Source organism: Kocuria atrinae, from assembly GCF_039531425.1.
Classification (GTDB): domain Bacteria; phylum Actinomycetota; class Actinomycetes; order Actinomycetales; family Micrococcaceae; genus Kocuria; species Kocuria atrinae.
On sequence record NZ_BAAAQA010000018.1, the window covers coordinates 95,590 to 153,260 of the forward strand.

Annotated in this window: 48 protein-coding genes, 1 tRNA gene and 1 riboswitch (1 of these 50 running past the window's edge); of the genes, 17 read left to right on the plus strand and 32 right to left on the minus strand. The window is 63.7% G+C overall.

The features are described from left to right. Positions 1 to 137: 137 nt before the first annotated feature. Both ABD283_RS09765 and ABD283_RS09770 read right to left on the minus strand, forming a co-directional pair. Complete coding sequence (locus ABD283_RS09765) at positions 138 to 1,364, minus strand: glycosyltransferase 87 family protein (protein ID WP_344224805.1); 1,227 nt, start codon at positions 1,362 to 1,364, stop codon at positions 138 to 140. Positions 1,365 to 1,425: 61 nt separating this feature from the next. Next, complete coding sequence (locus ABD283_RS09770; RefSeq protein WP_344224806.1) at positions 1,426 to 2,733, minus strand: glycosyltransferase 87 family protein; 1,308 nt, start codon at positions 2,731 to 2,733, stop codon at positions 1,426 to 1,428. A gap of 308 nt (positions 2,734 to 3,041) precedes the next feature. Between ABD283_RS09770 and mptB the strand changes: the two genes are divergently transcribed. Further along, a complete protein-coding gene (gene mptB / locus ABD283_RS09775) occupies positions 3,042 to 4,655 on the plus strand; it encodes a polyprenol phosphomannose-dependent alpha 1,6 mannosyltransferase MptB (protein WP_344224807.1) in 1,614 nt (537 codons plus the stop codon). 629 nt (positions 4,656 to 5,284) lie between these two features. Here the strand turns inward: mptB and ABD283_RS09780 are convergent. From ABD283_RS09780 to dusB, 5 genes are all read right to left on the minus strand, one after another. Beyond that, positions 5,285 to 5,357 (minus strand) — tRNA-Asn (locus ABD283_RS09780). 80 nt (positions 5,358 to 5,437) lie between these two features. After that, the gene (dnaG, locus tag ABD283_RS09785) at positions 5,438 to 7,411 is read right to left on the minus strand and encodes a DNA primase (RefSeq protein ID WP_344224808.1); all 1,974 of its coding nucleotides are present in this window, start codon (positions 7,409 to 7,411) and stop codon (positions 5,438 to 5,440) included. A 127-nt stretch (positions 7,412 to 7,538) separates the two neighbouring features. After that, complete coding sequence (locus tag ABD283_RS09790; RefSeq protein ID WP_344224809.1) at positions 7,539 to 8,945, minus strand: MFS transporter; 1,407 nt, start codon at positions 8,943 to 8,945, stop codon at positions 7,539 to 7,541. Between the two features lie 92 nt (positions 8,946 to 9,037). After that, positions 9,038 to 10,378, minus strand: a complete 1,341-nt coding sequence (locus ABD283_RS09795) for a deoxyguanosinetriphosphate triphosphohydrolase (RefSeq protein WP_425552827.1) — start codon at positions 10,376 to 10,378, stop codon at positions 9,038 to 9,040. Continuing rightward, positions 10,362 to 11,552, minus strand: a complete 1,191-nt coding sequence (gene dusB, locus ABD283_RS09800; protein WP_344224811.1) for a tRNA dihydrouridine synthase DusB — start codon at positions 11,550 to 11,552, stop codon at positions 10,362 to 10,364. Before dusB ends, ABD283_RS09795 begins: the two co-directional genes overlap by 17 nt. Before the next feature lie 113 nt (positions 11,553 to 11,665). Here dusB and ABD283_RS09805 point away from each other — a divergent pair, with 113 nt between their 5' ends. Together ABD283_RS09805 and ABD283_RS09810 are read left to right on the plus strand one after the other, a co-directional pair. Beyond that, positions 11,666 to 11,914 (plus strand): type II toxin-antitoxin system Phd/YefM family antitoxin, encoded by a 249-nt coding sequence (locus ABD283_RS09805; RefSeq protein WP_344224812.1) that lies wholly within the window; start codon positions 11,666 to 11,668, stop codon positions 11,912 to 11,914. After that, positions 11,911 to 12,171: a Txe/YoeB family addiction module toxin gene (locus tag ABD283_RS09810; RefSeq protein WP_344224813.1), complete on the plus strand. Its 261-nt coding sequence runs from the start codon at positions 11,911 to 11,913 to the stop codon at positions 12,169 to 12,171. The genes ABD283_RS09805 and ABD283_RS09810 overlap by 4 nt, the downstream gene beginning before the upstream one ends. Here ABD283_RS09810 and ABD283_RS09815 read toward each other — a convergent pair. From ABD283_RS09815 to ABD283_RS09840, 6 genes are all read right to left on the minus strand, one after another. Further along, positions 12,137 to 12,970 carry a tetratricopeptide repeat protein gene (locus tag ABD283_RS09815; RefSeq protein ID WP_344224814.1) on the minus strand — a complete coding sequence of 278 codons (834 nt, stop codon included), beginning with the start codon at positions 12,968 to 12,970 and terminating at the stop codon, positions 12,137 to 12,139. The genes ABD283_RS09810 and ABD283_RS09815 overlap by 35 nt on opposite strands. Positions 12,971 to 13,088: 118 nt before the next feature. Continuing rightward, positions 13,089 to 14,453, minus strand: a complete 1,365-nt coding sequence (locus ABD283_RS09820; protein ID WP_344224815.1) for a galactokinase — start codon at positions 14,451 to 14,453, stop codon at positions 13,089 to 13,091. A gap of 65 nt (positions 14,454 to 14,518) precedes the next feature. Further along, complete coding sequence (locus tag ABD283_RS09825; protein ID WP_344224816.1) at positions 14,519 to 15,916, minus strand: sugar porter family MFS transporter; 1,398 nt, start codon at positions 15,914 to 15,916, stop codon at positions 14,519 to 14,521. A 96-nt stretch (positions 15,917 to 16,012) separates the two neighbouring features. Beyond that, positions 16,013 to 16,972: a GNAT family N-acetyltransferase gene (locus ABD283_RS09830; protein WP_344224817.1), complete on the minus strand. Its 960-nt coding sequence runs from the start codon at positions 16,970 to 16,972 to the stop codon at positions 16,013 to 16,015. 7 nt (positions 16,973 to 16,979) lie between these two features. Next, positions 16,980 to 18,362 carry a glycine--tRNA ligase gene (locus tag ABD283_RS09835; RefSeq protein WP_344224818.1) on the minus strand — a complete coding sequence of 461 codons (1,383 nt, stop codon included), beginning with the start codon at positions 18,360 to 18,362 and terminating at the stop codon, positions 16,980 to 16,982. A 243-nt stretch (positions 18,363 to 18,605) separates the two neighbouring features. Next, positions 18,606 to 19,805, minus strand: a complete 1,200-nt coding sequence (locus tag ABD283_RS09840; RefSeq protein ID WP_344224819.1) for an acyl-CoA dehydrogenase family protein — start codon at positions 19,803 to 19,805, stop codon at positions 18,606 to 18,608. A 183-nt stretch (positions 19,806 to 19,988) separates the two neighbouring features. Between ABD283_RS09840 and ABD283_RS09845 the strand changes: the two genes are divergently transcribed. Beyond that, on the plus strand, positions 19,989 to 21,737 hold the full coding sequence (locus ABD283_RS09845; RefSeq protein WP_344224820.1) for an AMP-binding protein: 1,749 nt from the start codon (positions 19,989 to 19,991) through the stop codon (positions 21,735 to 21,737). Between the two features lie 90 nt (positions 21,738 to 21,827). Then, complete coding sequence (locus ABD283_RS09850; protein ID WP_344224821.1) at positions 21,828 to 22,352, plus strand: MarR family winged helix-turn-helix transcriptional regulator; 525 nt, start codon at positions 21,828 to 21,830, stop codon at positions 22,350 to 22,352. A 105-nt stretch (positions 22,353 to 22,457) separates the two neighbouring features. Here ABD283_RS09850 and mmsB read toward each other — a convergent pair whose 3' ends face one another. From mmsB to ABD283_RS09865, 3 genes are all read right to left on the minus strand, one after another. Next, complete coding sequence (gene mmsB, locus ABD283_RS09855; RefSeq protein ID WP_344224822.1) at positions 22,458 to 23,393, minus strand: 3-hydroxyisobutyrate dehydrogenase; 936 nt, start codon at positions 23,391 to 23,393, stop codon at positions 22,458 to 22,460. A 39-nt stretch (positions 23,394 to 23,432) separates the two neighbouring features. Beyond that, positions 23,433 to 24,929, minus strand: coding sequence for a CoA-acylating methylmalonate-semialdehyde dehydrogenase (locus ABD283_RS09860; RefSeq protein WP_344224823.1), 1,497 nt, complete (start codon positions 24,927 to 24,929; stop codon positions 23,433 to 23,435). Positions 24,930 to 25,144: 215 nt separating this feature from the next. Beyond that, positions 25,145 to 25,765, minus strand: a complete 621-nt coding sequence (locus tag ABD283_RS09865) for a cation efflux transmembrane domain-containing protein (protein WP_344224824.1) — start codon at positions 25,763 to 25,765, stop codon at positions 25,145 to 25,147. Between ABD283_RS09865 and ABD283_RS09870 the strand changes: the two genes are divergently transcribed. After that, positions 25,764 to 26,024, plus strand: coding sequence for an RNA-binding S4 domain-containing protein (locus tag ABD283_RS09870; protein ID WP_344224825.1), 261 nt, complete (start codon positions 25,764 to 25,766; stop codon positions 26,022 to 26,024). The two genes, ABD283_RS09865 and ABD283_RS09870, sit on opposite strands and share 2 nt — an antisense overlap. Here the strand turns inward: ABD283_RS09870 and ABD283_RS09875 are convergent. Then, positions 25,990 to 27,030, minus strand: a complete 1,041-nt coding sequence (locus ABD283_RS09875) for a DMT family transporter (protein ID WP_344224826.1) — start codon at positions 27,028 to 27,030, stop codon at positions 25,990 to 25,992. The two genes, ABD283_RS09870 and ABD283_RS09875, sit on opposite strands and share 35 nt — an antisense overlap. A gap of 88 nt (positions 27,031 to 27,118) precedes the next feature. Beyond that, positions 27,119 to 27,763, minus strand: a complete 645-nt coding sequence (locus ABD283_RS09880) for an alpha/beta hydrolase (protein WP_344224828.1) — start codon at positions 27,761 to 27,763, stop codon at positions 27,119 to 27,121. Positions 27,764 to 27,938: 175 nt separating this feature from the next. On the opposite strand from ABD283_RS09880, the gene ABD283_RS09885 reads away from it, so the two are divergent. Then, entirely contained in the window at positions 27,939 to 28,742 is an 804-nt protein-coding gene (locus ABD283_RS09885) for an SGNH/GDSL hydrolase family protein (protein WP_344224868.1), read from the plus strand. Positions 28,743 to 28,777: 35 nt separating this feature from the next. Here ABD283_RS09885 and metX read toward each other — a convergent pair whose 3' ends face one another. Both metX and ABD283_RS09895 read right to left on the minus strand, forming a co-directional pair. Then, positions 28,778 to 29,953, minus strand: coding sequence for a homoserine O-acetyltransferase MetX (gene metX, locus ABD283_RS09890; RefSeq protein WP_344224829.1), 1,176 nt, complete (start codon positions 29,951 to 29,953; stop codon positions 28,778 to 28,780). Then, on the minus strand, positions 29,950 to 31,332 hold the full coding sequence (locus tag ABD283_RS09895) for a bifunctional o-acetylhomoserine/o-acetylserine sulfhydrylase (protein WP_344224830.1): 1,383 nt from the start codon (positions 31,330 to 31,332) through the stop codon (positions 29,950 to 29,952). The genes metX and ABD283_RS09895 overlap by 4 nt, the downstream gene beginning before the upstream one ends. A gap of 76 nt (positions 31,333 to 31,408) precedes the next feature. Continuing rightward, positions 31,409 to 31,527: riboswitch (SAM riboswitch) on the minus strand. A 115-nt stretch (positions 31,528 to 31,642) separates the two neighbouring features. On the opposite strand from ABD283_RS09895, the gene ABD283_RS09900 reads away from it, so the two are divergent. Beyond that, positions 31,643 to 32,281, plus strand: a complete 639-nt coding sequence (locus ABD283_RS09900; protein ID WP_344224831.1) for a VOC family protein — start codon at positions 31,643 to 31,645, stop codon at positions 32,279 to 32,281. A 63-nt stretch (positions 32,282 to 32,344) separates the two neighbouring features. On the opposite strand, the gene ABD283_RS09905 is transcribed toward ABD283_RS09900, so the two are convergent. Then, complete coding sequence (locus ABD283_RS09905) at positions 32,345 to 33,130, minus strand: CPBP family intramembrane glutamic endopeptidase (protein WP_344224832.1); 786 nt, start codon at positions 33,128 to 33,130, stop codon at positions 32,345 to 32,347. A gap of 27 nt (positions 33,131 to 33,157) precedes the next feature. On the opposite strand from ABD283_RS09905, the gene ABD283_RS09910 reads away from it, so the two are divergent. Beyond that, a complete protein-coding gene (locus ABD283_RS09910) occupies positions 33,158 to 35,362 on the plus strand; it encodes a S9 family peptidase (RefSeq protein WP_344224833.1) in 2,205 nt (734 codons plus the stop codon). A gap of 12 nt (positions 35,363 to 35,374) precedes the next feature. Here the strand turns inward: ABD283_RS09910 and ABD283_RS09915 are convergent, their stop codons facing one another. The 7 genes from ABD283_RS09915 to ABD283_RS09945 all read right to left on the minus strand — a co-directional run bounded on the left by ABD283_RS09915 (position 35,375) and on the right by ABD283_RS09945 (position 44,955). Next, positions 35,375 to 36,481, minus strand: coding sequence for an NAD(P)/FAD-dependent oxidoreductase (locus tag ABD283_RS09915; protein ID WP_344224834.1), 1,107 nt, complete (start codon positions 36,479 to 36,481; stop codon positions 35,375 to 35,377). Positions 36,482 to 36,618: 137 nt separating this feature from the next. Further along, positions 36,619 to 37,356 carry a transglycosylase family protein gene (locus ABD283_RS09920; RefSeq protein ID WP_344224869.1) on the minus strand — a complete coding sequence of 246 codons (738 nt, stop codon included), beginning with the start codon at positions 37,354 to 37,356 and terminating at the stop codon, positions 36,619 to 36,621. A gap of 419 nt (positions 37,357 to 37,775) precedes the next feature. Beyond that, positions 37,776 to 38,633, minus strand: coding sequence for an inositol monophosphatase family protein (locus ABD283_RS09925; RefSeq protein WP_344224835.1), 858 nt, complete (start codon positions 38,631 to 38,633; stop codon positions 37,776 to 37,778). Between the two features lie 4 nt (positions 38,634 to 38,637). Continuing rightward, complete coding sequence (gene ligA, locus ABD283_RS09930) at positions 38,638 to 40,968, minus strand: NAD-dependent DNA ligase LigA (protein ID WP_344224870.1); 2,331 nt, start codon at positions 40,966 to 40,968, stop codon at positions 38,638 to 38,640. A gap of 161 nt (positions 40,969 to 41,129) precedes the next feature. After that, on the minus strand, positions 41,130 to 41,804 hold the full coding sequence (locus ABD283_RS14370) for a MaoC family dehydratase (RefSeq protein WP_425552828.1): 675 nt from the start codon (positions 41,802 to 41,804) through the stop codon (positions 41,130 to 41,132). 403 nt (positions 41,805 to 42,207) lie between these two features. Then, the gene (locus ABD283_RS09940; RefSeq protein ID WP_344224838.1) at positions 42,208 to 43,590 is read right to left on the minus strand and encodes a 3-oxoacyl-ACP reductase; all 1,383 of its coding nucleotides are present in this window, start codon (positions 43,588 to 43,590) and stop codon (positions 42,208 to 42,210) included. Between the two features lie 39 nt (positions 43,591 to 43,629). Further along, positions 43,630 to 44,955 carry an acetyl-CoA C-acetyltransferase gene (locus ABD283_RS09945; RefSeq protein WP_344224839.1) on the minus strand — a complete coding sequence of 442 codons (1,326 nt, stop codon included), beginning with the start codon at positions 44,953 to 44,955 and terminating at the stop codon, positions 43,630 to 43,632. Positions 44,956 to 45,028: 73 nt separating this feature from the next. Between ABD283_RS09945 and ABD283_RS09950 the strand changes: the two genes are divergently transcribed. Together ABD283_RS09950 and ABD283_RS09955 are read left to right on the plus strand one after the other, a co-directional pair. Further along, the gene (locus tag ABD283_RS09950; RefSeq protein WP_344224840.1) at positions 45,029 to 45,706 is read left to right on the plus strand and encodes a TetR/AcrR family transcriptional regulator; all 678 of its coding nucleotides are present in this window, start codon (positions 45,029 to 45,031) and stop codon (positions 45,704 to 45,706) included. Then, entirely contained in the window at positions 45,706 to 47,817 is a 2,112-nt protein-coding gene (locus tag ABD283_RS09955; RefSeq protein ID WP_344224841.1) for an acyl-CoA dehydrogenase family protein, read from the plus strand. Before ABD283_RS09950 ends, ABD283_RS09955 begins: the two co-directional genes overlap by 1 nt. A gap of 67 nt (positions 47,818 to 47,884) precedes the next feature. On the opposite strand, the gene ABD283_RS09960 is transcribed toward ABD283_RS09955, so the two are convergent. The 4 genes from ABD283_RS09960 to ABD283_RS09975 are packed head-to-tail and all read right to left on the minus strand — an operon-like array spanning position 47,885 to position 51,477. Continuing rightward, positions 47,885 to 48,802 (minus strand): PP2C family protein-serine/threonine phosphatase, encoded by a 918-nt coding sequence (locus ABD283_RS09960; RefSeq protein ID WP_344224842.1) that lies wholly within the window; start codon positions 48,800 to 48,802, stop codon positions 47,885 to 47,887. Continuing rightward, a complete protein-coding gene (locus ABD283_RS09965; protein ID WP_344224843.1) occupies positions 48,799 to 49,959 on the minus strand; it encodes an adenylate/guanylate cyclase domain-containing protein in 1,161 nt (386 codons plus the stop codon). Before ABD283_RS09965 ends, ABD283_RS09960 begins: the two co-directional genes overlap by 4 nt. Further along, positions 49,952 to 50,545 (minus strand): hypothetical protein, encoded by a 594-nt coding sequence (locus ABD283_RS09970; protein ID WP_344224844.1) that lies wholly within the window; start codon positions 50,543 to 50,545, stop codon positions 49,952 to 49,954. The genes ABD283_RS09965 and ABD283_RS09970 overlap by 8 nt, the downstream gene beginning before the upstream one ends. Then, complete coding sequence (locus ABD283_RS09975; protein WP_344224845.1) at positions 50,542 to 51,477, minus strand: biotin--[acetyl-CoA-carboxylase] ligase; 936 nt, start codon at positions 51,475 to 51,477, stop codon at positions 50,542 to 50,544. Before ABD283_RS09975 ends, ABD283_RS09970 begins: the two co-directional genes overlap by 4 nt. 119 nt (positions 51,478 to 51,596) lie before the next feature. Between ABD283_RS09975 and ABD283_RS09980 the strand changes: the two genes are divergently transcribed. From ABD283_RS09980 to ABD283_RS10005, 6 genes are all read left to right on the plus strand, one after another. Then, complete coding sequence (locus tag ABD283_RS09980; RefSeq protein ID WP_344224846.1) at positions 51,597 to 51,881, plus strand: YciI family protein; 285 nt, start codon at positions 51,597 to 51,599, stop codon at positions 51,879 to 51,881. Positions 51,882 to 52,033: 152 nt separating this feature from the next. Next, entirely contained in the window at positions 52,034 to 53,617 is a 1,584-nt protein-coding gene (locus tag ABD283_RS09985; RefSeq protein WP_344224847.1) for an acyl-CoA carboxylase subunit beta, read from the plus strand. After that, positions 53,614 to 53,889 carry an acyl-CoA carboxylase subunit epsilon gene (locus tag ABD283_RS09990; RefSeq protein ID WP_344224848.1) on the plus strand — a complete coding sequence of 92 codons (276 nt, stop codon included), beginning with the start codon at positions 53,614 to 53,616 and terminating at the stop codon, positions 53,887 to 53,889. The genes ABD283_RS09985 and ABD283_RS09990 overlap by 4 nt, the downstream gene beginning before the upstream one ends. 37 nt (positions 53,890 to 53,926) lie before the next feature. Further along, positions 53,927 to 55,018: a MauE/DoxX family redox-associated membrane protein gene (locus ABD283_RS09995; RefSeq protein ID WP_344224849.1), complete on the plus strand. Its 1,092-nt coding sequence runs from the start codon at positions 53,927 to 53,929 to the stop codon at positions 55,016 to 55,018. Between the two features lie 14 nt (positions 55,019 to 55,032). Next, on the plus strand, positions 55,033 to 56,337 hold the full coding sequence (locus tag ABD283_RS10000) for an MFS transporter (protein WP_344224850.1): 1,305 nt from the start codon (positions 55,033 to 55,035) through the stop codon (positions 56,335 to 56,337). 129 nt (positions 56,338 to 56,466) lie between these two features. Then, positions 56,467 to 57,671 carry the 5' portion of a DUF885 domain-containing protein gene (locus ABD283_RS10005; RefSeq protein WP_344224851.1) on the plus strand. It continues 418 nt past the right edge of the window, so the window shows 1,205 of its 1,623 coding nt (coding positions 1–1,205); the start codon lies at positions 56,467 to 56,469; the stop codon falls past the right edge of the window.

The following is a 57,671-nucleotide window of genomic DNA, read 5'->3' on the forward strand; positions in this document are numbered from 1 at the left end:
CTGTCCGGGGCGCCGTTGGTTGTTCGGGGAGTTCGTCTCGCCCGTCTCGCGGCTGGGAGGCTCGTGACGGGCCACGTCTTGGTACGACGTCGTTCTGGCCCCCCACGCACGCGAGGTTGCCTAGCGAACGCGGGTCCTCAGCTCTGAGCCGCCTCGCGTACAGGCCGGGGCGTGGTCCCGAGATCCCACGTGCGCTTGACAGACCACGCGAGCAGAAGCACCAGGAGAATGTTCCTGATGGTCAGAACGCCCGCCATGATCGGATTGGCGTGAATGAGCGGGGTGTAGAAGAGCGGGTAGATAAAGAACGTCACCACCGCAATTCCCATGAGCAGAGCGGCCGGGGTGCGCCAGCGCTTCCAGTCGTAGACCAGGCCGGCCACGATCACGGGGGCGAGCCAGATCATGAACTGGGGCGATCCCACCTTGTTGAACACGATGAGCACGGTGGTCATCATGAGCGCGCCTTCGTAGAAGAGTTCGCCGCGGTCTGCTCCCCTACGCAGCGAACGAATCAGCAGAGCCGTGCCCAGGACGACGGCCACGATGAGCAGCGGCTGCATGAGGTACGCGGCGACCTCGGCCCCGGGGCCGTAAACCTCGGAGGAGTTGATCGCCGTGTTGTCCGCGATCTTGGAATCCGCGATGTTCAGCACGCTCAACCACACCCACGGGGTGGAGAACGTCGCCTCGAGCTGCATGCCGCGCGAGCCCTGGTTGACCATGAAGTCCGCGATGCGAACCAGCCCGCCGGACAGCCAGGTTCCGAGGACGACCACCGCGGTGACCACCACTCCCGCCAAGAACACCTGAGCGCGCTTCTTGGCCGCGATGAGCAGCGACAGGATGACCGCGGCGGGCCAGACCTTGATCCAGGTGGCGATACTCAGCAGCACGGAGGCCACCACGGGCTGGCGAGCGGCGTAGAGCATGCCGATCAGCACGATGGGCGCCGCGATCCCCTCCACCCGGGCAAAGCTCAGGTACCCCATGAACACCAGGAAAATCAGTAACCACCATGCGGGTGCCACGCCCCGCCCCTGCATGGAACGGCGAGTCAGGAACCAGACGGCAACCGCATTGAGAGCAGTGATGATGAGGGTCCACGCGAGCAGGTAGAGATCGTGACCCGCGATTCCCGCGAGGTGAATGGGGATCTGCGCGAGGACCGGGTAGACCCACGGGCTGATCGACTGATCACTCACCTCGGGGGTGAAACCAGCCATGGCCCACTCGCGGTACTGCTCGGTATCGCTGAAGGCCCACCCGTTGAGGAAGAAGGACGCCATCCAGCCCAGGTAGTACAGGTGGACCACTGCGAACCCCCACCACACGCTGGAGGGGCGGGAGAACCAGGCGATCACCCGGGACGGAAGCAGGGCGTCACGGGCACCGCTCAGACGTTCGAAAAATGCGGCGGAAATGTCAGGACTCCTTGGTCACGAGCTCGTCGGTGGGACGCTTGGACCCCAACCAGTACAGACGGCGGGCCGACCACAACATCAGCACCACGAGCAGCGCGTTGCGCGCGGTCAGGACGAGGGCCATGGCCGGGTTGTCGTGGCTCAGGGCGTCGTAGAACAGCGGGTAAATGAAGAACGTCAGTACGGCTATCGCGATCAGCATGATGGCCGGGGTGCGCCACGAACGCCAATGGTGCACCAGTCCCAGGGCCACGGCCGGGCCGAGCCACACCATGAACTGGGGCGAGCCCACCTTGTTGAACACGATGAACACGGACACCAGTGTGAGAGTTCCGGCGAGCAGCAGTTCGGTGCGGTCCGCCCCGCCAGTGCGTATTCCGTGGCGCAAGGCCCGGACGAGCAACGCCGTGGCCGCCAACGCGGCCAGGATCAACAGTGGTTGCATGACCGAGGACATGACCTCGGTGCCCGGCCCGTCCACCTGCATCGAGTTGATGTCGGTGTTCATGTACATCTGCGATCCCCCCACGCCCAGCACGGAGGACCACAGCCACGGGGTCGTGAACGTAGCTTCCAGCTGCATGCCCCGGTCACCCTGCTGCGTGAGGAAGTTGAACAACAGGGGCAATGCACCCATAGCCGCGGCAATGCCTGCGGCTACGGCGCTGACAATCAGGCCCGCCACAACCACCTGCACGCGCTGGCGCACCACGGTGAACAGTGCGAGCACGATGGCCGCGGGCCACACCTTCATCCACGTGGCGATGCTCAGCAGCGTGGACGCAATGAACGGGTGGGCGACACCGTAGGCCAGGGCCACGAGCACAATGGGGGCCGTCACGCCGTCGACACGGGCGAAGCCCAACCAGCCCATGAGGAATGTGAATCCCAGCCACCACCAAGCTGCGGGGATGGCCTGCTTATTGCGGCCGCGGTCGGTGAGTTTGAGCACCGCCCAACCGTTGAGGAGCGTAGTGATCAGAACCCACAGGAAGAAGAAGGGCGCCGGGCCTGCGATACCCGCGGCCGCCATGGGCAACAGTGCCAATACGGGGTAGACCCATGGGCTGGGTCCACCGTCCAAAGCATCCTGATCGAAGCCAATGCGTGTCCAGTCCCGATAGATATTGGTGTCGCTGAACGCATTGCCGTTGAGGGATACGACCAGCGCAAAAATCAGGAAGACGAGGTGCAGGACCACGAAGCCCGCCAGAAGGGCACGCGGTGAGCTCAGCCATCCCGGTAGATTCCGGGGACGATCCAGAACATTCAGTCGGTCCTGTTGGGTCAACGGCTTGTGCGTGGACATGATCAATCCTCGTCGGGTGCGCAGCGGTACGAGACCGCGGGCGGCCTCAGGAAATCAGTAGCGTGCCCAGTGGAAGCGGGCACGGGTGTTTACTCATGCTACGTGCCGCGAGCGCCTCCCCACGGACTCGTGGCCCATGGGGTCAGGCACACTGGGCTTCACTCCCCGGTAATCCCCGGCTGGAACCGGCCCCGATACCGGCGGTTGAAGCGGCCCTGACTGCTAGGATCAGCCTCCTGAGAAATGTCCCGCGGGCCTTGGACCCTGGGCACCCGAACACGGTCACATATAGGGGAACGACACAGGTCATGGCTGAAAGTGGTTCGCGTCCGGAGGTCACTGCCAATGGCAGCACGCCGGTACGACCCCGAGCCACCGATGAGCTCTCCCTCGCCGAAGCACGTTCTGCTCCCGGCACTCCGCTGATTCCCCGTCCTCAGATTGCGATCATCCAGGGTCTGATCGGTTCGCTCATGATGTTCGTGGGCTCTATCGGTATCGGCTGGATGGCATTGGGCTCGCCCATGGTCCGCAACCCCTTGGTCATCGCCATGCGCACCGAAGGCTGGGGCATCTACACCTCAACGTTCCTCTTGACGTTCGGTGCCATGTTGCTCATGCGATCTTGGATCAGGCTCGGACAGCGGCTGGCCGGCTGGCCGGAAGGGTCGCTGCGCGCCGTGGTTGCCGCAGTGATCGCTTGGTCGTCACCGTTGTTTATTGCGGTGCCAATTTTCTCCCGCGATGTCTACGCCTACATCGGCCAGGGGCGCCTCATGGAAGCTGGGGAGAATCCGTACACGACCGGTATCTCCACACTCGACAACTGGTTCATGTTGGGTGCGGATCCCGCTTGGGCCGAATCCCGCACGCCCTACGGGCCGTACTTCCTGTGGTTGGCGCACCTGGTCGTCAAGATCACCGACGCTCAACCGGATCTTGCCGGGCTCCTGTTCCGTCTTCTCGCGTGTGTCGGTGTGGCGTTGTGCGTGATCTACGTGCCCAAGCTCGCTGAAATGCACGGGTTCAACGGCGCTCGTGCCCTGTGGCTTTCGGTCGCCAATCCGCTGTTCCTGATCAGCTTTGTGGCCAGTGCGCACAACGACGGCCTCATGGTCGGCTTGGCTGTGGCCGGCACGTATTTCGCCGCGACCGGCAGGCCCATCCGAGGCATCCTGTTGGTTACGGCTTCTATCGGTATCAAGCCAATCACCATTCTTTTACTGCCGTTCATCGGGCTCTTGTGGGCGGGCCGAAATGCTTCCTGGCCGCGCAAGTTCGCTACCTGGGCAGGCACCGCGATATTGAGCTTCGGTGTGCTCTACTTGAGCGGCATTCCCTACAACTTGGGCAACGGTTGGATCTTGGCAATCCTGGACCCGACACCGGGCTTCACCGGTTATTCGCCGTCCGGATTCCTGGGGATGCAGGTCAACCGCGCCGGGGACGCCCTGGGTCTGCCCGGAGGAGATATCGCCAAGGCACTGCGCCAGTCCCTGAAGTACCTGGGAATCGGCATCGTGGTGTTGCTGATGTTCTGGGGCGAAGGTCAGCGCAGCCACCGTGTAGTGCGCCGCATGGGTCTCGCGTTCGCCGCGGTCGTGATGCTCTCCCCCATCATTCAGCCGTGGTACATCCTGTGGTTCCTGCCGTTCCTGGCCGTCACGGGTATCAAGAACAACTGGCAAGTGCGCGTGCTGTACGTGGTCACCGGGTTCTTCGTGATCTTCGGTGCGCAGGATCAGCTCTCCGTGTGGCCGTTCATCGAGGTCGAGCTGGACGTCTCCACGATCGCCTACGTCATTGCCCTGGCATTCACCGCGTACCTCATGCTGCTTGACCCCCACACCAAGCACGTTCTCATCGAGGGCGGGCCTCGCGGTTGGTTCGAAAGGCGCCGACGACGCCGCTCCGGCCAGTAATCGCCTTGGGCGCCGTCGTCTGCGCTGATTCAGGCCTCGAACCCCTGGTCGGCACTGAGTCTCTGGCGTCCTGGCCTTGCTCCGTTAATTCAGGAAACCGACCAGACCTCGGCATCCGGTTCGGTGCTTGGTATTCGGCTTCCAGCCACTCTCCAATTGACATGGGTCGGTACTAGGTCACGGAATTCGTCCGGGCCCATGCAACGCCCTTCCAAGCTCACACGATCGGTACGTACGTTCCTCACCGTTGATGGGCCGCACGAGGTCTACTGAACGGCCTTACGTGTCTACGGCTCGCCAACACCATGGCATGCAGGATGGTCTCGGATTCGGTTGGGTGGGTCAGCGGGCACGGGGCAATCACTGCGCAGCCGGCACGCCTTTATGCGGGAGTGATCCACGAAACGTACGGGGGTACTTCAATCCGGCCAGGGTCCAGCCGAGCCATCGAATCCACATGGTGGCCCGTTAGAACCCTTTGACTAGCCGGAGAGGGCTCTAACAACCCGTGAGGTGGCAGACAGGCTTCTAATGACACCTGAAACGTCAGGCGCTCCCAACCAGCCCGAGCAAGAATGAATCTCGATACGACAAAAGCCCCGGCGAACCGGGGCTTCTCTCGTTTGCAGCTCCCCCGACTGGACTCGAACCAGTAACCCTTCGATTAACAGTCGAATGCTCTGCCAATTGAGCTACGGGGGACCGTGCACATCTGTGCAACGAGAAGATACTTTACAGACCCTTGGCCGGTTCCTCAAATCCGGCTCGCCACAACGTGAACGTCAGTTACCGAGGAGGCTCCGCCGCTGCATCTCCAGGTCCAGAAGCTCCCGCTGTAGCGACTGGTACAGGGCCGATTCTTTCTGCGGGTCCGTGCGGTTCAGGTGTGCCAGCTTGTCCGACTTGGCGCGGTTGATGTGCATCTCCACCAGGCTCGTCAGCACACCCACCGCGTAGTTGCGGACCTGCTGCTCGGAAGAAGCGGGCAGTGGGGTCACCGACAACTGGGCAAGGTATCCGTGCAACGGTTCGGGCAGTTGCCCCCGCACGTGCTCGAGCCAACCCCGCCCTCCGCGAGGATCGTTCACGTCGTACTCGGGCCGCGCGGCCACGATCGCATCGTGCAGAGCCTGGTGCACCGGGTAACGCATTTCGGCGGACTCAAAATGACCCCAGTACGCGTCGGGCACCAAGTCAGGAACCTGCAAAACAACCTCCAGCGCCTCGCGTTCCATGCGCGCCACCGGCTCGCGTGGGTTGGGTAGCTGCACCTCGGTAGGGCGTTCCTGCTCCTGAGAGTCACCGGGCCGGTCCCCCGGGCGACCTGGAGTGCCAGAGCCGCGTCCGGACCCAACACGTCCCGACGAGAACTGCTGCGACTCATGATGCTGCGGCGCCCGCTGTTGCTGCCCACGCTGCTGCGAGGACGATCCTCGCTTGGGCACCGCTGCCACCGCACGCATGACCTCATCGGTTTCAATGCCGAGCCACCCGGACAATTCCCGCGCATACGCCGGCCGCAGGGACGAGTCACGGATCTGCGCCACGATGGGCGCGCACGCACGCATAGCCCGCAGTCGCCCCTCCAGACTGTTCACGTCGTAGTCGCGAATGGTCGCCTTCAAGGCGAATTCGAACAACGGGGTCCGGGTACTGACCAGGTCCCGCACGGCGGCGTCGCCCCGCGTCAGGCGAAGGTCGCACGGGTCCATGCCGTCCGGGCCCACGGCCACGTAGGTCTGCGCCACGAACCGCTGGTCCTCCTGGAAAGCGCGCAGCGCGGCCTTCTGTCCGGCGGCGTCACCGTCGAAGGTGAAAATGACCTCTCCCCCGGCGGAATCGTCGGAGAGGAAACGGCGCACGATTTTGATGTGATCCGCCCCGAAAGCGGTACCGCACGTGGCCACCGCGGTCTCGACACCGGCCAAATGGCAGGCCATGACGTCCGTGTAGCCCTCGACCACCACCACCTGCTTGCCCTTGGCGATCGCCCGCTTGGCCAGATTGATGCCGTACAGCACCTGGGACTTCTTGTAGAGCTGTGTCTCGGGGGTGTTGAGGTACTTGGGCCCCTGGTCGTCCTCGTAGAGCCTGCGCGCGCCGAAGCCGATGACCTCACCGGCCACCGCGTGAATGGGCCAGATCAACCGGCCACGGAACCGGTCGTAGAGACCTCGATTGCCCTCCGAGAACATGCCCGTGAGCTTGAGTTCCTGGTCCGTGAAACCCCGGTCCCGCAGGTGTTTGAGCAGGTTGGACCAGCCCTTGGGTGCGTAACCAATGCCATAGGTGCGCGCGGCGTCGTCGTCGAAACCGCGTTCGCCCAAGAACTGTTGGGCGGCCGTGGCCTGCCGGGTGTAGAGGTGGCGCTGGAAGAATTCCGCGGCGATCTTATGGGCGTCCAGCAGTCGCTGCCGGCGCCCCACTTCTTCGCGCTTGGGCCCCGAGCCCTGCTCGTAACGCAGCTCGTAGCCGATGCGCGCGGCCAGCCGTTCCACCGTTTCGGTGAACGGCGTGTGATCCATTTCCATGAGGAACGCGATCACGTCACCGGATTCATCGCAGCCGAAGCAGTGGTAAGTACCCATTTGCGGGCGCACGTGGAAGGACGGCGTGCGCTCGTCGTGGAACGGGCACAGGCCCTTGTAGGAACCAATGCCGGCGGGCTTGAGGGTCACGTACTGGTCGACGATTTCCTTGAGGTCGGTGCGTGAGCGCACCTCGTCTATGTCTTCTCGTCTGATCAGTCCCGCCACGCCTCTCATCCTAGGCAACGCGTCAAACTCGCCAGACCGCGGCGCGGGCCTGTGCAGCCCGGACGCGAAAGAGCGGCGTCGCCCGTCGGGACGACGCCGCTCTGATCAGTCGCGGAGCACGCGGAACCTAGCGCGCGGGAGACTCCTCGGGATCGATCACGACCCGCTTGTCGACCGGATCCACGGTCTTGGTCCCCAGCATGGAGGCGCCACCGAGCGCTCCCACCAGGGCAAAGGCAAAGAAGCCCCATGGGTAGGCCAGGCCGGCGGTCAGCAGCGTGCCGCCCACGATGGGTCCGCTGATCGCACCCAGGCGGCCAACACCCGCGGACATTCCCAATGCGGTCGCGCGCACCTGCGGCGGGTGGTTGGCGGCGGTGAATGCGTACACGAGCACCTGCGACGAGAACACGAAACAACCGGTCAGGAACACCATGATGTAGATGCCGAACACGGGCAGCTTGATGGCCAGCGCGGCCAGCAGCACGGCGGAGCCCGAGAACCACAAGATGCCCGCAATGCGCGGCGTGATGCGGTCGGCCACCCGACCACCGATCCACAGACCCACCACGGCACCCACGTTGAGGATCAGCAGGAAGCCCAGCGCGTTACCCAGGTCGTAATCGGCGGCGCGCATGATCTGCGGCAACCACGTGTTCAAGCCGTACACCAGCAGCAGCCCCATGAAGGACGCGGTCCAAATGAACAGCGAGTTGCGTGCGTACGTTCCGCTCAGCAGCAGGGCCGCACCTTGTTTGGCGGGCTTGGCCTTCTCGCCGTTCGGGGTCGACGACGCCGCACGGCCGGCACCAGAGGTACCCGCAGCGCCTGCCGCGTCCGGAAGTTCGAGCTCAACGTTGTAATGTGCGGCCACGGCGCGAGCGGCGTCGTAATCGCCCTTGGCCGCCAAATAGGACGGCGACTCGGGAAGGAAGACAAACATGAGCGGCACCAGGATCAGCGCGGGCAGTGCCCCGGCAATGAACATGGTGTGCCACGAGAACTGAGCCAGGACCCAGATCGCAAGTGCTGCGGTCAGCACGGCACCCACGTGGTAACCCGTCATCATGACGGTCGTCGCGTTGGAGCCGCGGCCCTTACGCGCGAACTCGGTAACCATGGAGATGCCGGTGGGCAGGCAACCACCCAGACCCAAACCGGCCAGGAAGCGCAGCACACCGAACCACAACACGCTGGGCGCGAAAGCTGCGGCGAAAGTCAGGACAGAGAAGACGATTACGGCGCCGATCAGCATCTTGCGGCGGCCCAGGCGGTCGGTAAGCCAACCCATGCCGAGCGCGCCGATCATCATGCCGAACAGTCCGGCAGTTGCAACTGCCGTGCCTTCGCCGGTGGTCATGTCGAAGCCCTTGTCCTCCAACAGAGCGGGCATCACGGCGCCGAGGACCACGGCGTCGAACCCGTCCAGCAGAACGGCGATCCAGCACAGCGGAGCGACCCAAAGGGGGGATTTGAGAATGAGGCCCTTAGCGGGCGTGGTGCCCGCGGTGGGCGAGGAAGCGGTGGAACTCACGGGGAAACTCTTCCGATAGGGCAACAGATCACAGTGATCCTAGTCGCACACCCGTGTTAGCCCGGCCACAGTCCCGTTGAATGAGAGCAAGCTCACCAGAGCGGTTTATCGCCCGTGCGCCAATTGGTCCCACGGATTCTGTCGTGCAAGGCCACCGCGGAAATATCGGTGAGGCACGCAACCTGATCCACGACCAGTCGCAGGCGAGCCGCCTCTGCTCCGGGACCGTCACCGATCTCGCGCCAGTCCCCCGCGAACTCGTGTGACAGGAAGCGGCCGTCGGTTTCCATGAGCGCATTGACCAGGATGGTGAGGATCTCGTTCTGGTTCTCGTACAGCGGTTGGGCGTCGCGCACGGTCATCACAAAAGCAGTGGCAATGCCCTTAAGCACCGCGATTTCTAGCTCAGTTTCATGCGGTACGACAAGCTGCGCGGAGTAACGAGTAAGCTGACCGTCACCGGCCACGTCACGCGTGGCTTCTACCGCAGACATCGCGAACCGCCCGATCAGCTGACTGGTCATGTTCTTGAGCCTCGCCAGGTCCTTGCGCGAGCCGTCCATGAGTGGGATCCACACCGGCGAGGATTCCAGCCGCCTCAGGGCAACATCCAGTTCCTCCGCAGTAGCCCGTGGAAGATACCAGCGCTGGGTCCACTCGATGACACGGGCTCGAGCCATGGGATCGGCGAGCTGCCCCAACTGCAGGGTGTTGGAGGCGATCGCGTCCTCCACGTCGTGCACGCTGTAGGAAATGTCATCGGCGAGGTCCATGACCTGGGCTTCCAGGCATTTGCGGCCTTCGACGGCGCCTTCGCGCATCCACCGAAAGACGGGCAGGTCGTCCTGGTACACGCCGAATTTGAGGTTGGGTTTACCGTCAGGGCGCGGAGGGGCATCCTCCGCACTCCACGGGTACTTGCACGTCGCATCCAGTGCCGCGCGCGTGAGATTGAGACCGGCTGGGTGGCCATCCTCGGTGATGACCTTGGGTTCCAAACGCACCAGCAGCCGCAACGTCTGGGCGTTACCCTCGAAACCGCCGATGTCCCGGGTCATGGTTGCGAGCGCGGTTTCACCGTTGTGACCGAAGGGCGGATGCCCCAGATCGTGGGACAAGCACGCGGCATCCACGACATCCGGATCACACCCGAGAGCCTTGCCCAGTTCGCGGCCGATCTGAGCTACTTCCAGGGAGTGGGTCAGGCGGTTACGGACAAAGTCATCGGTGCTCGGCGCGACCACCTGGGTCTTGGCGGCCAACCGACGTAGTGCGGAACTGTGCAGCACGCGCGCACGGTCGCGCTCGAAGTGGGAGCGGTGGCGGTTGTGGTGGTTTTCGGCCACGTACCGCTCGGCGTCCTCGTAGGCGTATCCGGTGGGCAGGATTCCTAGGCGGTCAGGGGTGTGCAATCGGTTAGCCTCCGGAGACATCGAGTTCGGCGTGCACCAGGCCCAGGCGTTCGGCGTCACCCAGGATGCGGGAGTTCAGCCAGCCGTCCGGGAGGTGAGGTTTGCGGGGGTTGCCTGCGCGACCGCGGGGGCCCTCCACGTCCTTGCCGGGGTACGGCAGATCCAGGTCGAGCTGGTCGAGCAGGTCACGCAGTCTGGCCAGGCTAGGCACCTGTGCCATTTGGGCGCGCAGTTCACCGCCCACCGGGTAGCCCTTGAAGTACCAGGGAACGTGCTTACGGATTTCGCGGCAGCCCTTGGCCTCATCCCCGAATTCCTCCGCAAGCAGCTCGGCGTGCCGGTAAATGGTTTCCGCGACCTTGCGGACCCCGGGCTTGTAGCGCTTGGGACTACCCTCGAAAGCCGCCTGCAAATCACCGAACAGCCACGGGCGACCCTGGCAACCACGGCCCACCACCACGCCGTCCACGCCGGTCTGCTCAACCATGTGCACGGCGTCCTCTGCCGAGAAAATATCGCCGTTACCGAGTAAGGGGATGTCCGGCAGTGCTTCGCGGAGCCGCGCGATCGATTCCCAATCGGCTTTGCCCGAGTAGTGCTGCTGCAGAGTGCGCCCATGGAGAGCCACCGCGGCAACGCCTTCATCACGCGCCATGCGGCCGGCGTCCAAGTAGGTCTGGTGCTCGTCATCGATGCCGATCCGCATCTTGATCGTCACCGGGATATTCGCCTCGGAGGCCTCCTGCACCGCTGTGCGGATGATCGCCCGGAACAAGTCGGTCTTCCACGGCAGCGCGGAACCGCCGCCGCGCTTGGTGACCTTGGGGACCGGGCAACCGAAGTTCAGGTCGATGTGGTCCGCACGGTCCTCCTGCGCGACCATGCGCACGGCCTTGCCCACGTTGACCGCATCCACACCGTAGATCTGGATCGAGCGCGGAGTCTCATCCGGATCGTGATGAATGATCCGCAGCGACTCCGGGCGGCGTTCCACCAAGGCCCGCGCGGTGACCATTTCGGTGACGTAGAGTCCCCCGCCGTACTCGCGGCACAGCTTGCGGAAAGACTTGTTGGTCACCCCCGCCATGGGTGCCAGAACCACGGGCACGTCGATAGTCAACGGTCCCAACTGCAATGGTTTCAGGTTCAACACGGCCGGCTCCCGGTCCGTGGTCTCAAGATTCGTGGTGCTCATCGTGCGCCATTGTCTCACTATCTGGGCACGCCTGCGCGCTGGTCGGGGTAGTGCTACGGGACCATTCCTTAGGTGGTACAATATTTTGTACCACCTTTATGAAAGGACCTGCCATGAGCATCACCGCCAGCGAAGCTCGTCGCCTTTTGTTTCCCCTGATCTCACAGGTTCATGATGACCGCGCACCGGTGGAAATCACGTCAAAGAACGGGAACGCCGTTCTGATGGCGGCTGAAGATTACGCCGCCTGGCAGGAAACCGCGTACCTCTTCCGGTCCCCCGAGAACGCCCGACGGTTACTGGACTCGTATGAGGAAGTGCTTCGCGGGGCTACCACTGAGCATGATCTTGATCGCTCATGAGATTGGTTTTCTCGTCGAACGGGTGGGAGGACTACAAGGTCTGGCAGCGCCTCGATCGGGCTGTTCTCAAACGTCTCAACCGTGTGATCGATGACTGTCTCCGCGATCCGTTTGAGGGCATAGGAAAACCAGAGCGTCTCAAGTACGGCATCCCGGATGCGTATTCTCGACGAATCACTGATGAGCACCGACTGGTTTACCTAATCGTTGATGAAGACCTTGTCATCTTGCAGTGTCGGTACCACTATCAGAAGTAGCCGCACTCCGTGCTGAGCTGTCCACCTGCTCAAGACGCACAGCGAGCTTGAACGCCCGCACCTGTTCGTCACGGCGACCCAGGGTTTTGTACACGGTCCCCAGATCCCGCAAACATTGCACCCACTCCCGCGTGTGTGCCTCCGGATCCGGCAGCGCGGGATAAAGGTTACTGGCGTTGTAGAGGGCGTGAGCGGCGTCGTTCCAGGCCATCATGTCCTCGGCGAGCGCCGCGAGACCCTTCCAACACATGATCTGCCCGGCGATGTCCCCGCGCAGTTCGCAGCCCGCGAGAACCCTTTCGTAGTGGTCGTTCGCCAGTTTGCGGCGACCTGCTGCCTGGGCGGCAGTGGCTAGGTGTGAGGTCCAGCGCAGGTCCTCGCGCGAGACGAACTCCACACCGTCCGTCGTACCCGTGGGCCGTGATGGATCCACCCCGGCTGCCTTGGCCCCATCCTGGAATTCGCGATACGCATCCCACGGGCGCCCCTCGAGCAGCAGGACGTCCCCCAGATTCTCCAGACACCGTACCCGTCCGCCCACAGAACGCGCGGACCGCGGGGCACGCCTGTACTGGGTCGCAGCCAGCCGATAGTTGTGTTCCGCGCCTGGCAAGTCATCTGCATCCCGCGCCAGATCCCCCAACGACGACGCCGCATCACCAGCTACCAGCCACACCTCACCCAGGCGTGCGGTACGCAATGACGCGTCGAAGGACTCTCGGGCCGCTGCGCTATCCCCGGTTTTGAGGGCTGCAAGCCCACGCTTGAGTCGTCGTTTGGCACTGGCCGCTGCGAACACGGGTGGCTCCTAGGGGTGAGTGACATTTGTGGCAGAAGATCGCACGATTCCTAGCCTCATTCTGACGAACCTCTGCCCAGAATGTTCAACACGGGTTTGAGACCGAGCCGGGCGAACGTCAGAGGATCCTGCGCCCCGCTTCGGACGGTTGCAGGGTCAGGAACAGCGGTTCCCGGAACCCATTCTGGGCGAAGCACAATTGCACGGAGGCTGCCAGCCGGTCCACGGTGTCCAACGGCACCAAAGCGATCACGGATCCGCCAAAGCCGCCCCCGACCACCTTGGCGCCCAGCGCACCCGCGTTCAGGCACCCGTCCACCGCGGCATCAAGTTCCGGGACGGTGACCTGGCAGTCGTCGCGCATGGATTCGTGGCCCTCCACCAGCAACTGGCCCACTAAAGACCAGTCCGGAGCATCCGTGTGCAATTCATCCGCGATCTGCACGGAGCGAACCATCTCGGTCATCGAGTGCCGCAGCCTCAATCGGGTGTTCTCACGGTCCTCGGTAAGCTCCGCCCCCGCCTCAAGAAGGTGCTCGAAGCGGGCGAGGACGGCAGCGGCGTCGTCGGGGGTGGGGTGTTCGGGCAACGCATCACGGAGGGTAGCTACGCCCAGGACCGCCGCCGCGGCCTCACACTCGGCTCGTCGGGAACTGTACTGACCGTCCGCGAGTTTGTGCGGTGCGCGTGTATCTACTGCCAGCCACGTGAGACCGGCGAGCGCGGGATCGGCGGGCAAGCGGGCGACGTCGAAATCGCGGCAGTCCAGCGCCAGAATCTCGCCGGCATGCGAGCGCAGAGATGCCGTTTGGTCCAGACCGCCCGTGTTGGCGCCCACGATGTAGTTCTCTGCATCCATGCAGGCACGAGCGAGGGCGCGGCGCAGCGCGTCGTCCGGGTGATCGTTGCCCGTGTTCAGCGAGAACAAAGCGAGCGCCGTGGAGCATTCGAGGGCGGCAGAGGAAGCCAGCCCGGCACCGATGGGTACCGTGGAATCAACCATCAGGTCCGCCCCGAAATCGGTGGGGAGCCCGATCTCGGGCACCGCAACCGGGTGAGTGGTTTCACCGCGCGCTACCCGGTTCATGCCCCAGGCCACGCCAGCCACGTAGCCGAACCAACCTGAGATGGCCCCGGGTCCGATGTCGCTGATGCGGGTCGAGCGGGGGCGATCATCGGCCACGGACTCGTCCGCGTCCTGCATGGACTGGGCGTTAAGCACACCGTCCTCGCGAGGAGCCGCGGCCGTCAAGGTCACGTATTGGTGGGCGAACGGGAGGCACATGCCACCAGAGAAATCCACGTACTCGCCCATGAGGTTGGCGCGTCCGGGCGCGGCCCACACGCCCACCGGGGCGCGGCCGTAGGCCTCTTCGAACTTCTGGCTCAAGCGCTGCGCTCGCTCGCGGACGTCCGGCTGGCCGACCCAGCGCGGGCGCGCGAAGTCTTCCGGCGTGGCGGTTTCGCTGAGCTCACAGGACACGGGCGGTTTCCTCACATGGCGTTGACACCGGGGTGCGGCGGACGGGGCTGACAAACCATTGTCCACTACCCGGCGCGGAAGTAGTGCTCCAGCTCCTCCAACGATTTGTCCTTGGTCTCCGGAGCCACCCGGTACACCCACACCAGCGCGATGACCTGCAGCACCACGAAAATGAGGATCGTGTAGCCAACGCCCAGCGAATCCGTAAGGATCGGGAAGGTCAGGCCCACCACGAACGTCATCATCCACAGGATCCAGGCGCACACTCCCATGCCCACGCCGCGCACGTTCAGGGGGAAAATTTCGGACATGTACAACCACGTCACAGTGCCGATGCAGCACTGCATGAACCCCACGAATACCACAATGCACGCCAGGATCACCCAGGCACGCGCCTCATTGGCCTCGGGTATGAGCAGATAGGACAGCGCAAAAGCGGTCAACGACGTCGCCGTGCCCACCAGGCCGGTCAACAACAGTTTGCGCCGGCCCACGTACTTGAGCAGGTACATGGCCAGGCCTACGGCCAGGACACCCACCACGCCGGGGATGATGTTGGCGTAAAACGCCCCATTGCCGCCGAAGCCCACGTCCTGGAGCACGGTCACGCCGTAGTACTGGATAGCGTTGATGCCGGAGATCTGGTTGATGACGGCCATGGATGCGCCCAGGATGAAAATCCTACGGATCCATGGAACCCGCACCAGGTCCATGATTCCTGCGGTGGGGCGGTTCTTGTCCTCTTCAGCCAGTTGAAGGACGGTCTCGCCCTCCCCCGGGTCGTACGCCTCTTCTCGAATGCGGCGGAGCACCTCGAACATGCGGTCCACGGATCCGTTACGAGCCAACCAACGCGGGGATTCAGGCACGATGATCATGCCCACCCACAAGACCAACGCTGGGATGGTGGCGAGCACCAGCATGTAACGCCACACGTGGGGGATGTGACCGAACGCGGTAGCCAGACCGGCATTGAACACGAACGCTAGCGCCTGCCCGCCCACGATCATGAGCTCGTTCTGGGCCACCACTCGACCCCGCAGGTGCGCAGGGGCCAGCTCCGCCAGGAACACGGGGACGATCACGGAGGCCGCACCCACCGCGAGTCCCAGGAGGCAGCGGAATGCCACCAAGACCGTGACGGTGGGAGCCGTCCCACAACCGATGGTCGCGATGACGAAAATGACGGCCAGGATCAGCAGGACCCGGCGACGCCCGAAATGGTCCGCCAGCTTGCCACCGAAGGCCGCACCCCACGCCGCACCGAACGGCAGGATGGAAGCAACCAATCCCTCAAGGAACGGCGTGAGCTGAAGGTCGTCCACCATGGACGGCAGCGCACCGTTAATCACTCCGGTGTCGTAACCGAACAGTAATCCGCCGAATGTGGCTACCGTGGCAATCAGCTTGAGCCGCCTGTTCATGGGCGGTTTGCTCTCCGAGTGCACCGTTTGTAATGACATGGCCGTCCTTTCTCCATAGAACGTCATACCACTGACGGTCACCGGCTGGCGAAACTTCGCTACATCGGTTTCAGGATGCCCGACCCCGACATACGATCAATCGACCAACGTCACCGTCTCCGTGACCACGTGCGCCACGCCGGCCTCGAGCAGGTTGTCCACCACCGCGACCAGCGGCGTCATGGAGTCGTCCACTTCAAGTTCCACCGGGTAGTCGTTGACCAGCAGGGCCAGCAGTTTCTCCACTGCCTCGCCCGTCTCGGCCTCACTGCCCTCTGCCCCGGGCACGTAACCCAGCAGCACGTCAGCGGCCTCGAACTCGGCAGGCTCCTGATCCGGGTTGTGCGGATCGAAGGGCCGGTAGCTCACGGCGAAAGCCGAGATCGGGGCCTGGCCATTGGAAGCGGCAGCGCCGTCGCGCAGCACCACGGCACCGAAAGCTCCGGCCTTGTCCGACAGCAACTGCTGATTCACCGCGCCAATGCCGATCTCGCCCACGGGGTCCCACGCGTGCACCGAACGGTAGAACTCCGACACGGCGCGCGTGAGTTCCACGGAGCCGGTGGCGAGATCCTCGATCGCCTGAGCGGGAGTACCGTCCGCGTTCTCTCCCAGGGTCGGCATCGGCAGCGCGCCGGCGTTCACACGGATCACGCGCGAGCGCATGGCGGGCTTCAATCCTTCGGCCTGGGCGAACTGATCCCCCGTGGATCCGGGGGTCACTCGTGTGCGCAGGGCACCGACGCCGGACGGCGCCCGCTCAGCTTCCCCGCGCAACCGCGCCACGAGCTCGTGGCCGATCCCATCGCGCTGACGGTCCGGTGCAACCTCCACGTAAGCCCACAGCCGTTGCGGGTGCCACGACGTTTCGTAGACCACTCCCGCCGCCACGGGCACACCGGAATCGGTGGCCACGAGCGTGCGGGAGAAAGCGGCGTCGTCGTCGGCACCCAAACGGGCACGGAAGGCTTGGGCAGGGGCCGACGGCGCGTCCGGCCAGACCTCCAGCAAACGGAGGTCGTCATCTTCGCGCCACGGACGGTACTCGATGCTCATGCGGTCCTTACTTCTCGAGTCGCTCGGCGAGGTACTGACTCACGCGGTCCAGGCCAACGCGCTCCTGCGTCATTTCATCGCGCGAACGGATGGTCACGGCCTGGTCCTCGAGGGTGTCGAAGTCCACGGTCACGCAGAAGGGCGTGCCGATCTCGTCCTGGCGACGGTAACGACGGCCGATGGCGCCGGCGTCGTCGTAGTCGATGTTCCAGCGGCGGCGCAGCTCGGCGTCGAGATTCTGAGCGACCGGCTTGAGGTCATCCTTCTTGGACAACGGCAGCACGGCGGCCTTGACCGGTGCCAGGCGCGGATCGAGCTTGAGCACGGTGCGCTTGTCCACCCCGCCCTTGGTGTTGGGGGCCTCGTCCTCGACGTAGGCGTCCACCAGGAAGGCCATCATGGAGCGGGTCAGACCGAAGGACGGCTCGATCACGTACGGGGTGTAACGCTCTCCCGAGGCCTGATCGAAGTACTGCATCTTGTCGCCGGAGTGCTCGGTGTGGTTGGACAGGTCGAAGTCCGTGCGGTTGGCCACACCCATGAGCTCGCCCCATTCGGATCCTTGGAAGCCGAAGCGGTACTCGATATCAATGGTGCCGTCCGAATAGTGCGCACGCTCATCGGCGGGCACGTCGAAGCGGCGCATGTTGTCCGGGTTCACTCCCAGATCCACGAACCAGTCCCAGCACGCTTCGACCCACTCGTCGAAATACTTGGAAGCCTCGTCCGGGTGGATGAAGTACTCGATCTCCATCTGCTCGAACTCGCGCGTGCGGAAAATGAAGTTGCCCGGGGTGATCTCGTTGCGGAACGCCTTACCGATCTGGCCGATACCGAACGGCGGCTTCTTGCGCGATGCATTGAGCACATTGAGGAAGTTCACGAAGATGCCTTGCGCGGTTTCGGGGCGCAGGTAGTGCTTGCCCTCTTCGTTGTCCACGGGGCCCAGGAAGGTCTTCATCAGACCGGAGAACTGCTGCGGCTCGGTCCATTTGCCGTCCTGACCGGTCTCCGGATCCTTGACGTCCGCCAGACCGTTGACGGGCGGGTGACCGTGCTTGGCCTCGTAGGCTTCGAGCAGGTGATCGGCGCGGTAACGCTTATGGGTGTGCAGCGATTCGACCAGCGGGTCGGTGAAGGTTTCCACGTGGCCGGAGGCTTCCCACACGGCCGAGGGCAGGATGATGGACGAGTCCAGGCCCACCATGTCAGCGCGGCCTCGCACGAAGGTCTGCCACCACTCGCGCTTGATGTTTTCCTTCAGCTCCGCGCCCAAGGGTCCGTAGTCCCACGCGGAGCGCGAACCGCCGTAAATTTCACCCGCCTGAAAGACAAAGCCTCGGCGCTTGGCCAGGGAAATGACATTGTCCAGGGTGGATTTAGCAGCCATGCGTTCTCACATCCGTTTCTCGCCCGACCGCTGGCTGCGGCCGCGCGCGTGGAATCTGTTGGGTGGTTCTTAAGGGCGCTGCTGACGACGACGCCGCGCGGCGGCTTTCGTGCGCTAGGCACCACAAACGAGACGTCCGAAATGACGTCTCGTTTCCAGGGTAGCCATTACGCGGAAAACTCGCCTAACTCGCGGGTTCGGAGCGAGTCGGACGAGTCTTCGGTGCGGTTGGCTTCGTGTCGATTAGACGAAGGCCGAGACGCCGGTCAACGCGCGGGACACGATGAGCGCGTTGATGTGGTAGCTGCCCTCGTAGGTGTAAATGGCCTCGAGGTCGCCCAGCACCTTGGAGATCTCGTAGTCGCTGAGTAGGCCGTTGCCGCCCAGCGCGTCACGAGCCAGCGACGCCGATTGGCGGCCCAGGCGCGTGGCCGTGGACTTGGCGATAGCTGCGTGCATCATCTCCAGCTCGCCGGTGTCCTGCAACCGCGCCATCTGGACCATCATGGCGGAACTTGCGGCCAGGTTACCGGCGATCTCGGCCATGGTCTGTTGGATCACTTGGAAGCTTGCGAGTGGCTTGCCGAACTGGATGCGTTCCAGTGAATAGTCCCGCAGGATGTCGAGAATGGCCTGCTGTGCGCCCACGGCCTGCCAACCGACCCATGCGCGGGAGTCCTTCAACAGTTCGTTGGCGGCGTCAAAGCTCATGGCGCCGGGTAGGAGAGCGGTGTGGGGCACACGGATCTCGTTGAGAACAATGTCCGCGTTCTGCATGATGCGCAGGCCCATTTTGTTGGCGATCTTCGTGGCTGTGTAACCGGGGTGGGAGGTGTCCACGGCGAAGCACTTGATCAGGCCGTCAGCGGTGTCACGGGCCCACACCAGGGCCACCGCTGCCACGGTACCGGCGCCGATCCAGCGCTTCTCACCCTGGATGACCCATTCGTCACCGTCCAACGTGGCGGTGGTGGCCAAACCGCCGGCGATGTCCGAACCGTGGGTGGGTTCGGTCAGGCAGAAAGCGCCCAACTGCGTGAGTTCGGACAAACCGGGCAACCACTGGGCTTTCTGTTCCTCAGAACCCAGTTCAGCGATGGTGCCGACGATCAGCTCGTTATGAATGCCGATCAACGCGGACAGTGAAACATCCGCGCGAGCGATCTGCGAGTGCACGAGGCCCTGGAACAGACGCGACGAACCGTCCAGGAACAACTTGCCCAATCCGAGTTCGGCGAGCGCGGGCAGCAGCTCGGTGGGGAGGTGCTCACGGTTCCACGGGTCGATGGACTGCTTACGCACGTGGGTCTGCAAGTGTTCCTTGAACATGCCGAGGCGCTCGTGTTCGGCGGGATCGAGCAGGGACTCTACGTGCAGGAGGTCGACATCCGGCAGAAGGCCTTGGGGTCCATCACCGGGGTTGGAGAGGGTCGCGCTGGTCATGATCGTGGTCCTCAAATTTCTCGGTATTCCGATTGTGGTCTTTCCAACTATAGGCCTTCCAAGTATATTTGTGGTGTCGTGAGTCACACTTTTTGCCAACGGACATCTCAGAGCCCTTGCTGCCACCCGGTGAGCACGGCACGTCAGGATCACGACCGAATTATCTAGGAGGCCCCGAAAGCCATGACCGTGACGAACGAATTCCGCACTGCCCGTGACCACCTGGTGTCGCTCCAACAGGACTGGGAGCGTGCCCGCGAGGAATTTGTATGGCCTCGCTTCGAGCACTTCAATTTCGGTTTCGACTGGTTTGACCAGGTCGCTACTTCCCCCGAGCGCAAGGACCAGGATGCGCTGATCGTTCTCGAGGAGGACGGCTCAGAGTTGCGCCGGACCTTCGGCGAACTCAGCCGTGATTCCAACAAGGTGGCCAACTGGCTGCGAGAACAGGGTGTGCAGCGCGGTGACCGCGTCATTCTCATGCTCAACAATCAGGTTGAGCTGTGGGAGTCGATGCTGGCGTGCATCAAGCTCGAGGCCGTCATGGTTCCCACCACTACGCAAATGGGACCGGCGGATCTCGAGGACCGCGTGACCCGGGCCGAAGCCAAGTGGGCAATCGTCGGCATGCAGGACGCGCCTAAGTTCGCGCCGGTGGACGGCGATTACACCGTGATCTATGTGCCCGGCGTCTACACCCCGGCGGAGCAGATCAATAACCCGGATGCCGGTGGCCGCAAAGTCATCAACTACAACGATGCCTACGATGCCTCGCCCGAATTGAGCCAGGACTCCCCCACCGGCGCGGACGAGACCCTACTGCTCTACTTCACCTCCGGCACCACGTCCAAGCCCAAGCTTGTGGAGCACACCCACACCTCGTACCCCGTGGGACACCTCTCCACCATGTACTGGATCGGGCTGGAACCGGGCGACATCCACTTGAATGTGGCCTCCCCGGGGTGGGCCAAGCACGCGTGGTCCAATTTCTTCGCACCCTGGATCGCGGAGGCCACGATCTTCGTGTACAACTTCCGCAAGTTTGACGCCGCCGCGCTCATGGACGTCATGGACAAGATCGGTGTGACCAGTCTGTGTGCCCCGCCCACGGTGTGGCGCATGTTGATCAAGGCAGATCTGAGCCTGCTGCAGACCGCACCCCAGAAGACCGTATCTGCTGGTGAGCCCCTCAACGCCGAGGTCATCGAGCAGGTCAACCGCGCCTGGGGATGCACGATCCGCGATGGATTCGGCCAGACCGAGTCTTCCCTGCAGGTAGCCAACACCCCGGGTCGTCGAATCGTGATCGGCTCCATGGGTGTACCCCTTCCCGGCTTCGACGTGGTGCTGATCGACCCGATGACCGACGAGGAAGCGGACGAGGGCGAATTGTGCCTGCGCCTGGATCCCCGCCCGGTGGGGCTGATGCGCGGTTACTACGGTGACAAGGCCAAGACGGACGACGTGTTCCGTAACGGCCTCTACCACACCGGTGATGTGGTCTCCCGAGACGAGAACGGCATCTTCACCTACGTGGGCCGCGCGGACGACGTTTTCAAGTCCAGCGACTACAAGGTCTCACCGTTTGAGCTGGAGTCGGTGCTGGTCGAGCACCCGGCGGTCATGGAAGCCGCCATCGTTCCCACTCCGGACGAGCTACGTTTGGCCATCCCCAAGGCCTTCGTGACGCTGAGCTCCGGGTACGAGCCCACTTCTGAGACGGCCACGGAGATCCTGCAGTTCTGCCTGAGCAAGTTGCCGCCGTACAAGCGGATCCGCCGCATCGAATTCCTGGAACTGCCCAAGACCATTTCGGGCAAGATTCGTCGCGTGGAACTACGCAAGGCGGAGGAGCAGCGCTCCGAATCGGGTGAGGCACCCGAGGGTTACGGCACGGAATTCCACGAAGAAGACCTCTCGCTCAAGCGATAGGACATATTGAACGGCCGGTGGTGCACATGCATCACCGGCCGTTGTTACTCCCCAGTCGCAGTCCCCCACCCTCCGGAATAGAATGGTCCAATGTCCAATAGTCGTACGCTCACGAAAGACCCGATTACCGAGGCCCAGCGCAACTGGGTTCGCAATGGCTGGGAAGAGGCCTCGGGTCCCATGGCCGCTGTCACGGCGATCATGCGTGTCCAGCAGATCCTGCTGGCCGAGGCAGAGCAGGTGCTCAAACCATTCAAATTGACCTTTGCTCGTTATGAGCTGATTGCACTGCTCAGCTTCACCCGCGAGCAGCAAATGCTCATGAAGCGGGCCAGCGCTCTGCTCCAGGTTCACCCCACCTCGGTGACCAACGCCGTGGACCGGCTGGAGGATGCCGGGCTGGTCAAGCGCGAACCCCTCAAGACGGACCGCCGTGCCATGACCATAGTCCTGACCGCGAAGGGAAAGAAGATCGCGGCAGAGGCCACCGAGGCTCTAAACGAGGAGCTGTTCCTGCAGACTGGATTCGAGCCTGACGAGGTGGACTCGTTGATCCGCATCCTCAGCCGGTTCCGCGCTCGTGCCGGCGACTTCGAGGAGGCCTCCGGCACCTGAGTCATCCGACCTGGAGAGCATTCAAAAAGCCGGATAAAAGTGTGATCAAAAGCTCGGGCCCCGTCTCCACAACTGTGGAGGCGGGGCCCGAGCTTTGTGCGGACACTACTTCTTGTCGCCGCTGTCCTCACGGATGGTGTTGATGATGCCGGAGAAGTCCTGACGGGCTCCCTCACCCTCGGAGAACTTCTGGTAGATCTCCGCGGCCAACTGACCCATCTGGGCGGACACACCGTTCTCCTCAATCGCGGTCACCGCCAGGTTGAGGTCCTTGGACATCAGCGCACCACCGAAACCAGGCTGGTAGTCGTTGTTCGCCGGGCTCGTAGGCACGGGTCCGGGCACCGGGCAGTTGGTGGTCAAAGCCCAGCACTGACCGGAAGCTTTGGAGACCACGTCGTACATGGCCTGGTGTTCAAGTCCAAGCTTTTCGGCCAGCACAAAGGCCTCGCTGACTGCCACCATGGAGATCCCCAGGATCATGTTGTTGCAGATCTTGGCGGCCTGCCCCATACCGTTCTCGCCGCAGTGCACGATCCGTGCGCCCATGATGTCCAGAAGGGGATAAATCTCCTGGTAGACATCGTCCGGTGCGCCCACCATGAACGCGAGGGTTCCGGCTTGGGCACCGACCACTCCGCCGGAGACCGGGGCCTCGGCCGCTTTGAAACCGGCTTCTTTGGCCAGGTTGGCCACCTCTTGAGCTTCGGAGATGTTGATAGTCGAGCAATCCAGGAAGGTGGCACCCGCCGGTGCCGCCGCGAGAAGGCCCTCGGCGCCGTCGGCCCCGGTATAGGCATCCTTGACGTGCTGGCCTGACGGGAACATGGTGATGATCACCTGTGCATCCCGCACGGCCTCCTGAGGGCTCTCCGCCACGGTGATGCCGTTCTCACGAGCGACGTCGAGCGCGGCCGGAACCACGTCGAATCCCGTGACGGGGACACCCGCTTGCACCAAATTCACGGCCATGGGTCCACCCATGTGACCGAGCCCCAGGAAGGCAACGCGCGGCTGGGTGTCTGTCGGTGAAGTGTTCATGACTCTCCTTCGAGTTCAGAAATCGGGGATCCGCGCGGGTCAGCTGCCCTCGGGCATCACAAAGCTGGCGCCCTCTTTGGCCCCCGAGGGCCAGCGCGTGGTAACCGTCTTGGTCTTGGTGTAGAACTTCAACCCGTCCGTACCGTGCTGGTTGAGGTCGCCGAAACCGGAGGCCTTCCAACCGCCGAAGGTGTAGTACGCGATCGGCACCGGAATCGGCACGTTGACGCCCACCATGCCGACTTCCACCCGGGTGGTGAAGTCACGGGCGGTGTCACCGTCGCGGGTGAAGATGGCCACGCCATTGCCGTACTCGTGCTCGCTGGGCAGGCGAAGGGCTTCCTCGTAGTCAGCGGCGCGGGCGATGCAGAGCACCGGGCCGAAGATCTCTTCCTTGTAGATGCGCATGTCCGGGGTGACGCGATCGAACAGCGTGGCACCGACCCAGAAGCCGTTGGGGTGACCTTCGACAGTCGCGCCACGACCGTCGACCAGCAGCTCAGCCCCTTCGTCCACGCCGATACCGATGTAGTTCTCGATGCGCTCCTGAGCATCCTTACCAACCACGGGACCGAAGTCGGAGGACTCCTCCAGCGAGGGACCCAAGGTGAGCTTGTCGATGCGTTCGCGCAGCAGCTCCACCAGCTTGTCCGCAGTCGCTTCACCCACGGGGACGGCCACGGAAATGGCCATGCAGCGTTCGCCGGCGGAGCCGTAGGCGGCACCCATGAGGGCATCCGCGGCCTGCTCCAGATCCGCATCCGGCATGATCACCATGTGGTTCTTGGCGCCACCGAAGCACTGCGCCCGCTTGTTGTGCTTGGCCGCGTCCAGGTAAATGGACTGCGCGATCGGGGTCGAGCCCACGAAGCCCACGGCCTTCACGCGGGGATCCTGAATCAGGGTGTCCACGGCGGTCTTGTCGCCGTGGATCACGTTCAGGGTGCCCTCGGGCATGCCGGCCTCGAGAGCCAGTTCAGCCAGGCGAACGGGCACGGATGGGTCACGCTCGGAGGGCTTGAGGACAAAGGTGTTACCGGCGGCCAGGGCAATGCCCGCCTTCCACAGCGGGATCATGGCCGGGAAGTTGAACGGAGTGATTCCCGCGACCACACCGAGCGGCTGACGCAACGAGTGCACGTCGATGCCGGTACCGGCGGCGGTCGAATACTCACCCTTGAGCAGGTGGGGCGCTCCAGCGGCGAACTCGACTACCTCGATACCTCGCTGGATGTCTCCCTTGGCATCCGGGAAAGTCTTGCCGTGCTCGTTGGAGAGCAGTGTTGCGAGCTCGTCCATGTTCTCGTTGATGAGATCCACCCACTTGAGCAACACGCGACCGCGGCGCTGTGCGTTAGTGGTGGACCACTTGGCGAAGGCCTGCTGCGATGAGTCAATCGCGCCTTCCACCTCTTCGACCGAGGCCAGGGGCACCTGAGCGGCGACCTCACCCTTGACCGGGTTGTAAACGTCTTGGAATCGACCGGAGGTACCTTCTACGCGGCGGCCGGAAATGAAGTGCGGAACCTGAGTCATTGGTGCTCTCCTGAATGATGGGTGCATCGCGCTGTGACGTGTGTCTCACAGATAATCTAACGACAAACCATTGGACATGCAACTAATTTTCCAGGGCGATTCTCCCGCCGACGCCGTTCGGTCCGGTCTCACTCTTCGGTCGGGTTGGTTCTTGGGCAAGAGCTTCTCCGGGGTGGCCCGCAAGGTATCAGCGGTCGTGTGGTCGACGACAGAACTCAGTCGATGTCCTCGCCCGCGAGCGCCTTGGCCCCCAGGCTTTCCTCCTCAGCGGCTTCCCACACTTCTCGAGCCGCAGTGAAGGTCAGGATCACAATGAACAATCCCAGGATGATGTCCGGCCAACCGGACATGGTCAGCGCCGTGATCCCGCCCATGAGGATGATGGCGATATTGATGAGCACGTCATTACGAGCAGCTAGAAATGCGGCCGTTCCCATGGACCCGGCATGGTTGCGATGACGCGCCAACAGCAGAGCGCAGACCAGATTGACCACGGCCGCTCCCCCGGCCGTAATGGCGAGCAAGAACGGGTCCGGGGCTTGCGGGTCAAAGGCCTTACGGACCAGTTGCACCGCGGCGGCGAGCGCGGGAATCAGAATGATGATCGCCATGATCCGGCCCGCGACGGCCTGTGCGCGCACGGTCCACCCGAGAGCAATGAAAATGAGCAGGTTGATGGCAACGTCTTCCAGGAAGTCCACGCCGTCTGCGAACAAAGCCACTGAGCCAATGCTCAGCGCGACTCCCATTTCCACGAAGAAATATGCGAGGTTGAGAAGTGCCACCACCAATACCGTGATGCGGAGCGAACGGACAAGCTGAGATGATGGGCCCATGAGCGAAGAGACTACCGAAGAACTGCCCATCCGCGACGACATGATCCGCTTGGGTCAGGCGCTCAAGCTCGCCAACCTCGCGGAGGACGGTAACCACGCCAAGGAGCTCATAGCCGGCGGTGTTGTGATCGTGAACGGCAAAGAAGAACAACGCCGCGGTGCACAGTTGCACCACGGCGATGTCATTGAAGTTCTGGATTCCGGCCTGAGCCCGGTGAAGATTGTCAGTTCAGCCGACGAGACTTCCACGGAAGCGTAACGACCACCAGTCCCACCAGGGTCACCAGGGTGCCAACGATGGTTACCGGCGTGACGATGGTGTTCGGCGTTGGCATAACAAGGTCCAGCACCAGCGCGGAAATCAGCATGCCCGCCACCATGCCCAGGCTCGTTTCCAGCACGCCGAAGTGCTTGGGCGACACACTGGACGCAGCCACGTGGATGATGCCCAGGATGCCACCGGCGTAGAGCCACCACTGGCCGGGCCAGACCCACGGGCCGGGATCCGAGATACTGCGAGCCACCAGCACAGTCACGATCAACGCGAGCGTACCCGCCGCGAAATTGGTGAGCGTCGGGGTGATGGGCGTTCCGGCCCTCGCTCCGATCCCGGCGTTCCAGGCCGTCATGATCGCGTTGCCCAGCCCTGCCAGCACGGACAGCGTGGCGAAAAGGAACAGTAGCGGCAGCGACGCCGCAAGGTCCGTTGCCGCGAAACGCGGGGTCATAGCCACCAGTGCCGCCACAATGATGATGGCGGTTCCGACCACGCGGTAGCCGGTCAGGTACTTCACGCCTCCCGGTCCCACCCCGAAACGGTCGACGATCAACGACCCGACCGACTTACCGAACACGAGCCCCAAGATGTAGACGGACAGCCCCAGGACCACCGTGGTCATGGCCTGGGTGACGATCATGAAACCGCCCAGTACACCGGCGGTCAGGTACCACCACGGAACCTCGCCGTTCTTCACTGCGGCCGGAATGCGCGACGCACCTCGACGACCGGCAGGTGTCACCACGGTGACAATCAGAATGATCACGAAGGCAGAGGAGAAGCTGACCAGTGCGGCACCGTAGGGATCACTCACGGCATGCCCCAGCTCACCGTTGACCCTGGATTGCAAGGCCTGAGCCGTGCCCGCGAGCAAACTCACCATGAACCCCACGGTCAGTGCCACGGCACCGCGTGCGGAGGCCACCGGGGGCTTCTTACTTCTGGGCGCGGGAGAACTCTTGGGTTCCAGCGTGGTCTGAACACTCATGGCGCCCAATGTAGGCGCGCCACACCCATGAGGGCACTTGGCCTGTCACGCTTCGTAGCATTCCAGGGTCGGCAGCAATCTAGTGGAGTCAGCGCACCACGTGCTGCAAGTACTCCTTGACATGGCCCAGCTCCTGTGGCGAGACACCGTGACCGATCCCCCGGTACTGCACCTTGGTGACCTCGGCATGATCAACGCACCAGTCCGCCGTGACATCCACCATGGCCTGCGGAATCACCGGGTCTTCGGGATCACGGCCCCAGAACATCTGCAGCGGGTGCTCCCCCAGGTGAGCGTCCTTGAAGAACTCGGCGTGAGCGTCGTCGTCGGCGATCGGCACCACAAAACCGGACAGGCCCACGACCGCGTCCACGGTTTCAGGAATGTGCCGGGCCACACTCGTGGCCACAGCCATGCCCTGGGAGAAGCCCAGCAGGAACACCTTCGAGTGGTGCTCGGCCTGTTCCTGGACCCAGGCTGACACCGGGCGAACTGCCTCGACCACAGCCTCCGTCGAGAAGCTTGCATCCGCCGACAACGGGAACCATTGAAACCCCATTTGTGCTCGCTGCGGGGCCCGGACGGAAGCGTAGGTGGCGCCCGGCAGGAGAGCAGGGATCAACGCCATCAGATCCTCTTCGTGGGATCCGTAACCGTGGAACAGCACCACGAGCGGGGTGTCGGCACGTTCAGTGGGCTCATTGTTCCAAATCACAAACGGGGTATCACTCATGTGACCATCCTGACATGACTCGCTGGTGCCTCATACTCGGCCCGTGCATTGAACGGGGCCGAGTGGTAGAAAAGCGCATATGGCTTCACCTGACACTCCCCCCGAGTTCGACGAACACCCCGAATACGACGGGCAACTAAAAGACAGCACTCCCCGGGCACACCCTTGGCACCGCATGGTGGCCATCGGCGATTCCTTCACGGAGGGCGTGGGCGACCCCGATGAGCACGTCCCCGGCGGACACCGCGGCTGGGCGGACCGTGTAGCCGAAGAATTGGACCGACTCACCAATGACTTCGCGTACGCCAATCTTGCGATCCGTGGCCGCCTGTATCAGCCCATCATCGACGAACAGCTCGAACCGGCCCTCGCGCTGCAACCCGATCTGGTCACCATCAGCGCCGGCGGCAACGACATGCTGCGCCCCGGGGCCGACCCGGATGCCATTGCGCAGAAGTTGGATGGCGTGATTGCCCGGATCGCGGAAACGGGCGCCACTGTGATCATGTTCGACGGACCAGATGTGGGTAACACTCCCGTGCTGCGCAGCATCCGCGGCCGAGTGGCCATCTGGAACGAGAACGTCCGTGTCATCGCGGCCCGGCACGGTGCGGTAATGACCGATCTGTGGGGTCTGCACGAACTGGCTGATCCACTCATGTGGGCGCCTGATCGACTGCATTTCTCACCGTTGGGTCATCAACGGATAGCCGTGGAAGTACTCGACTCCCTGGGCATCGAGCACGGACTGGTCCCCGATGTCCTGGAACCCCGGCCCACCAAGACCAAGCGGGAGGCCCGCCGGGAGGACCTCGTGTGGGCCCGCAAGCACTTTGCTCCGTGGGTTGCCCGCCGGATCACCAAGCGCAGCTCGGGAGACTCGATTACGGCCAAGCGACCGCAATTCGGGCGAGCGGTCATTCCTGGCGCGGGTGAAACACCGGAGGTACAGAGCTCCGGCGACCAGGAACCCGTCTGACGGGCACACGCCGGAAACCGGCGTACCGCTCGGGTTTAGTCCTTCAACACCGTCTTTTTGAGGAGCATGCCCAACTGAGGTGCTTCGATCAGGAATCCGTCGTGGCCGCTGGGTGAGCTGATCATGTGCAGGGTCTGCTCACCCGGCAGTGCCTGCACCAGTTCGGCAGATTCTGCCGGAAAGAACAGCCGGTCCGAGTCGACCCCGGCCACGAGCCACTCGCACGTCGTACCGGCAAGCACCTCTTCCAAAGCTCCTCGGCCTCGCGTGACGTCGTGGGACATGAGCGTCTCGTTCACGCTGAGGTACGAGTTCGCGTCAAAGCGCCCGGCCAGCTTGGAGGCCTGGTGATCCAGGTAGCTCTCCACGCGGTAACGGCCGCGCTGGGATGTGTGGGTCGCGTCCACGTCCTCATTCGTTTGGGCTTCGCGGCCGAATCGGTAGTGCAACTCCGCTGCCGAGCGGTAGGTGATGTGCGCGATCCGCCGTGCGAGCCCGAGACCCGCTTCCGGGAACTCACCGTCGTAGTAGTCACCGCCGCGGAAGTTCGGGTCTTGACGGATGGCAAGTGCTTGTGCCTGACCCCACGCGAGCAGTTCCGCGCTGGCGGAGGCGCAGGCAGCGATCACACCGCATGCCGCCACCCGATCCGGGTACATCACGGCCCATTCCAGGGCCCGCGCGCCACCCATGGACCCGCCGATCACCAAACGCCAGCGGTCGATGCCCAGGGCGTCGGAGAGGACCGCCTCGGCGCTCACGGTGTCCCGCACGGTGATGCGCGGGAAGCGCGAACCCCAGGCTCTCTGTTCCGGATCCACCTCGGGCGGGGCCTGGGTAGCCGGCCCGGTACTGCCGTAACAGCCACCCAAGATGTTTGCGCAGACGACAAAGTATTTGTCGGTGTCGATGGCCGCGCCCGGACCTACCAGGCCGTCCCACCAGCCACCGGCCTCCGCAGCGAGACGCTCCACCTCGGGAGCGTGATCGCGTGACTGGCCTCGCGCCACGTGCGAGTCGCCGGTCAGGGCGTGTTCGATCAGCACGGCGTTGGAGCCGTCAGCATTGAGACGGCCCCACGTTTCGTAGGCCAGCCGCGCACGAGGGAGACGGTACCCGGACTCCAAGGTCAGGGGCCCGACGTCGATGTAGCCCACCACGCCGTCCTCACGCACGAGCGAGTCAGCGGTCCCGCCTCCCACGATGGTCACGCCTGCGGTCCTCCCTCACCCGACGACGCCGCTGCGCCACCCAGCGCGGCCACGGCCTCGAAACCGGATTCCAGATCGGCCAGGATGTCGTCAATATTCTCCAAACCCACGGACAGCCGCACGAAGCCGGGCTCGATACCGGTTGCCCGCTGTTCCTGGTCGGTCAACTGCGAGTGAGTGGTCGAGGCCGGGTGGATCACCAGGGAGCGCGCATCGCCGATGTTGGCCACGTTGGAGTGCAAGGTCAGGGCATCCACGAATGCGGTGCCCGCCTCGCGTCCACCGTCAAGTACGAAACCGAGCACGGAACCCGCACCCTTGGGAGCGTATTTCTTGCCGCGTTCGTGCCACGGCGAGGAGGCGAGGCCCGCATAGGAGACCGCACGAACGTCGTCGCGCGCCTCGAGCCACTCCGCGACCTTCTGGGCGTTGGCCACGTGGCGATCCATGCGCAGGGAGAGTGTCTCGATGCCCTGCTCGATGAGGAACGCGTTGAACGGGGAAATCGACGACCCCAGGTCGCGCAGCAACTGCACGCGAGCCTTGAGAATGTAGGACAGATTCACTCCGAAGATGCCGTCCTGACCGAGGGCCTGAGCATAGACCAGACCGTTGTAGGACGCGTCCGGCTCATTGAAGGCCGGGAAGCGCTGCGGATCCTGACCGAAGTCGAAGTTGCCCGCATCCACGATCATGCCACCGATGGCCGTTCCGTGACCGCCCATGAATTTGGTGGCCGAGTGCACCACGATGTCAGCGCCCCACTCGATCGGTCGGATCAGGTACGGCGTGGCAATCGTGTTGTCCACGATCAACGGCACACCGGATTCGTGGGCGACTGCGGAAATGGCTTCGATGTCCAGCACGTCATTGCGCGGATTGGGGATGGTCTCCCCGAAGAACGCCACCGTGTTGGGCCGAACTGCAGCGCGCCAGGCCTCGGGATCGTCCGGATCAGAAACGAAGGTGGTCTCCACACCCATCTTGGGCAGCGTGTGATGCAACAGGTTGTACGTGCCGCCGTACATTGACGGGCTGGCCACCACGTGGGTTCCGGCGCCGCCCAGGTTCAGGATCGCAAAGGTAGAGGCGGCTTGGCCCGAGCTGAGCATCAGTGCGCCCACGCCGCCCTCGAGAGAAGCGACTCGATTTTCGACCACTTCCGTAGTCGGGTTAGTCAGACGCGTGTAAATGGGGCCGAGTTCCGCCAGGGCAAAACGGTTGGCCGCTGTCTCCGCATCCGGGAACACGTAGGAGGTGGTCTGGTGGATCGGCAGTGCCCGTGAACCGGTGGTGGGGTCAGGCTCCTGGCCCGCGTGGATCTGACGGGTTTCGAATGCCCAACCCTGCGGGCTGGACGGGGTGGCTGCGGGGCTCATACCGCACTCCCTTTCAACATCAGGGGCCCGGTGAACGATCCGCAGCACGATGCCCGTGCAGCGATCGGGCACCTGTGACCCGCGCTTGCCAACACCGAAGAATTGCGGTGCGGCCCGGTCCTCACCCAGGGCACCCCACCGCGGAGGGAGGGTTGCCGGTCAGCTAGCTGGGGCTTCTCGCTGACTCTCGTGACCTGCACTTCATTGTCCGGAGCCGGTGCCTAGAACGTCAAGCTGAGTTACCCGCGTCACACGGTCATGTTTCAGCTCTCGATTTGGAGACCACTGTGCGCGGTGTCACGATGTGACCATGAAACTGGATCATGTCTCATTCGCAGCACAATCCGATGGTCTTGAAGCCACCACGGAACGGATTGCCGATCAGCTAGGGATCGAACCGGTCAAGGGCGGAATCCACCCGCGCTTCGGAACGCGAAACATGATCCTGCCCCTCACGGGTCACCAGTACGTGGAAGTGGTCGAGGTTCTCGAGCACCCCGCCGCGGACAAGGCGCCGTTCGGTCAGGCCGTCCGCGCCCGCTCCGAGGCCGGTGGAGGTTGGCTCGGCTGGGTGGTCGAGGTTCAGGATCTTACCCCCTACGAGGACAAGTTGGGCCGCCCCTCCGTACCGGGTTTCCGGTTGTTCCCGGACGGCCGCCAGCTGGAGTGGCGCCAGATCGGCGTGAAGGGTTTGATCGCGGACCCCCAGTTGCCGTTCATGGTTCGTTTTGAATCCGAGCCCGAGATGCACCCGTCCCAGGCGCGCATCACTGACGTTCAGCTGGCGGGTATGGAGATCGCAGGTTCCTCGGAGCGCGTGACCGAGTGGTTGGGCGGTCCGGTTGAAGACGTCCTGGCCTCCCTGGACGTCACCTGGTCATCCCCCAACGGGACCCCCGGCGTCATGGCAGTTTCTTTCACCACGCCGGACGGCTTGGCCACGATTTAGGTTTTCGCTGACGACGCCGCTGCCTTTGGCTCGAAAAGGTTGCGGCAGGGGCGTCGTCGCCCTTTAACCCGCCAAAAGCTGCGGTAGCAGGAAACCGGTGATGTCCAACAGCGCATGGGCGATGAGCAACGGGGCGAGGCGCCCGTAGCGGCGGTAAACCCACACGAACACCAGGCCCATGACCACGTTGCCCAGCGCGGGGCCAAAGCCTTGATACAGGTGGTAACTGGCGCGGAAGACCGAGGTGACCAGGGCAATGGTGACCCAGGACCACCCGATACGGCGCAGCCGATCACAGAGGAACGCCACCACGATGATTTCCTCGACCAGGCTGTGGCGTATGGCAGACAAAATCAGGACGGGCACCGTCCACCAGTGCTCGTTGAGGGCCGAGGTATTGATCGCCGCGGTGAGGCCCAGCGCGCGTCCCACCTGGTAGAGCCCCAGCGTTCCCAGCCCCATAACCAGGAACAAGCACATCCCCCAGACCGCATCACGTAGTGGGTGGCGACCGTCCACCCCGACGCTGCGGAGAACGTTTTTGATCCGTGGCAGGGACCCCGCCATCAGGTAAAGCGCGAGCGCCACCGGGACCAGGGCGAAACCGATACTCGCAAGCTGCCTGAGGAGATCAATGGCGGGCACTGGGCTCAGCACCCGGTTCAACGTGGCCTCGGCGTCCGAGAGCGATCCCCTGGACATTGTCTCGGCCAGGTTGAGCACGGCGTACACCGCTGAAGAGCCCAGTGACACACCCAGGACCAGCGCAATGTGGAACCACAGCTCCGACCGTGCCGGGGGCTGTTCGAGGGGTTGGGGGTGGAAGGGGTCCGTCAACACGGACACCATTGTGCCGTGCTCCTTAGACTGGGGTTCATGAGTTCCGAGAAGCCCGCATATCCCGTAGCCGTTCGACGCACCGTTCAGCGCAGTTTTCACGACCACACGTTCGACGATCATTTCGAGTGGCTGCGAGATAAGGACTCGGATGAGGTCCGCACGCATCTGGACCGCGAGAACGAGTATGCGGAAGCGGTCACGGCCCATTTGAAGCCTCTGCGCGAGAGCATCTACCAGGAAATCAAGGGGCGCACCCAAGAGACCGACATGTCCGTGCCGGCCCGCAACGGTGCGTGGTGGTACTTCGCCCGCACCGTGGAGGGCGGCGCGCACCAGGTCTTCTGCCGGATTCCCGCCTCCGACATCGGGGACCCCGCTCTGGCGTGGACACCTCCCACGGTGGAACCCGGGGTCAAACTGCCCGGCGAGGAAATCCTGTTGGACGCCAACGCGGCCGCGGAGAAGCACGATTTCTACGCCCTGGGCGCCTTCAGCGTGTCCGAGGACGGCACCCATCTGGCATGGTCAGAGGACACCGCCGGTGATGAACGTTTCACCGTGTACATCAAAGACCTGGTCACCGGGGAGCTCCTGTCCGACCGCGTGGAACAGACTTCCTACGGTGCCTTCCTCACCCCCGATGCATCCCAGCTCATTTACACGGTGGTGGATGATTCCTGGCGCCCCTGGCGCGTGTACCGTCACCTGATCGGCACGCCCTCCGAACAAGATGAACTCTTGTACCAGGAGGACAACCCCGGACTGTGGCTGGGCGTGGAACTCTCCGCAGACAAGAAATGGCTCATGGTGGCCTCCGCGTGCTCCGAATACGGCGAATACCGCATCCGCCGTCTGGACACTCCCCAGGACGAGTGGCTCACTCTGATTCCCGAGAGTGACCGCGTGCTGTATTCGGCAGAACCATTGGACGTGGCGGGCACCGATTACGTCCTGTTGACGCATGATTACCAGGCACCCAATTCGCGCGTGAGTTTGATGCCCCTGTCCCAGGCCGGTTCGAGCATTGTGGATCTCGACCTCACGGATGTGATTCCCGCCAGTGAGCACACTCGCATTGAGTACTGCGAACCCACGGAAACCCACCTGGTGGTGTCCCTACGGTCCGAGACAACCCCGCGAGTGCGGCTCATCCCGCGTACCGCTCTGGAATCCCTGGTTGCAGGCACTGCCGATGCGACGTCAATGGCCGGTACCGAACCCGCCTTCGACGAGGAACTTTTCACCGCAACCGTGGTGTCCGCCCGTTACGACAACCCGGTGGTGCGGGTGTCCTACACATCATTCGTCACTCCCCCGCGCGTCTACGACATTCCCACCGGTGCGGAGAGCGCTGGAGGCCTGAACCAGTTCGGCGTGGGCATTCCGATCATGCGTCGAGAAACCACCGTGTTGGGCGGCTACAACCGTGAGGATTACACGGTCGAACGAGACTGGGCAGCGGCCGAGGATGGCACGCGGATTCCCATCTCATTGGTGCGCCGCGCGGACCTCGACTCCTCGGTACAGGCCCCCGTGGTGCAGTACGCCTACGGCTCCTACGAGGTCAGCACCGACCCCGGGTTCTCCATCTCCCGTTTGTCCTTGCTGGACCGTGGCGTGGTGTGGGCCGTGGCCCACGTACGCGGCGGCGGTGAGCTGGGACGCTCCTGGTATGACGACGGAAAGAAGTTCACCAAGAAGAACACCTTCACGGATTACGTGGCGGTCACCCGCCACCTCGCCGAGCGTCCCGATGTCGACGCCGCTCGCATCGCCGTTCTCGGCGGTTCCGCGGGCGGCCTACTCGTGGGCTCTGTTCTCAACTTGGCCCCCGAGCTGTATTGCGGTGCGCTGGCCGCAGTCCCCTTCGTTGACCCCTTGACCTCCATGTTGATGCCCGAGCTTCCACTCACCGCACTCGAGTGGGAAGAGTGGGGCAACCCCCTGGAGGACCAGAAGGTCTACGAGTACATGCGCTCCTACTCCCCCTACGAGAACCTGCGGGATACCGATTACCCGCCGGTCCTCGCGGTCACGAGCCTTAACGACACCCGCGTCCTCTACGTGGAGCCCGCCAAATGGGTTGCTGCGCTGCGCGAACATGCCGAGCACCCGGAGACAGTGCTCCTGCGCTGTGAAATGGCCGGCGGACACGGCGGCGCCTCCGGTCGCTACTCCCAGTGGAAGGACACGGCATGGGAATACGCCTGGCTCGCTGAGCAGTTGGGGGTTGCGAGCTAGCCGAACACAGCGTCACTCAGTGGCTGGCTGAGGTTGAAGAGCAGTCACGGTCTCAGCGCTCAGCCAGCCCCCGATCTGGCCGCCCACCAGCACATCCGTGGCGGCACGGGCCAGGGCGCTACTCGTCTGGAAGCCGTAGCCTCCCTGGCCCGCGAGCCACAGGAAATTACTCGCCTGGGGATCCCAGCCACACACTGGAATACCGGAGGGTGCCTCGGTACGCAGGCCGGTCCAGGCCTTGCGGACCCCCGTGACTCGCATGGACGTTTCTCGTTCCACGGTCTCGATCAGTTCTTCAATGGAGCCCGGATGCGGTTGAGCATCGCAAGCCGGGCTCGGTTCGGCCTCGCCCCAGGAAATCATGGCGCCGTCCTCGTCGGGACGGTAATACCAACCCGAGGCCGCGTCATCCACCATGGGATGGGTTGGCCCCAGCGGCTCATTCAGCGAAACCAGGGCCGCGGTCCTCCGCAACGGCTGCAACTGCTGGGGCGCCGCACCGAAGAATTCCGCCACGTGATCGGCCCAGGCTCCGGCGGCGTTGACCACCGTACGGGCTGTCAGTTGTTCTTCGCCCGCGGTCACTACCCACGCATCGCCGCTCGCCCGCTGTGCGGCAGTAACCCTGGCGCCCGTCCTGATCTGCACGCCCGCATGCTCCGCTCGCCGTCGGTGCCATTCCACTAGCGCTGTGGCATCCGTGCGCACAGCGGACTCGTCGATGATCGCACTCTGATAGCGCTCTGCGTTGTCTGACAGTTCCGGGCAGTACTCGAAAAGTGCATCGCTCGACAAGGTGCGGAGACCCGGAACGGTCATTGCGGCGACGTCGGCGGGTGAACCCGCCACCACGAACGGGCTGGGCCAGGCCAGTGGTACCGGAGCTGCGTATGTGGGCGTCACGAGATCGGGAATCGTCAACCTGGTCAGCTCGAGAACCGGTTCCGGGCCATAACTGGGGATGAGCTGCTGGGCCGAACGCGACGACGTGTGATGAGCCAGTGCGTTCTCCGCCTCAACAAGGATGATTCCGTCACCCGAGCCGCGGCGAACCGCCAGCTCGGAAGCCAGCGACAAGCCGGCTATGCCACCACCGATAATTACCGTCTCCGCCATCATGTGACCATTCTTTCATTTTCACTTTTCATGTGCGGATATGCGAAATCCCCGTCCGCGTAATGCGGGCGGGGCTTTCGACGATCCCGTAGCGGCGAGCCGCTAGCGAAGATCAAACATCGTCAAGATGTTCAGATCACTCAGGCAGGAATGTTCAGGACCTGGCCCGGGAAGATCAGGTGGGCGTTGGCCACCGAATCAGCGTTAGCAGCGTGGAGAGCTTCCCAGCCGCCGTTCACACCGAGCTTGGCAGCGATGGTGCCCAGGGTGTCGCCAGCCTCAACGGTGTAGGAAGCGCTGGTGGAAGCAGCCGGTGCCACGGGAGCAGCCGGAGCGGAGTACTCCACAGCGGCGGGGGCAGCAGCCGGAGCGGCCGGTGCCTCAAGCGGGGCGGCGGGAGCAGCCGGCGCGGCCGGAGCAGCAGCGGGAGCCTCAGCAGCGGGGGCCGGTGCCGGAGCAGCCTGCCCCTGCTTGACCTCGTTAGCCTGGGGAGCCACAGCAGCGGCAGCAGCCACGGGCTGCTCGGGGGTGTAGCCCCCGCCGCCGCCGGAAAGACCCAGCTTGGCGGAGCAAGCGGGCCATGCGCCCCAGCCCTGACCGGCCTGGACGTTCTCTGCAACGCGGATCTGCTCAGCCTTGGAAGCGTTGTGAGCGGAACCGGAGCCACCGAAAGCGGCCCAAGTGGACGGGGTGAACTGCAGGCCGCCACCGAAACCGTTACCGGTGTTGATGCCCCAGTTACCGCCGGACTCGCACTGTGCGAGGGCGTCCCAGGTCGAAACGGGAGCTGCGTTGGCCGGCATGGCCATTGCACCAACAGCTGCACCGCCGATCACGAAAGCAGCGGCACCACGGCGAATAACGTTCGAAGTCTTCATCATGCTCCGTAAGGCCACCTACGCTCGTTCCCATCCCTGGGTGTCTTCGCGCCGTCGTCTACCCATGAAAAGTTGAGTTCAGGGGTAGTAACTACGGAATGCTGCCCTGTAGACGACGTACGGTGTTGCGGCAGCATCCAGCATGGCTTGGGGCGCAGATCATGTCCGCCTCAAGCGTTTAGGACTCCCGCGTAGGAGAATCCTTTGGGGAAGTCGTTGATAACGATAGCGTAACAATTCTTATTACGCCAAATCCATTCCCAAGGTTCTGGCGCATCCCTTTGGGGGACACGGGCCGTGCACCGTGCAGGCGCACAACGTGTGCCACGCTATGGCATTCGCAAGCGGAGGGTCAACCTCCTGTGGGGTTAAGCACATATAACGGGATGATAGAGAATTGATAACGGTGCTGCAGAACGCTATGACGCGCGCGCGGACGCTCCGATGATGGTCGTGCTCCGCACCAGCTCATAGTTCTCCGCATATTCCTGTTCGTCCTGGTCAGGTCCACGAAGTGCGGTGGGTGCGGGGAGGTCGGGGCGTTGCACCTGCGCCCCGGCTTCCTCAGCAATCAGTGCGCCGGCGGCCCAGTCGTGTTCGTGCAGTCCCCGTTCCGAGTAACCATCCAGGGTTCCATCAGCCACCATGCAAAGATCCAACGACGCTGCACCGAGCCTGCGCATGTCCGTGTAGTGATCCATGGTGTCCAGGAAATTTCCGAACTGTTCCCGGCGGATCACTGGGTCGTAAGCGAAACCCGTTCCGTAGAGGGCACCCTTACGGCCCGGTTCCGGACCCGTGAGCCGCTTGTCTTTGCCGTCCCTGCGCACCCACGAACCCATGCCGCGCACCCCGTAGTAAATGCGCCCCAGAGCAGGTGCGTGCACCACGCCCACGAGCCAGTTACCGTTCTCGTCGCAAGCAGCTACGGAGGTGGCGTAGTACACGATGTCTCTAATGAAGTTCGTGGTGCCGTCCAAGGGATCTACGGACCAACGCACCGGTGACCGGTTCTCCGGGACGTGCGTACCCGACTCCTCACCCGTGATGGCGTCCCATGGGCGTTCCGCCCGCAGCACGTCTACCACGGCGTTCTCCGCGGCCACATCAAAGGCAGTGACCCAATCCCCCGGTGAAGTTTTGTTGACGGCATCGAACTCGGACTCATCCCGCTTCTCCAGGACCGCTGCACCAGCGGCAGCCGCGTGGAAGGCCGTCTCAAGAAGCTCTTCGAGTTCGGCGGTGTCCGGGCCCAGGCCCTCGAGTACGCGATCCATACGTTCAGTTCTCCTGCGTTTCGGTCATTGCTTCTGTCACTGAGTCAGTGGTATCGGGTGCTTCCTCCATGGAATCCCCGGAGTCCTGGTCGCCCAAGGCAGCTGGCCCTTCCGCGAGCAACCGGTCGAACCCGGCTTCATCCAAGACGGGAACACCCAATGATTCAGCCTTGTCCAATTTGGACCCGGCGTTCTCCCCGGCCACCAGGAAGTCAGTCTTCTTCGAGACGGATCCCGAAGCCTTACCGCCTCGTACCAAGATGGCTTCCTTGGCGGAGTCGCGACTGTAGTTCTCCAGGGATCCTGTGACCACCACGGTCACACCTTCGAGGGTGCGAGGCGTGGATTCGTCAATCTCTTCCTCCATGCGCACACCGGCCGCAGCCCATGTATCAACCACTTTGCGCCGCCACTCCTCGCTGAGGAACTCCTTGACCGCCTGAGCGATAACCGGCCCCACGCCGTCGGTACCCGCCAGGGTTTCTTCATCCGCGTCACGAATGGCCTGCATCGACCCGAAAGCAGTCGCCAGCGAGCGCGCGGCGGTCGGCCCCACGTGGCGAATCGACAGGGCCACGAGAACTCGCCAAAGCTCCTTGGACTTAGCTTTTTCGAGCTCCGTGAACATTTGCTCGGTGGTCTTGGACGGCACGCTGGGTTTGGCCTTGGTGGCCTTCGTCCAGAAGTAAGGGACCAGCTGAAGCGTGACCTTCTGGGCCTTCTCCCCCGTCTCCTTGTCTGTCACCGTTCGCTTGATCTCGCGCCAGATCTGGACGTGCTCGAGATCCGCGGCGGTGAGATCAAACAACCGCGCTTCGTTACGCAGCGGCGGTTCGGAGAACTCGGAGCCGTCGGGGGCGTCCAGCGGGACGGGCTGAGTGAGGGCCTTGGCCGCCTCGTCACCGAGCGCTTCAATGTCGAAAGCACCACGGCTCGCGGCGTGCGAAACGCGTTCCATCAGCTGTGCGGGGCAGCTCTCAGCGTTGGGACAGCGGATATCCACGTCACCTTCCTTGGCGGGGCGCAGTTCCGTGCCGCAGTTGGGGCAGTGGGTGGGCATGACGAATTCCCGCTCGGTTCCGTCCCGCAGTGCGGCTACCGGACCCACGATTTCCGGGATCACGTCTCCCGCTTTGCGGAGCACCACCGTGTCCCCGATCAGCACGCCCTTGGCCTTGACCACGTCCTGGTTGTGCAGGGTGGCCATTTCCACTGTTGAACCGGCAACTTTGACGGGTTCCATCACGCCGTAGGGCGTGACGCGCCCGGTTCGCCCCACGTTCACGCGAATGTCCAGAAGCTTGGTGTTGACCTCTTCCGGCGGATACTTGTAAGCCACCGCCCACCGGGGCACACGGGACGTGTACCCCAACCGGAATTGGGTGCGGCGGTCATTCACCTTGATGACAATGCCGTCAATCTCGTGCAGCAGGTCGTGGCGTTTGTTGCCGAACTCCTCGATGAAATCCAGCACCTGCTCGATGCTGCCCAGAACCTTGGAGTATGGACTCACCGGTAGACCCCAGGATTTGAGGACATCGTAGGCCTCGGACTGGCTGTCCAAATCGAAACCCTTTGCGGCGCCAATGCCGTGCACGAACATGGACAGGGGCCGACGCGCGGTGACCTGCGGATCCTTTTGCCTCAATGACCCTGCTGCGGCGTTACGCGGGTTCGCGAAAGGTGCTCGCCCCTCTTCAACGATCTGCTCGTTGAGCCGGCGGAAGTCCTTGGACGAAATGAAAACTTCGCCGCGGATCTCTACCTCTTCCGGCAAGTTCTCACCGGAAAGCTTTTGCGGGATGTCCTTGATGGTCGCCACGTTGTGAGTGATGTCTTCACCGGTGGTGCCGTCTCCACGGGTTGCGGCTCGCACCAGATCACCATTGCGGTACAGCAGGTTTACAGCCAACCCGTCGATCTTGACCTCGGACAGCCACTGGACCTTGGGCGCACCGGGTAGGTCCGCGATCTGCGCCTCGGCCCGCGTGAGCCACGCGGTGAGCTCATCAGTGGAGAAAACGTCCTCCAGCGAGTACATCTTCTCGAGGTGCTTGACCGGCGAGAAGGCTGCGGATACCTCACCCCCCACCTCTTGCGTGGGCGAGTCGTTGGCCACCAGGTGCGGGTTCAGTGCCTCGAACTCTTCGAGCTTGCGATACAGCTCGTCGTACTCAGCATCCGAAATGGTGGGCTGATCGTTCACGTAATAGGCGGTACGCGCCTCTCGGACACGATCCGACAGCTCCGCGTACTCCTCGCGCAGCGCCTCGCTGGGCTCGTCCGGGTTCAGGTCCTGCCCGGAGGCATCCGTGGCCTGCTGAGTTTTGGTCACCTTGTTCTCGCTCACCCCACCATTGTGTCCCACGGCTCGGACATCATGGCTCGGACATGCTGCACCGCCTCCACCGCCGTCAGAGCGTGAAAAGACGGTGCGGCCGAGACCCTTGAAGTCCTTGCCGCACCGTCCAATCGATCAGTCAGGTTGAACGGCCGTTACAGCGGCTTGACCACCAGATCCAAGTGGGGCTTGTTCCGCTTGGGATTCCAGGCGATCACGCGAGAGCCGCCCCAGTGTTCGCGGCGGCCGTCATCGTGAACGGAAACGGCCACGGTGGAGGGCAACAGTACGGGAGCCGCGAATTCGACCGACCACCTGAACGGCACTTCCGAGGGCACAGCGGTGGCCGCGAGCGCGCGGGAGGCCGTGTACATGCCGTGGGCAATGGTCCCCTTCATCCCGAGTGCCTTGGCCGAGGGTCCCGAAAGGTGAATGGGGTTGTAGTCCCCACTCACCCCTGCGTACTGACGCCCGGTGTCCGCCTTGAGCGACCACTGCGCGGTCTGCTGCGGGGCGTTGAACGGAACGGTCAACGCGGAGTCCTTGGACTCCTCGTCGCTCGTTCGGGCACCTTCACCGGCGATCGCTCCTGATTCGCCCTTGGCCAGGTACCCGGAACGACCAGCCCAGACCACGGTGCCGTCGGCACGGGTCAGGGTCACGACGGCGTCCACGACTGTTCCAGCGCGGTGCGAACGTAGATTCTCGGCCCAGGCAGTCGCAGTGAGTTCTTCGCCCACGGCCACATCCATGAGGTGCTGCACGGTGTTGGTCAGATGCACCATGCCCATGACCGGCAGGGGAAAGTCCTGTCGGGTCAACACGGACATGGCCACCGGAAACGCCAACGAGTGCAGGGCACCGGAAAACACAGCGGTCTCGGACGATCCCGGGGCCAACGGCTTGGGGGTCGCGTGCACCACGCGGCAGAACTTCTCGTGCCACTCGGGATCCACACTCAAGCCCTCGACCACGTGGGCGACCCGGGGCACCTCAAGGGCAGCCCGCAAACGGTCTCCCCCGCGGTTGAGTAAGGAACCGGGAAGCACCTTGCCCAGAGGGTACTTGCGAAGCGCCGGCAAGGCGCGCGCCGCAGCGTCGCTTGCGAAAGTACCAGCAGCCGTGGCACCGGCTGTGGCGTAGAGCAAGCCCAGGTTCGGCTTAGTGGCCGGTTGGACTTGTTCGTAGTTTTCGGGGACGGTCGGAAACTGTTCTGGTGAGCTGGTCATGGTTCTACGCTCCCACAAGGTTCTGGCCGCACACGCGGAGTGTTTGGCCGTTGATTCCGCCCGCTGCATCGGACAGCAGGAAAGTGATGGTCTGTGCGACGTCCTCCGGGAGACCACCCTGCTGCAGGGAGTTGAGGCGACGGGAGATCTGGCGGCGGGCCGCCGGGATCTTGGCGGTCATCTCGGACTCGATGAAGCCCGGTGCCACCGCGTTGATGGTGCCGCCCTTCTCCGCGATCAGAGAGGCGGTTGCCGCTACTGCACCGATCACCCCGGCCTTGGATGCCGCGTAATTGGTCTGACCGCGGTTGCCTGCCACGCCACTGGTCGAGGCCAGGCACACGATCCGCGGGCTCTCCCCCAGTTGATCGGAGGCCAGGACTGCCTCGGTGATGCGCAACTGGGACTCGATGTTCACGGCAATCACGGAATCCCACTTGGCCTGGTCCATGTTGGCCAGCATCTTGTCCCGTGTGATGCCCGCATTGTGGACCAGAAGATCCAGCTTCCCGTACCGCTCGGACGCGAGGTCGAGGATCTTCTCCCCTGCCTTCGGGTCCGTCACGTCCAGCTGCAGCGCGGAGATATGCAGCTCGTTGGCAAGCTTGGTGAGTGCCTCACCCGCAGCGGGGACGTCCACCACGATCACTTTGGCGCCGGCTTGGGCCAGGGTGCGAGCGATCTGAGCGCCGATTCCACGGGCCGCTCCGGTCACCACCGCGACCTTGCCGGCGACCGGCTGGTCCCAGTTCTCGGTCGAGTCACCGCGTTCGTCGGTCACCGTGAGGAACTGTCCGTCCACAAACGCACTGCGTCCGGACAGGAAGAACCGCAGAGCACCCACCACGGAGGGGGCATCGGCGGGAACGCCATCGGCGATCAGAATGCCGTTGGCCGTGGTTCCACCGCGCATCTCCTGGGCGGCCGAGCGCAGCAGGCCCACCACGCCCTGGCGAGCAGCTGCCACTGCGGGGTCCTGAGCAGCGGAGTCCGCCGGAGTTCCCGACGCCGCTCCGGTTCCGATTCCGGCAGCCGGCCGGGACAGCGTGATGACCCGTCCACCGGAACGGAGCTTGCGCAGCACCGAGGACAGCTCAAGCGCTGCCTTCCCCAGATCAGACGGTGTCTTGGCCTCGGTGTAGTCGATGATCACCGCGCCTACGCGGTCCACTTCCTGGGCGTGGCGGCGCACGTCAAGGTTCCAATCGAGCATGGCCTGCGCGGCGGCGTCGGCGGCCTGACCCTTACCCAGGACCAGAACGGAACCCTCGGGGAAATCGCTACCGGCTCGGTAACGCCGCAGTTTGGTCGGCTTGGGAAGGCCCAGCTTGCTCGCTACCTGCTTACCCAGTCCGGAATTGACCAGGTCCAAATATGTATCTGCCACTCAAAGCTCCTGAAAATCGAAAATCTGCGGGGGAATGTCTTAGACGGAACGCAAGATCATGGCCACGCCCTGGCCGCCGGCGGCGCACACCGAGATGAGTGCGGTCTGCGGACGGCCCTCTGCCTTGGCGCGGGCGGCAAGTTCCTTGGCGGTGGAGGCCACGATGCGGCCGCCGGTTGCGGCGAACGGGTGACCTGCGGCGAGCGACGAGCCGTTCACGTTGAGCTTGGAACGATCCACCGTGCCCACCGGTGCGGACAAGCCCAGACGATCGCGGCAGAACTCCTCCGATTCCCATGCGGCCATGATGGCCAGCACGGTGGAAGCGAAGGCCTCATGGATCTCGATGAGGTCCATATCCTGCAGAGTGAGGCCCTGACGAGCCAGCAGACGCGGCACGGCATAGGCGGGAGCCATGAGCAGGCCCTCGTTACCACTGACGAAATCCACTGCGGCGGCTTCAGAGTCGACGACCTCGGCCAGGGGCGTGAGGTGATGCTCGGCGGCCCAGTCCTCATTGGCGATCAGCACCGCGGAGGAACCGTCCGTGAGCGGGGTGGAGTTACCGGCGGTCATCGTGGCCTCGCCGGACAGCTTTTTGCCGAACACGGGATTCAGCGTGGCGAGCTTCTCCACGGTGGAATCGGCGCGCATGTTGTTGTCCTTGGACAGGCCCTTGAACGGGGTGATCAGGTCATCGAAGAAGCCGCGGTCGTAGGCGGCGGCCAGGTTCTGGTGCGACGACGCCGCGATCTGGTCCTGATCCTCGCGGCTCACGCCCCACTGCTGGGTCGTGAGGGCCTGGTGTTCACCCATGCTCAGTCCGGTGCGGGGCTCCCCGGTAGTGGGAGCGGCAGGCATCAAGTCATTGGGGCGCAGGTTCTTGAGCGCCTTGAGCTTCTGTGTCGTGGTCTTAGCGCGCTGCAACTGCAGGAGCGCGCGGCGCAGCCCCTCGCTCACGGCGATCGGCGCGTCAGATGCGGAGTCCACACCGCTGGCGATGCCCGCTTCGATCTGCCCCAGGCGAATCTTGTTGGAAATCGTGCTCACGGTTTCCATTCCGGTCGCACACGCCATCTGGATGTCGAACGCGGGAGTGGCGGGGTCCAAGGCAGAACCCAGCACGGCCTCACGCGTGAGGTTGAAATCGCGGGAGTGCTTGAGCACCGCACCGCCTGCCACAGCGCCCAGACGCTCGCCGGAAATACCGGCGCGAGCCACGAGTCCGTCGATGGCAGTGGTCAGCATGTCCTGGTTCGATGCATTCGCGTAGGCACCGCCCGCGCGAGCAAAGGGGATGCGGTTGCCCGCGACCACCACGGCGCGTCGGAAGGACTGCTGTGCGTTCTGCTGGTTGTTGTCCATGGAAGGGCTACTCCTCGTAGATCGATATGGTGCGAATCACCTGAAACCCACAGTAGCTGATACTCTCGGTATCGTGAAACAGGTCACAGAGAATGTTGATGGTCGAAATTCACGGTGGCAACGCCACCGCGCCAAGCGACGCATCGAGCTGATTACCGCCGCGCGTGACGCGGTGGCCGCCCACGGTGCCGGGATCTCCATGGAGGAGATCGCCACCGCGTGCGGTACGTCCAAGTCCGTCTTCTACCGGTATTTCAAAGACAAGTCCGGTGTACAAGCGGCCGTGGGTGAATACTTCGTGTCTCGGATGCGAACTCGCATGGTTGCCGCCGCGCACGAGGCGGACTCTTTCGCGGCCACTGTGCACGCGCTCGTGAAGGAGTACCTCAAGTCCGTGGAAGCCTCCGCGGACGTTTACCGGTTCGTGGTCACCGCGCCGGCTGACGGGGATTCGGCCATCGAACAGTTCCTTGACTCTGTGTGCCAACTGCTCATGGACCAGCACATTCGCCACCGAGGCGAACAGGCCATGCCCGAGGCCCTGCTGCAGTGCTGGGCAGCGTCCACGGTGGGCATGGTCCGCGGCGCAGGCGAGGCCTGGCTGGCCCTGCCGGACACGGATGACAAGCCGGACCGACCCGCCATGAGTCAGCTCATTACCGGCTGGGCCGTTCAGGGCTTACGGCCGGACACGTACACCACGCTCTCCGCAGAGGATGCCTCTGCACAGACAACCCCTCAGGAGTCATGATGACTGCAACCACTCATCTTCCGTCCAACCCGTCCACCCAGCAGATGGCGCAGGTGTCCGAGGACGCCGCATTGCCCACGCACATTGACGTGGCAGGTCTCGGCGAGGTTCTACTGGGCCGTTGGCCCGAGGCTCGCAAGGCCGCCCGCGAGCGCGCCCTGGACCCCCGTCTGCACAGCAACCACAACCTCACGTTCGAGGACCAGCGCGACCTCACCTTCGAGCAGGTCAAAATCCTGCGCGACGCCGGCACCGCCCTGGTGGGCATGCCCGAGTACCTGGGCGGTTCCAACAGCCCCGGCGCAAATGTGTCCGCGTTCGAGGAGCTGGTCCTGGCGGATCCGTCCCTGCAGATCAAGTCGGGTGTGCAGTGGGGCCTGTTCGGTTCGGCGGTTCTCAACCTGGGCTCCAAGGAGCATCACCTCGAGTGGCTGCCGGACATCTTGAATCTCAACACGCCCGGCGTGTTCGCCATGACGGAGATCGGTCACGGATCCGACGTCGCCTCGATCGGCACGACCGCGACGTACCTTCCCGACTCGGACGAGTTCGAGATCCATACCCCGTTCAAGGCTGCGTGGAAGGACTATCTGGGCAACGCGGCGGTCCACGGCAAGGCCGCGGTGGTCTTCGCTCAGCTGATCGTCAAGGGCGTCAATCACGGCGTGCACTGCTTGTACGTACCCATCCGCGACGACAACGGCGAGTTCTTGCCGGGTGTCGGTGGTGAGGACGATGGCCGCAAGGGCGGGCTCAACGGCGTGGACAACGGTCGACTGCACTTCACCAATGTTCGTGTGCCGCGCTTCAACCTGCTCAACAAGTACGGAAACGTGGACGAGAACGGGGAGTACTCCTCCCCCATTGCTTCTCCGGGTCGCCGTTTCTTCACCATGATCGGCACCCTGGTGCAGGGGCGTGTGTCCCTGGACGGTGCCGCCACTCTCGCGAATCAAATGGGCCTGAGCATTGCCGTGCGCTACGCGGAACAGCGCCGCCAGTTCAACACGGATTCCGACATCCGCGAGCAGACGCTCATGGATTACCAGCAGCACCAGCGCCGGTTGATCCCCCGCATCGCGGAGACCTACGCGATGATCTTCGCCCACCAGCAATTGCTCGACAAGTTCCATGAGGTCTTCTCCGGTGAGGATGATTCGGACGGCAACCGTCAGGACTTGGAAACCTTGGCGGCCGCGTTCAAGTCGATGTCCACCTGGAGCGCCCTGGACACCCTCCAGGAAGCCCGTGAAGCCTGCGGTGGTGCCGGGTTCATGGCCAAGAACCGCATCCCCCAGTTGCGCGCGGACCTGGACATCTACGCAACGTTCGAAGGTGACAACACCGTTCTCCTGCAACTGGTCGCCAAGCGCTTGCTCACCGACTACTCTGACGAGTTCAAAAACCCGGACATGGGAGTCATGGCCCGTTACGTGGCAGACCGCGCCACCGAGGCCGGTTTCAACCGTTCCGGTTTGCGGAAGCTCACCCAGGCCTTCACGGACACCGGTGACGCCCGTAAATCCGTCAATGCCCTGCGCGATCCTGAGGCGCAGCGCGCCCTGTTGATGGACCGGGTCGAAACGATCATCGAGGACGTCGCGGATGAGATGCGCGCGGCGGCTCGCAAGTCCAAGAGCGAGAAGGCCGAGGTCTTCAACAACAACCAGCACCGCCTGATCGAAGCCGCCCGTTCGCACGCGCAATTGCTGCAGTGGGAGGCCTTCACCGAGGGCCTCGAAAAGATTCAGGATCCCGGCACCAAACGCGTCCTCACCTGGCTGCGTGATCTGTTCGGCCTTCACCTGCTCGAAGAGAACCTTGGATGGTACTTGGCGTACGGTCGGCTCTCCATGCGCCGCGGCCGTGCCCTGCAGAGTTACGTGAACCGGTTGATCGCCCGCCTGCGCCCCTACGCATTGGAACTCGTGGATTCCTTCGGCCTCAGTCCCGAACTGCTGCGCGCAGAAATCGCGGGAACCGTGGAGGAAGAGCGCCAGCAGGAAGCGGACGAATACTTCCGCCGTTTGCGTGCCAGTGGTGATGCCCCCGCCAAGGAGGCCAAGCCCCCGCGCGATCCCAAGGCGGAAACGCGCGGTCACCACGCGTAAGTCTCACCGTTGAATTGCCGACGCCGCCCGCGAAAGTTTCGCGGGCGGCGTCGGCAATTCAGTGGTACTAGCTGATGCGTTTGATGCTGCCGGTGTTGACCCTGGGATCGTCGGCTTCGAGGACGTCCGCGACAATGAGCGTCACGTTGTCCCGGCCACCGGTGCGCAGGGCGGCCTGCAGAAGGACGTCCGCGGCCTCTTTGGGGTGCTGTACCGCGTGCAGCACGCGTGCGATGTGCGCCGGGGACAGTTCACCGGTCAATCCGTCCGAGCACATGAGCAACCGTTGACCCGGGCTCGCCGGAATCACGATGATGTCCGGTTCCCACACCTGACCGGTCCCCAGCGCGCGGGTGATCACGTTGCGCCGCGGGTGCACCAGGGCCTGGGCCGGAGTCAGTTGCCCGATGGACACCAGGTATTGGACCTCTGAATGATCCACGGTCAGCTGACGCACGCCCACGGGGTGCTCGGGATCGGTGGGGCGCTCGCCCACGCCCGGACCGGTGAGCTCGTAGGTGCGGGAATCACCCACGTTGAAGATGAGCCAGAGCCACTGGCCCGCGATTTCCACGAGCCAAGCTCCCGTGACCGTGGTGCCTGCGCGGGTGCCGCACTGGTCCTGGATGGACTGGTCCGCCTCCCACAGCACCGAACGCAGTCGGTGGACTGCTTCGAGCGCCTCATTAGGAACGTCCGGATCCAATTTGAGCTGCCGGTCGATCATCGCGCGGAATCGCGAGACGTCCAAACCGGGCTCGGGTTCTACGATCTGGTAATCCATGAAGTCGTCCAGGGTGAACAACTCGGACGAGCCCAACGTGGACACGCACAGCGCACTGGCGACCTCGCCGGCCTCGTGGCCTCCCATGCCGTCCGCGACGGCAACCATGTTGTCGGTGACGACCAGGGCATCCTCATTGGATTCCCTGCGCAGCCCACGATCGGTCACGCCGCCCGATCGGATGGCCAGGGGCATGCTCATTCGTCCTCTTCTTCCAGTCGGGGACCTTCGCCCTGGGTGATGGATACCGGCTGTACGTCGCCGAAGCCGCGGACATTCCGGGAAGGCTGGGGCGTCAACACGAACCGGTTGTCATTCTTCAGCACCGTTGCCGTGGAGGCATCCACCACCACGCCACCGGGGTCGGTGAGTGCGACCAAACGGGAAGCCAAGTTCACGGTGGGGCCGTAAAGGTCGCCCAGCCGAGGGAGCACTCGCCCCCAGACGAAGGCGACGCGTGCCTGCGGCAGCAGCGGGTCGTTCTTGATCAGCCGGGACAGCGCCAGCGAGATCTGAGCGCCGCCCTCGGGTGTTTCGGAGAGGAACATGACCTCGTCACCGATGGTCTTGATGACTCTTCCGCCGCCCATGGAAATGATCTCAGCGCATCGTTTCTCAAAACGCTGCACCAGATTGGCCAGGGTCCGCTCGTTCATCTGCCGCGACAGGGACGTATAGGAGACCAGATCTGCGAACCCCACGCCACGGGCCAAGGGAAGTGACGATCCCCCCACGTCGGCCACGTGTTCGCCCAAACTCTCGGTGGAACCGTCGGGGCGTTCCCCGCGCATGGCCAGCCGCTGCACCGCGGCCGAGAGCTGACGGCGCCACGAGTAATCGAGCAGCTTCTTAAGGGGCTCCACCATGTCCGGGAGGATGTGCAGAAGCTCGCGCCGGGCCTGCGCATCGGTCATACCCTGGTGGGCCACCATGTCTTCGACGAGAGCTTCGATCTGCCACACGACCATGCGGTCCGATAACTGCGCCACGGATCGTGCCAGGGACAGCGCGGCTTCCTCTGAGAGCTTGTCCTGCTGCACCATGTCAGAAACCACCCGGAGGGCTCGGACGTCCTCCTGGGTGAAGTAGACCTCGTCTTCGCCGAGATTCGGGAATCCCAGGGCTCTCCAGATCTTCCGCGCGGACGCGGTCGACAGGTCCGCGGCGTGAGCGGTTTCCCTGCGTTTGAGGTTGCGCTCGGAACCCAACAACAGCTGATCGAGGTTCTTGACGGCGGCCTTGGACTCCTCCGAGCCGTACAAGTTGGACTGCACAGGATTGTGGAGATTGAGGTTGATCTGTTCGGTCTGCGGACCGACCACGGGCTGGTCTGAGCGCTCGTTGGGGTCTTCAGCCACGCGGCCCTCCTTGGAAACTTCTGCTCGGTGATGTGGTCATGCCAGACCTACTGTAATTGCCTGCGGGCCTTCCGGACTGTTGAACCAGGTCAACCATGGCCTCGGGTTGCGGGCAGGAAGCCAGTTTCAGACCGCCGAGGGCTCCGAAGTCCGCCATGACGGTGCCCCGGTCCACTCCTCGCGTCAGCATGGCAAGCAGTCCCGCGGGCGCCACTACGCGCGCGCTGCGCAGGGCGTCCAGGGGCAGAGCCACCACATTGTCCTTGGCGGGCGGCCCGGTCAGCGCAAGGCGTTGGTTGGTCAGCACGAATACGGTGCGCAGCCAGCGCCACGCCGGCAACAGCACGTAGCGGTAGGCGACCCACAATGCGGCCAGGGTAATCATCCAACCCACGAGCGAGTGCAGCGTGGTCCACGGCGCTTCGTAAGGCCGCCACGTAAGGTCCAGCAGTCGCTGCAGCGCGGAATACAGCAGCACGGTGCACCATGCGATCGCTGCCGGCCCCACCAATCGGATGGGATGCGCCCGAGTGGACACAATGGTTTCTTCACCCGGCCTGAGCACCAAACGGTTTTTCGACCTCATGCTCGCTCCCCCGAGGTCGCTCGAGCGACATGCTCCAGGGCGCGTTGTTCCGCGGCCGTCCTGTCCTTACCGGGTGCCGGTCGCACGTGGACGACGTCGCCCGCGGACAATGCGCGCGCCGCGCCGCTGTCCCCCCGCACGATGAGCTCGCCCGAAGTTCCCAACCCCTCGGCCACTGCTTCCTCGGGCACGGACGATCCAGGCAGGTGGAGAACCACCCGGCGCCCAATGGTGTCCACCTCGGATTCGAGGAGGGCGCGCATTTCACCGCCCGGGCCGAGCGCGGCACCGGGATTCAAGCTCACCTGGTGATAGCAACGAGCGAACTCGCGCAGAATGTCGGTGAGCAACGTCTGACGGCCGGGCACAGCGGCGTCGTCGCCCACCTCGAGTCGCAGAGAGGTGGCGGTGGGGATAGGAAGGTGACGCTGGCTGACGTTGAGGCCAGCCCCCACCACCACGCTGGGTCCCGAACCGTCGGGGTGAGCAATCAACGAGGCCAGTACACCGCATAATTTGCGTGAGTTCACCAGCACGTCGTTGGGCCACTTGACCACCGCCGGAACTCCCGTGATGTCCCGGACCGCCTGCGTCACGCTGTGCGCCATAAGGAGCGTCAGCCACGGCACATACTCCATGGGCCACGGGGCGCCCGCCGCGGTGCGTGGCGTGCACGCCACGGAAAAGGTGAGCGCCACGCCCGGGGGTGTGAACCATTGCCGGTCCAGACGGCCCTTGCCTGCACTCTGAAAACCGGTGACCACCGCACTGAGGTCGGTACCACCGTTCTGCCGCACGTGATCGGCCAGCCAGACGTTGGTGGAATCCACCTGGTCGAGCACGGTGACGGACGCGAATCCCGAGTCCACCAGCGCGGCCTGCAACCGGTCAGCATGGAAATCCGCTGCCGGTTCCTGGGCAGTGGGGTCCATGCGGGCGACTCCTTTGAGGGGGACGTGAAAATCGATATTACTCAGCTTATGTCTACCGCCGCTGTCGGGGCATAAGCTGAATGAGAGCAATCCAACATGACAGCCGGCGAGAGGCAACTATGACCATTTTCGCAGTGACCTATTCCTACGGTGGCCCCGTGGAAGTTCTCAACGAACACCGCCCAGCCCACCGCGCGTACCTCGGCGAGTTGGCGCAGCAGGGCAAGGTCATGGGCTCCGGGCCTTTCACGGACGACGGCGCTGCCGGCGCCCTGCTCGTGTTCTCCGCCGAAAGCGCACAGGAGGTCCATGACATTCTGGCCGACGATCCGTTGGTCGTGCACGGTGCAGTGACCGAACACAGCGTGCGTGAATGGAGCATCAACACCGGCCCATGGGCATGATCCCCTGAGAATGATCACGTGTAAGAACCCGTCACGGGATTGTGGGACCCCTACAAAGGCATGGGACACCCCGCAGAATAAACTTGTGACGTCCTGAACCTGGGACACCGGTACTCCCATCCTTGTACCGGACCGAGAAAACGCGAGGTGCCATGAGCCACGACCTGACTACCACCGCAGGCAAGATCGCCGATTTCCGCGACCGCCGTGAGAAGTCCGAGCGGCCCGCCGGTGACGCAGCGGTCGAGAAGCAGCATTCCCGCGGGAAGAACACCGCCCGCGAGCGCATTGAGATGCTCCTGGACGTGGACTCCTTCGTGGAGTTCGATGCACTGGCTGTGCACCACTCCACCATGTTCGGCATGGAGAAGAAAAAGCTGCTGGGAGACGGCGTGGTGACCGGTTACGGCACTGTGGATGGCCGGCTGGTGGCTGTGTACTCGCAGGACTTCGGCGTGTTCGGCGGCTCCCTGTCCCAGGTCAACGGCGAGAAGATCGTCAAGGTTCAAAAGTTCGCCTTACGCAACGGCTGCCCTCTGATCGGGATCAACGATGGTGGTGGCGCTCGTATCCAGGAGGGCGTGGCCTCCTTGGCGATGTTCGCCGATATTTTCCGCATGAACGTGCGCTCTTCCGGCGTGGTTCCCCAGATCTCTCTGATCATGGGCCCGTGCGCGGGCGGTGCCGCGTACTCGCCCGCATTAACTGACTTTGTGGTCATGGTGGACAAGACCTCCCACATGTTCATCACCGGCCCGGACGTGATCAAGACCGTCACCGGTGAAGAAGTGGACATGGAGACCCTGGGCGGTGCCCGCTCCCACAACGAGCGCACCGGCACGGCTGCCTACCTGGCGGAGGACGAACAGGACGCCTTCGACTTCGTACACGAGCTGCTCGAATACCTGCCCGGCAACAACCTGCAGGATTCCCCGCGCATGGAACACGACCAGATCATGGAGATTGACGACGAGGATCTGGAGCTGGACACGCTGATCCCGGACTCGGCCAATCAGCCCTATGACATGCGCACCGTGATCGAGACCGTGCTGGACGACGGTCACTTCATGCAGATCCAGGAGCTCTACGCGCCCAACGTGATGGTCGGTTACGGCCGTGTGGAGGGTCAGACGGTGGGCATCGTGGCCAATCAGCCCATGCAGTTCGCCGGCACCCTGGACATCGCAGCCTCGGAGAAGGCCGCACGTTTTGTGCGCCACTGCGATGCCTTCAATATTCCGATCCTGACCTTCGTGGACGTTCCCGGGTTCTTGCCCGGCACCGATCAAGAGTTCAACGGCATCATCCGCCGCGGTGCCAAACTGCTCTACGCCTACGCCGAGGCCACCGTTCCCATGGTCACCCTGATCACCCGCAAGGCCTATGGTGGCGCGTACATCGTGATGGGCTCCAAGAAATTGGGCGCTGACATCAACTTGGCATGGCCCACCGCACAGATCGGTGTGATGGGCGCCCAGGGTGCGGTGGAGATTCTCTACCGTCGCGATCTCAAGGCCGCCGCGGAGAACGGTGAGGACACCGCGGAGCTGCGCGCCGAGCTCGCCCAGAAGTTCGAGGAAGATCTGCTGAACCCCTATCAGGCCGCAGAGCTGGGTTTCGTGGATTCGGTGATCATCCCCTCGGAGACCCGCACGCAGATCATCAAGGCCCTGCGCGGTCTGGCCGATAAGCGGGCCTCGATGCCCGCCAAGAAGCACGGGAACATCCCGCTGTGACCGCACGCGAGAAGGCACAGGAGGCGGTGTCCCGGCTGGAATCGGTGGACGCGGACGACAAGCGCGAGCCACTGTTCACAGTTACGCGTGGCAACCCCACTGCCGAGGAACTCGCCGCGCTCACCGCAGTGTTCATGGCCCATGACAACACCGCGGGCGATTCGCACGCCGCGCCCGTTCGCGTACCGCGGGTGCAGTCCCGCCGCATGCGCCTGGGCATGAAGTTACGCCCCGGATGGGGCGCCTGGCGGCGCACACGACCGGAGACCTAAACCCGGTTTTCATGTAGGCCGCAGCATAATGGTGAGCGTGAATGTCATTGTTGCGAGTGTGTTGTGGAGTCTTGCCTTTCTACTCCTGGCCAGTGGTGTGGCCAAGTTGCTCACCCGGAAAACCGATGAAAGCGCTCTGAATGTCATGGCGTTGCCCGCCGTGATCAACACGCGAGTTGTACGCACCGCACTCCCCTGGGTCGAGATCCTCCTGGCTCTGGCCCTGCTGTTGAGTTCCGGAATCGTTCTCTGGGCGGCCACCGCAGCGGCCGTGGTGCTCTTCGTGACGTTCACGGTGTTCGTGAGCATCGGCGTCCGTCAGGGCGATCCCGCCTCGTGTGGTTGCTTCGGGTCTCTGTCCCGCGCCCCTATGTCGTGGCGCACCGTGGTGCGCAATGTGGTGTTCGTGGCGTTGGCCGCTTTCGCTTTCATCGTGACGAGCACAGGTTCTTATCACGGGCCCGCGCTACCTGTCCCGTGGTGGACAGTGGTGGCCGCGGCCGTGCCGTTGCTGGTCATTGGAGTGATTATCTGGACCGAGCGCGGCACGTCGAGTCCGAGGGGCTTGAGCGCCGGCCAGCTGAGCAGTGTCCCTCCGCTGCCCGAACACGTTGCTTCGCAGCAGTCTGTTTCCCCCGTCGGCACCGCGGGGCCTGAGGGTTCGGATGTCACCACTCAACCGGAGCCTGAGGCCGGCGAGGAAGATGACTATGTCCGGCTCCCCGTACCCTTTGTTTCCGCCCTGGACAGCCAAGGCCAGCGAGTATCGGTCCGGACCATGGCCCAGACGCAGGCCCGGGCCTTGTTCTATGTGAGCCCCGGCTGTGGCCCTTGCATCACCGTGCTGGACCGGCTCCACGTACTTCCCGAGTCCTTGGGCCCCGTGGCCATCCACACGGTCGTCGCACACGAGAGTTCCATCGACGCCCTACCCGAGTCGCTGCGCGCCAACGCCCTGGTGGATCCGGACCGTTCCCTGGCCAGTTCGTTCGGCATGGTCGGCAACCCGTGGGCCGTGGTCCTGGGCGCCGACGGTTTGCTCGCAGGTGGCCCCGAGGCCGGCAGCGGTGCCGTGACCCAGTTACTGGATGAACTCGTCGAGCGCTTCGAGACAGCTCCGCGCCCGTGACAGCAGGCGGCCTGATGCCCAACCGTGAGCCCTCGGGCAGGGACGAACACGGCACGTTCAAGGCCCTGCTAGTCGTGATCGGCGGCGTGGTGGCCGCGCTGCACGTTTGGAAACTTTCACCCGCCCTGAGCACACTGTCCGAACAACTCGACATGAGTCTGGGCCAGGCCGGTGTGCTCGTGGCGGTGATTCAAGTGGCCGGCATGGTACTGGGCATGGTCGTGGGTCTTTTCAATGATTCCATCGGGTTGCGCCGTGGTTGTCTCTGGGGCTTCGGTTTCCTGGCCGTCGGTTCGATCATGGGGGCCGTGGCACCGGGACCCCATCTGCTCCTGGCCTCGCGGATTCTGGAGGGCGTGGGTTTCCTGGTGGTGTGCGTGGCCTCCCCCGCGCTGATCCGGCGTTTGGTGCCACCGCGCCGATTGGCGCCGATCGTGGGCCTGTGGGGTTGTTTCTTCCCGGTGGCCGCCGCCATGTCGCAGCTCACGGGTGGCTTCCTCGTGGACTCGATCGGCTGGCGCACCTGGTGGTGGGGTGCTGCCGCACTTGCCGTGGCCATCGGCATCGCCATGGCCGCCTTCATTCCGCCTGACGCCGTCATCTCGGCTGGGCCACGAACCGACGGTGGGCTGCGAGCGGCGTCGTCGACCTCGTCGGAAAATACCCCGCCCGCCCCGCGGTCGGTGGGTGTGCGAGCCAAGGCCACGGTGAGTACTGGGCCGCTGTGGGCGGCGGCACTCGTGATGGGTTGCTACTCCGCGCAATGGAACGGGGTGATCCAGTTCCTGCCCACCATTTATGCGGAGGCCGGGATCGCTGCCGGCTCGGCCGGCGCGTTGAGTGCCGGTGCAGCGGCGTGCAATGCGCTCGGAAATCTGTCTGCGGGCCAGGCGCTCGGTCGTGGAGTCAAGCCCGTCACGCTGTGGACCGTCGGCTTCGCGGCGATGGCTGTGTGCGCAGTGGTGGCGTTCGGAATCGCCCCACTGGTGGTTCCGGAATGGCGCTTCGGGCTGCGTTACGGCGCGGTGATCGTGTTCTCCGCGGTGGGTGGGCTGATTCCCTCGACCGCAATCTCTCAACAAATGGCTTTGGCACCCGCGCCGGACACCGTGAGCACCAGCTTGGGGCTGGGCCAGCAATTCAATGCCCTCGGGCAGTTCGCGGGACCGGTCGCCGTCGCATTCATGGTCCAGACCGCCGGTGGCTGGCACGCAACGTGGTGGGTCACTGTGAGTTTTGCCGTGGTCGGATTGCTCGCGAGCTGGTGGTTGGGATTCGCCCGCCGTTCCCGTCCCGCCTTGTCATTTGATCAAGGATGACTAATGTGGCTTTCCGTGATAGAGAAACAGGCCATTCAACGTACTACCCCCGCATTGTCCCCGCTAGGTACAGTTCACCGCCCCGTCACCAGGGTCGACGAACTGGCGAACCAGCACTTCGATCGCTCGATGAAGCTGGACCCTCTCGCGGCCACGTTGAACGGACTGACCGGTTACGGTCCCGCCTACCCTGATTACGGTCCGCAAGGCAGGGCCGATCGCGCCCAACTACGAGCCGAGACCCTTCGCGCGCTGGACACCGCGCAGCCGGCGGACACAGTGGACCAGGTGACGATTCACGCGCTGCGCAACCGGCTGAAGCTGGAAGCGGATCTGCACGCGGCGGATCTGGACGTGGCTCCCGTCAACAACATTGCCTCACCGGTGCAGTGGGTACGCGAAATTTTCGACAACATGCCCACGAATGATTCGCAGGACTGGCAGCAGATCATCGAGCGCCTCCGCCACGTACCACGCGCGCTGGAGAGCTACACCGAGGGGCTGCATGAAGCGGCGTCGCTCGGCAAATTGGCCTCGACGACTCAGATCCGAGAGGCTGGGGCGCAAGCGGAGGCCTATTCCGAGCTGAAGGGTCCCATTGGTTCCTTGTTGGCCCACCAGTCGGTGCCCGCGGCGCTACGTGATTCTCTGGAAAGCGCCGCCACGAGTGCGCGAGAGGCCTACGCCTTCCTGGTGCGTGCGTTCCACGAGGACTTCGCGGCATCCGCCCGGGCAACGGATGCCGTGGGTGAGGAGGAATACCGCCTCCACCTGCAGTCATTCCTCGGTGCTCAGCTGGAACCCCGTGAGGTGTATGAATGGGGCATCGAGCAACTGCGACTGCTGGATGAGGAACAGCGGCTTGTGGCACATCAGATTTCACCCGGTGCCTCCATCCGCGAGTCGATGAAGGCCCTGAACGAAGATCCTGCACGCCGCCTAGAGTCCACGGACGCGTTACGGCACTGGATGCAAGACCTGTCCGATCAGGCTGTGGACGAATTATCCAAGGACCATTTCGAGTTCACGGACGCCATGCGCAACCTGCAGTGCATGATCGCGCCCACCCAGGACGGCGGAATCTACTACACCCCGCCCAGCAGCGACTTCTCCCGCCCGGGGCGCATGTGGTGGTCCGTGCCCGAGGGCACCACCCGGCATGCCACGTGGGAAGAGACCACCACCGTGTATCACGAGGGCGTCCCCGGCCATCATTTGCAGTTCGCGACCGCCCTGGCCAACGCCGGTGAGCTCAACGACTGGCGCCGCATGGGAATCTGGGTCTCCGGCCATGGGGAAGGCTGGGCGCTGTACGCCGAGCGGCTCATGGAGGA

Coding starts and splice junctions, on each gene's coding strand:
- ABD283_RS09870 (WP_344224825.1), top strand. CDS start 25,764: ATGAGCGAAGAGACTACCGAAGAACTGCCCATCCGCGACGACATGATC.
- ABD283_RS09975 (WP_344224845.1), bottom strand. CDS start 51,477: ATGGACCCCACTGCCCAGGAACCGGCAGCGGATTTCCATGCTGACCGG.
- ABD283_RS09845 (WP_344224820.1), top strand. CDS start 19,989: ATGACCGTGACGAACGAATTCCGCACTGCCCGTGACCACCTGGTGTCG.
- ABD283_RS09925 (WP_344224835.1), bottom strand. CDS start 38,633: ATGGATCGCGTACTCGAGGGCCTGGGCCCGGACACCGCCGAACTCGAA.
- ABD283_RS09985 (WP_344224847.1), top strand. CDS start 52,034: ATGAGCCACGACCTGACTACCACCGCAGGCAAGATCGCCGATTTCCGC.
- ABD283_RS09895 (WP_344224830.1), bottom strand. CDS start 31,332: ATGAGCCCCGCAGCCACCCCGTCCAGCCCGCAGGGTTGGGCATTCGAA.
- ABD283_RS14370 (WP_425552828.1), bottom strand. CDS start 41,804: ATGTCCGTGTTGACCCGACAGGACTTTCCCCTGCCGGTCATGGGCATG.
- ABD283_RS09885 (WP_344224868.1), top strand. CDS start 27,939: ATGGTGGCCATCGGCGATTCCTTCACGGAGGGCGTGGGCGACCCCGAT.
- ABD283_RS09960 (WP_344224842.1), bottom strand. CDS start 48,802: ATGAGCATGCCCCTGGCCATCCGATCGGGCGGCGTGACCGATCGTGGG.
- dusB (WP_344224811.1), bottom strand. CDS start 11,552: ATGAGCACCACGAATCTTGAGACCACGGACCGGGAGCCGGCCGTGTTG.
- ABD283_RS09945 (WP_344224839.1), bottom strand. CDS start 44,955: ATGGACAACAACCAGCAGAACGCACAGCAGTCCTTCCGACGCGCCGTG.
- ABD283_RS09830 (WP_344224817.1), bottom strand. CDS start 16,972: ATGAGCATCGAGTACCGTCCGTGGCGCGAAGATGACGACCTCCGTTTG.
- ABD283_RS09955 (WP_344224841.1), top strand. CDS start 45,706: ATGACTGCAACCACTCATCTTCCGTCCAACCCGTCCACCCAGCAGATG.
- ABD283_RS09850 (WP_344224821.1), top strand. CDS start 21,828: ATGTCCAATAGTCGTACGCTCACGAAAGACCCGATTACCGAGGCCCAG.
- ABD283_RS09860 (WP_344224823.1), bottom strand. CDS start 24,929: ATGACTCAGGTTCCGCACTTCATTTCCGGCCGCCGCGTAGAAGGTACC.
- ABD283_RS09805 (WP_344224812.1), top strand. CDS start 11,666: ATGAGCATCACCGCCAGCGAAGCTCGTCGCCTTTTGTTTCCCCTGATC.
- mmsB (WP_344224822.1), bottom strand. CDS start 23,393: ATGAACACTTCACCGACAGACACCCAGCCGCGCGTTGCCTTCCTGGGG.
- ABD283_RS09980 (WP_344224846.1), top strand. CDS start 51,597: ATGACCATTTTCGCAGTGACCTATTCCTACGGTGGCCCCGTGGAAGTT.
- ABD283_RS10000 (WP_344224850.1), top strand. CDS start 55,033: ATGCCCAACCGTGAGCCCTCGGGCAGGGACGAACACGGCACGTTCAAG.
- ABD283_RS09920 (WP_344224869.1), bottom strand. CDS start 37,356: ATGAAGACTTCGAACGTTATTCGCCGTGGTGCCGCTGCTTTCGTGATC.
- ABD283_RS09900 (WP_344224831.1), top strand. CDS start 31,643: ATGAAACTGGATCATGTCTCATTCGCAGCACAATCCGATGGTCTTGAA.
- ABD283_RS09910 (WP_344224833.1), top strand. CDS start 33,158: ATGAGTTCCGAGAAGCCCGCATATCCCGTAGCCGTTCGACGCACCGTT.
- ABD283_RS09865 (WP_344224824.1), bottom strand. CDS start 25,765: ATGGGCCCATCATCTCAGCTTGTCCGTTCGCTCCGCATCACGGTATTG.
- ABD283_RS09840 (WP_344224819.1), bottom strand. CDS start 19,805: ATGACCAGCGCGACCCTCTCCAACCCCGGTGATGGACCCCAAGGCCTT.
- ABD283_RS09825 (WP_344224816.1), bottom strand. CDS start 15,916: ATGTCATTACAAACGGTGCACTCGGAGAGCAAACCGCCCATGAACAGG.
- ABD283_RS09835 (WP_344224818.1), bottom strand. CDS start 18,362: ATGGCTGCTAAATCCACCCTGGACAATGTCATTTCCCTGGCCAAGCGC.
- ABD283_RS09810 (WP_344224813.1), top strand. CDS start 11,911: ATGAGATTGGTTTTCTCGTCGAACGGGTGGGAGGACTACAAGGTCTGG.
- ABD283_RS09905 (WP_344224832.1), bottom strand. CDS start 33,130: ATGGTGTCCGTGTTGACGGACCCCTTCCACCCCCAACCCCTCGAACAG.
- ABD283_RS09915 (WP_344224834.1), bottom strand. CDS start 36,481: ATGATGGCGGAGACGGTAATTATCGGTGGTGGCATAGCCGGCTTGTCG.
- ABD283_RS09795 (WP_425552827.1), bottom strand. CDS start 10,378: ATGTCTCCGGAGGCTAACCGATTGCACACCCCTGACCGCCTAGGAATC.
- mptB (WP_344224807.1), top strand. CDS start 3,042: ATGGCTGAAAGTGGTTCGCGTCCGGAGGTCACTGCCAATGGCAGCACG.
- ABD283_RS09770 (WP_344224806.1), bottom strand. CDS start 2,733: ATGTCCACGCACAAGCCGTTGACCCAACAGGACCGACTGAATGTTCTG.
- ABD283_RS09970 (WP_344224844.1), bottom strand. CDS start 50,545: ATGAGGTCGAAAAACCGTTTGGTGCTCAGGCCGGGTGAAGAAACCATT.
- ABD283_RS09880 (WP_344224828.1), bottom strand. CDS start 27,763: ATGAGTGATACCCCGTTTGTGATTTGGAACAATGAGCCCACTGAACGT.
- ABD283_RS09875 (WP_344224826.1), bottom strand. CDS start 27,030: ATGAGTGTTCAGACCACGCTGGAACCCAAGAGTTCTCCCGCGCCCAGA.